The 57,671-nt window shown below is 67.1% G+C and carries 51 protein-coding genes and 1 tRNA gene (2 of these 52 cut by a window edge); 35 read left to right on the forward strand and 17 right to left on the reverse strand.

Translation table 11 applies throughout. The annotated features are described in order from the left end of the window. The 5 genes from treY to ACIQF4_RS01155 all read left to right on the forward strand — a co-directional run. A protein-coding gene (gene treY, locus ACIQF4_RS01135; RefSeq protein ID WP_400513880.1) for a malto-oligosyltrehalose synthase crosses the window boundary here: on the forward strand, window positions 1-1,104 show its 3' portion. It extends 1,224 nt beyond the left edge of the window; only the last 1,104 of its 2,328 coding nucleotides appear in the window; its start codon lies beyond the left edge, outside the window; it ends in the stop codon at window positions 1,102-1,104. Beyond that, window positions 1,101-2,870, forward strand: a complete 1,770-nt coding sequence (gene treZ / locus ACIQF4_RS01140) for a malto-oligosyltrehalose trehalohydrolase (RefSeq protein ID WP_400513882.1) — start codon at window positions 1,101-1,103, stop codon at window positions 2,868-2,870. The genes treY and treZ overlap by 4 nt, the downstream gene beginning before the upstream one ends. A 99-nt stretch (window positions 2,871-2,969) precedes the next feature. After that, the gene (gene mgrA, locus ACIQF4_RS01145; protein WP_400513883.1) at window positions 2,970-4,010 is read left to right on the forward strand and encodes an L-glyceraldehyde 3-phosphate reductase; all 1,041 of its coding nucleotides are present in this window, start codon (window positions 2,970-2,972) and stop codon (window positions 4,008-4,010) included. A gap of 164 nt (window positions 4,011-4,174) precedes the next feature. Next, window positions 4,175-5,260: an inositol-3-phosphate synthase gene (locus tag ACIQF4_RS01150; protein ID WP_400513885.1), complete on the forward strand. Its 1,086-nt coding sequence runs from the start codon at window positions 4,175-4,177 to the stop codon at window positions 5,258-5,260. Between the two features lie 243 nt (window positions 5,261-5,503). Then, on the forward strand, window positions 5,504-6,022 hold the full coding sequence (locus ACIQF4_RS01155; RefSeq protein ID WP_400513886.1) for a hypothetical protein: 519 nt from the start codon (window positions 5,504-5,506) through the stop codon (window positions 6,020-6,022). Window positions 6,023-6,502: 480 nt separating this feature from the next. On the opposite strand, the gene ACIQF4_RS01160 is transcribed toward ACIQF4_RS01155, so the two are convergent. From ACIQF4_RS01160 to ACIQF4_RS01170, 3 genes are all read right to left on the reverse strand, one after another. Further along, window positions 6,503-8,179 (reverse strand): formate--tetrahydrofolate ligase, encoded by a 1,677-nt coding sequence (locus ACIQF4_RS01160; protein ID WP_400514347.1) that lies wholly within the window; start codon window positions 8,177-8,179, stop codon window positions 6,503-6,505. Window positions 8,180-8,224: 45 nt separating this feature from the next. Further along, entirely contained in the window at window positions 8,225-9,490 is a 1,266-nt protein-coding gene (gene mshA, locus ACIQF4_RS01165; RefSeq protein WP_400513888.1) for a D-inositol-3-phosphate glycosyltransferase, read from the reverse strand. Between the two features lie 75 nt (window positions 9,491-9,565). Beyond that, complete coding sequence (locus ACIQF4_RS01170; protein WP_400513890.1) at window positions 9,566-10,984, reverse strand: 6-phospho-beta-glucosidase; 1,419 nt, start codon at window positions 10,982-10,984, stop codon at window positions 9,566-9,568. A 69-nt stretch (window positions 10,985-11,053) separates the two neighbouring features. On the opposite strand from ACIQF4_RS01170, the gene ACIQF4_RS01175 reads away from it, so the two are divergent. From ACIQF4_RS01175 to tsaD, 6 genes are read left to right on the forward strand one after another with little or no spacing between them, the layout of a single operon-like run. Continuing rightward, a complete protein-coding gene (locus tag ACIQF4_RS01175; RefSeq protein ID WP_350001997.1) occupies window positions 11,054-12,145 on the forward strand; it encodes a carbohydrate kinase family protein in 1,092 nt (363 codons plus the stop codon). Between the two features lie 40 nt (window positions 12,146-12,185). Next, window positions 12,186-13,406 carry an alanine racemase gene (gene alr, locus ACIQF4_RS01180; protein WP_400513892.1) on the forward strand — a complete coding sequence of 407 codons (1,221 nt, stop codon included), beginning with the start codon at window positions 12,186-12,188 and terminating at the stop codon, window positions 13,404-13,406. Then, complete coding sequence (gene tsaE, locus ACIQF4_RS01185; protein WP_400513894.1) at window positions 13,403-13,984, forward strand: tRNA (adenosine(37)-N6)-threonylcarbamoyltransferase complex ATPase subunit type 1 TsaE; 582 nt, start codon at window positions 13,403-13,405, stop codon at window positions 13,982-13,984. The genes alr and tsaE overlap by 4 nt, the downstream gene beginning before the upstream one ends. Beyond that, entirely contained in the window at window positions 13,984-14,655 is a 672-nt protein-coding gene (gene tsaB, locus ACIQF4_RS01190) for a tRNA (adenosine(37)-N6)-threonylcarbamoyltransferase complex dimerization subunit type 1 TsaB (protein ID WP_400513896.1), read from the forward strand. Before tsaE ends, tsaB begins: the two co-directional genes overlap by 1 nt. 44 nt (window positions 14,656-14,699) lie before the next feature. Next, window positions 14,700-15,158 carry a ribosomal protein S18-alanine N-acetyltransferase gene (gene rimI, locus ACIQF4_RS01195; RefSeq protein ID WP_400514348.1) on the forward strand — a complete coding sequence of 153 codons (459 nt, stop codon included), beginning with the start codon at window positions 14,700-14,702 and terminating at the stop codon, window positions 15,156-15,158. Continuing rightward, on the forward strand, window positions 15,155-16,246 hold the full coding sequence (gene tsaD, locus ACIQF4_RS01200) for a tRNA (adenosine(37)-N6)-threonylcarbamoyltransferase complex transferase subunit TsaD (RefSeq protein WP_400513899.1): 1,092 nt from the start codon (window positions 15,155-15,157) through the stop codon (window positions 16,244-16,246). The genes rimI and tsaD overlap by 4 nt, the downstream gene beginning before the upstream one ends. Before the next feature lie 125 nt (window positions 16,247-16,371). On the opposite strand, the gene ACIQF4_RS01205 is transcribed toward tsaD, so the two are convergent. Beyond that, window positions 16,372-17,523: a glutamate--cysteine ligase gene (locus tag ACIQF4_RS01205; protein WP_231454717.1), complete on the reverse strand. Its 1,152-nt coding sequence runs from the start codon at window positions 17,521-17,523 to the stop codon at window positions 16,372-16,374. 386 nt (window positions 17,524-17,909) lie between these two features. Here ACIQF4_RS01205 and ACIQF4_RS01210 point away from each other — a divergent pair, with 386 nt between their 5' ends. Beyond that, window positions 17,910-19,337 (forward strand): glycoside hydrolase family 3 N-terminal domain-containing protein, encoded by a 1,428-nt coding sequence (locus tag ACIQF4_RS01210; RefSeq protein ID WP_400514349.1) that lies wholly within the window; start codon window positions 17,910-17,912, stop codon window positions 19,335-19,337. 85 nt (window positions 19,338-19,422) lie between these two features. Next, window positions 19,423-20,265, forward strand: a complete 843-nt coding sequence (locus ACIQF4_RS01215) for a shikimate 5-dehydrogenase (protein WP_400513901.1) — start codon at window positions 19,423-19,425, stop codon at window positions 20,263-20,265. 2 nt (window positions 20,266-20,267) lie between these two features. Here the strand turns inward: ACIQF4_RS01215 and ACIQF4_RS01220 are convergent, their stop codons facing one another. Then, window positions 20,268-21,503: an SAM-dependent methyltransferase gene (locus ACIQF4_RS01220; protein WP_400513903.1), complete on the reverse strand. Its 1,236-nt coding sequence runs from the start codon at window positions 21,501-21,503 to the stop codon at window positions 20,268-20,270. A 53-nt stretch (window positions 21,504-21,556) separates the two neighbouring features. Between ACIQF4_RS01220 and ACIQF4_RS01225 the strand changes: the two genes are divergently transcribed. Beyond that, on the forward strand, window positions 21,557-21,934 hold the full coding sequence (locus tag ACIQF4_RS01225; protein WP_400513905.1) for a hypothetical protein: 378 nt from the start codon (window positions 21,557-21,559) through the stop codon (window positions 21,932-21,934). Here the strand turns inward: ACIQF4_RS01225 and ACIQF4_RS01230 are convergent. Beyond that, a complete protein-coding gene (locus tag ACIQF4_RS01230) occupies window positions 21,856-22,794 on the reverse strand; it encodes a DMT family transporter (RefSeq protein ID WP_400513907.1) in 939 nt (312 codons plus the stop codon). The genes ACIQF4_RS01225 and ACIQF4_RS01230 overlap by 79 nt on opposite strands. Window positions 22,795-23,021: 227 nt before the next feature. Between ACIQF4_RS01230 and groES the strand changes: the two genes are divergently transcribed. Beyond that, the gene (gene groES / locus ACIQF4_RS01235) at window positions 23,022-23,315 is read left to right on the forward strand and encodes a co-chaperone GroES (protein ID WP_003805290.1); all 294 of its coding nucleotides are present in this window, start codon (window positions 23,022-23,024) and stop codon (window positions 23,313-23,315) included. Window positions 23,316-23,392: 77 nt separating this feature from the next. After that, the gene (groL, locus tag ACIQF4_RS01240) at window positions 23,393-25,003 is read left to right on the forward strand and encodes a chaperonin GroEL (protein WP_400513909.1); all 1,611 of its coding nucleotides are present in this window, start codon (window positions 23,393-23,395) and stop codon (window positions 25,001-25,003) included. Window positions 25,004-25,103: 100 nt separating this feature from the next. On the opposite strand, the gene ACIQF4_RS01245 is transcribed toward groL, so the two are convergent. Both ACIQF4_RS01245 and ACIQF4_RS01250 read right to left on the reverse strand, forming a co-directional pair. Next, window positions 25,104-25,703, reverse strand: a complete 600-nt coding sequence (locus tag ACIQF4_RS01245) for a dihydrofolate reductase family protein (RefSeq protein WP_400513911.1) — start codon at window positions 25,701-25,703, stop codon at window positions 25,104-25,106. After that, a complete protein-coding gene (locus ACIQF4_RS01250; RefSeq protein ID WP_400513914.1) occupies window positions 25,703-26,314 on the reverse strand; it encodes a dihydrofolate reductase family protein in 612 nt (203 codons plus the stop codon). The genes ACIQF4_RS01245 and ACIQF4_RS01250 overlap by 1 nt, the downstream gene beginning before the upstream one ends. 68 nt (window positions 26,315-26,382) lie before the next feature. Between ACIQF4_RS01250 and ACIQF4_RS01255 the strand changes: the two genes are divergently transcribed. The 7 genes from ACIQF4_RS01255 (at window position 26,383) to ACIQF4_RS01285 (ending at window position 37,113) form a co-directional block, all read left to right on the forward strand. Next, window positions 26,383-27,906 carry an ATP-dependent DNA ligase gene (locus ACIQF4_RS01255; protein WP_400513916.1) on the forward strand — a complete coding sequence of 508 codons (1,524 nt, stop codon included), beginning with the start codon at window positions 26,383-26,385 and terminating at the stop codon, window positions 27,904-27,906. Window positions 27,907-28,011: 105 nt separating this feature from the next. After that, a complete protein-coding gene (locus ACIQF4_RS01260; RefSeq protein ID WP_400513918.1) occupies window positions 28,012-29,664 on the forward strand; it encodes a response regulator transcription factor in 1,653 nt (550 codons plus the stop codon). Window positions 29,665-29,743: 79 nt separating this feature from the next. After that, complete coding sequence (locus ACIQF4_RS01265; RefSeq protein WP_350001971.1) at window positions 29,744-30,109, forward strand: hypothetical protein; 366 nt, start codon at window positions 29,744-29,746, stop codon at window positions 30,107-30,109. Continuing rightward, window positions 30,106-31,212: a flavin-containing monooxygenase gene (locus ACIQF4_RS01270; RefSeq protein WP_400513920.1), complete on the forward strand. Its 1,107-nt coding sequence runs from the start codon at window positions 30,106-30,108 to the stop codon at window positions 31,210-31,212. Before ACIQF4_RS01265 ends, ACIQF4_RS01270 begins: the two co-directional genes overlap by 4 nt. A 105-nt stretch (window positions 31,213-31,317) precedes the next feature. Next, window positions 31,318-33,426, forward strand: coding sequence for an acyltransferase family protein (locus tag ACIQF4_RS01275; RefSeq protein ID WP_400513922.1), 2,109 nt, complete (start codon window positions 31,318-31,320; stop codon window positions 33,424-33,426). 233 nt (window positions 33,427-33,659) lie between these two features. After that, complete coding sequence (gene guaB / locus ACIQF4_RS01280) at window positions 33,660-35,171, forward strand: IMP dehydrogenase (RefSeq protein ID WP_350001968.1); 1,512 nt, start codon at window positions 33,660-33,662, stop codon at window positions 35,169-35,171. Between the two features lie 82 nt (window positions 35,172-35,253). After that, window positions 35,254-37,113 (forward strand): ABC transporter ATP-binding protein, encoded by a 1,860-nt coding sequence (locus ACIQF4_RS01285; protein WP_400513924.1) that lies wholly within the window; start codon window positions 35,254-35,256, stop codon window positions 37,111-37,113. A 21-nt stretch (window positions 37,114-37,134) separates the two neighbouring features. On the opposite strand, the gene ACIQF4_RS01290 is transcribed toward ACIQF4_RS01285, so the two are convergent. From ACIQF4_RS01290 to ACIQF4_RS01305, 4 genes are read right to left on the reverse strand one after another with little or no spacing between them, the layout of a single operon-like run. Continuing rightward, window positions 37,135-37,782: a hypothetical protein gene (locus ACIQF4_RS01290; RefSeq protein WP_350001964.1), complete on the reverse strand. Its 648-nt coding sequence runs from the start codon at window positions 37,780-37,782 to the stop codon at window positions 37,135-37,137. Window positions 37,783-37,791: 9 nt separating this feature from the next. Continuing rightward, a complete protein-coding gene (locus ACIQF4_RS01295) occupies window positions 37,792-38,433 on the reverse strand; it encodes a hypothetical protein (RefSeq protein ID WP_400513925.1) in 642 nt (213 codons plus the stop codon). After that, window positions 38,430-39,062, reverse strand: a complete 633-nt coding sequence (locus tag ACIQF4_RS01300; RefSeq protein ID WP_400513927.1) for a hypothetical protein — start codon at window positions 39,060-39,062, stop codon at window positions 38,430-38,432. The genes ACIQF4_RS01295 and ACIQF4_RS01300 overlap by 4 nt, the downstream gene beginning before the upstream one ends. 52 nt (window positions 39,063-39,114) lie before the next feature. Further along, window positions 39,115-40,020, reverse strand: coding sequence for a hypothetical protein (locus ACIQF4_RS01305; RefSeq protein WP_400513929.1), 906 nt, complete (start codon window positions 40,018-40,020; stop codon window positions 39,115-39,117). 188 nt (window positions 40,021-40,208) lie between these two features. On the opposite strand from ACIQF4_RS01305, the gene ACIQF4_RS01310 reads away from it, so the two are divergent. The 7 genes from ACIQF4_RS01310 (at window position 40,209) to ACIQF4_RS01340 (ending at window position 51,238) form a co-directional block, all read left to right on the forward strand. Further along, a complete protein-coding gene (locus ACIQF4_RS01310) occupies window positions 40,209-41,345 on the forward strand; it encodes a GuaB3 family IMP dehydrogenase-related protein (RefSeq protein WP_066277663.1) in 1,137 nt (378 codons plus the stop codon). A 120-nt stretch (window positions 41,346-41,465) separates the two neighbouring features. After that, window positions 41,466-43,205, forward strand: coding sequence for a glycerol-3-phosphate dehydrogenase/oxidase (locus ACIQF4_RS01315; protein ID WP_350001958.1), 1,740 nt, complete (start codon window positions 41,466-41,468; stop codon window positions 43,203-43,205). 41 nt (window positions 43,206-43,246) lie between these two features. After that, the gene (locus ACIQF4_RS01320) at window positions 43,247-43,735 is read left to right on the forward strand and encodes a PTS sugar transporter subunit IIA (protein ID WP_066277659.1); all 489 of its coding nucleotides are present in this window, start codon (window positions 43,247-43,249) and stop codon (window positions 43,733-43,735) included. A gap of 89 nt (window positions 43,736-43,824) precedes the next feature. After that, window positions 43,825-44,661: an SURF1 family protein gene (locus tag ACIQF4_RS01325; protein WP_350001956.1), complete on the forward strand. Its 837-nt coding sequence runs from the start codon at window positions 43,825-43,827 to the stop codon at window positions 44,659-44,661. Further along, window positions 44,658-45,212, forward strand: coding sequence for a DUF3817 domain-containing protein (locus ACIQF4_RS01330; protein WP_400513931.1), 555 nt, complete (start codon window positions 44,658-44,660; stop codon window positions 45,210-45,212). Before ACIQF4_RS01325 ends, ACIQF4_RS01330 begins: the two co-directional genes overlap by 4 nt. 97 nt (window positions 45,213-45,309) lie before the next feature. Beyond that, window positions 45,310-46,899 carry a glutamine-hydrolyzing GMP synthase gene (guaA, locus tag ACIQF4_RS01335; protein WP_350001954.1) on the forward strand — a complete coding sequence of 530 codons (1,590 nt, stop codon included), beginning with the start codon at window positions 45,310-45,312 and terminating at the stop codon, window positions 46,897-46,899. 130 nt (window positions 46,900-47,029) lie between these two features. Next, entirely contained in the window at window positions 47,030-51,238 is a 4,209-nt protein-coding gene (locus ACIQF4_RS01340) for an AAA family ATPase (RefSeq protein WP_400513933.1), read from the forward strand. 5 nt (window positions 51,239-51,243) lie between these two features. Here ACIQF4_RS01340 and ACIQF4_RS01345 read toward each other — a convergent pair whose 3' ends face one another. The 3 genes from ACIQF4_RS01345 to ACIQF4_RS01355 all read right to left on the reverse strand — a co-directional run bounded on the left by ACIQF4_RS01345 (window position 51,244) and on the right by ACIQF4_RS01355 (window position 53,128). After that, complete coding sequence (locus tag ACIQF4_RS01345; RefSeq protein ID WP_350001949.1) at window positions 51,244-52,005, reverse strand: RcpC/CpaB family pilus assembly protein; 762 nt, start codon at window positions 52,003-52,005, stop codon at window positions 51,244-51,246. Window positions 52,006-52,109: 104 nt separating this feature from the next. Beyond that, entirely contained in the window at window positions 52,110-52,379 is a 270-nt protein-coding gene (locus ACIQF4_RS01350; RefSeq protein ID WP_231457014.1) for an FmdB family zinc ribbon protein, read from the reverse strand. A 125-nt stretch (window positions 52,380-52,504) separates the two neighbouring features. After that, entirely contained in the window at window positions 52,505-53,128 is a 624-nt protein-coding gene (locus tag ACIQF4_RS01355; RefSeq protein ID WP_400513935.1) for a 5-formyltetrahydrofolate cyclo-ligase, read from the reverse strand. A 122-nt stretch (window positions 53,129-53,250) separates the two neighbouring features. On the opposite strand from ACIQF4_RS01355, the gene galU reads away from it, so the two are divergent. The 4 genes from galU (at window position 53,251) to ACIQF4_RS01375 (ending at window position 56,020) form a co-directional block, all read left to right on the forward strand. After that, entirely contained in the window at window positions 53,251-54,156 is a 906-nt protein-coding gene (galU, locus tag ACIQF4_RS01360; protein WP_350001945.1) for a UTP--glucose-1-phosphate uridylyltransferase GalU, read from the forward strand. A gap of 4 nt (window positions 54,157-54,160) precedes the next feature. Further along, window positions 54,161-54,781, forward strand: coding sequence for a GNAT family protein (locus tag ACIQF4_RS01365; protein ID WP_350001944.1), 621 nt, complete (start codon window positions 54,161-54,163; stop codon window positions 54,779-54,781). Window positions 54,782-54,862: 81 nt separating this feature from the next. After that, the gene (locus tag ACIQF4_RS01370) at window positions 54,863-55,819 is read left to right on the forward strand and encodes a hypothetical protein (protein WP_374152957.1); all 957 of its coding nucleotides are present in this window, start codon (window positions 54,863-54,865) and stop codon (window positions 55,817-55,819) included. Between the two features lie 128 nt (window positions 55,820-55,947). Then, window positions 55,948-56,020 (forward strand) — tRNA-Ala (locus ACIQF4_RS01375). 43 nt (window positions 56,021-56,063) lie between these two features. On the opposite strand, the gene ACIQF4_RS01380 is transcribed toward ACIQF4_RS01375, so the two are convergent. Then, window positions 56,064-56,429, reverse strand: coding sequence for a YciI family protein (locus ACIQF4_RS01380; RefSeq protein ID WP_231457018.1), 366 nt, complete (start codon window positions 56,427-56,429; stop codon window positions 56,064-56,066). Between the two features lie 287 nt (window positions 56,430-56,716). Between ACIQF4_RS01380 and ACIQF4_RS01385 the strand changes: the two genes are divergently transcribed. Further along, entirely contained in the window at window positions 56,717-57,526 is an 810-nt protein-coding gene (locus tag ACIQF4_RS01385; RefSeq protein WP_400513937.1) for a lysostaphin resistance A-like protein, read from the forward strand. On the opposite strand, the gene ACIQF4_RS01390 is transcribed toward ACIQF4_RS01385, so the two are convergent. Beyond that, on the reverse strand, window positions 57,523-57,671 hold the 3' portion of the coding sequence (locus ACIQF4_RS01390) for a hypothetical protein (protein ID WP_400513938.1). It continues 376 nt past the right edge of the window; the window shows 149 of its 525 coding nt (coding positions 377-525); the start codon falls outside the window, past its right edge; its stop codon occupies window positions 57,523-57,525. The two genes, ACIQF4_RS01385 and ACIQF4_RS01390, sit on opposite strands and share 4 nt — an antisense overlap.

The raw sequence follows: 57,671 nt of genomic DNA on the forward strand, positions 1-57,671 counted from the left end.
CTTGACCCCGCCAACCCCATCGCGGTCCGCTTCCAGCAGACCTCGGGCATGGTGATGGCCAAGGGCGTTGAGGATACGGCGTTCTACCGCTACACCCGGCTGGGCACGCTGACGGAGGTGGGGGCGGAACCCACCGAGTTCGCTGTGTCCCCTGCAGAGTTCCACCAGCGGATGGCCCGGCGCCAGCGGGACCTTCCCCTGTCCATGACCACGATGTCCACGCACGACACCAAGCGCAGCGAGGACGCCCGGGCGCGGATCTCGGTGATCGCCGAATTGCCGCAGGAGTGGACGGCAACGCTGAACACCCTCCGTGAACTGGCCCCGATCCCGGACGGCCCTTACGAGAACCTGCTCTGGCAGGCTGTGGTGGGGGCTTGGCCCGCCAGCCGGGAGCGGCTGCAGGGTTACGCCGAGAAGGCTGCCCGGGAAGCCGGCAACTCCACCACCTGGACCAGCCCCGACGAGGACTTCGAATCGGCTGTGAAGGCTGCAGTGGATGCAGCGTTCGACGACGGCCGGGTCACCAAGGTGGTGGAGGGCTTCGTGGCACGCATTGATTCCTACGCCGCGTCCAACTCTGTGTCCGCCAAGCTGGTCCAGCTGACCATGCCCGGCGTCCCGGACGTCTACCAGGGCAGCGAATTCTGGGAACGGTCCCTGACCGACCCCGACAACCGCCGCCCGGTGGACTTCGAGGTCCGCCGGCAGGAGCTTGCAAAGCTCGAAGCCGGCACCCTGCCCGCGGCGGGCACGGAAACCAGCAAGCTCCTGGTCACCTCCCGCGCGCTCCGGCTCCGCCGCGACCGGCCCGAACTGTTCCAGGGCTACAGCCCCGTGACAGCCACCGGTCCAGCGGCAGAGCATCTGGTCGCGTTCCACCGCGGAGGTGACGGCTCCACTGGGGCCCTAACCCTGGCCACCCGGCTTCCCGCCGGACTGGCAGCCGACGGCGGATGGCGGGACACCGCCGTCGAACTTCCCACGACGCTGCGCGACGAACTCACCGGCAACAGCTACGGCCCCGGGCCCGTTTCGGTGGCCGACGTCCTGGGTACCTACCCCGTGGCTTTGCTCGTACCGGCGGATGGAGAGAAGGCATGACCCTTGTGAATGGCGGCCCCGGGCGCTTCGATGTCTGGGCTCCGGAGGCCACGTCCGTGGTCCTGCTGGCCGGCGGCCGGCAGTACCCCATGACGGAAAAGGACACGGCTCCGGGCTCTGAAGGGTGGTGGACAGCCCCGGATGCCCCGGCTGACGGCGAGGTGGACTACGGCTACCTGCTGGACGGGGACACCCATCCCATTCCGGACCCGCGCTCCCGCCGCCTGCCCGCCGGCGTCCATGAACTTTCCAGGACCTTCGACCCCGCAGCCCATGCCTGGCAGGACTCCGGCTGGAAGGGCAAGGATCTGAAGGGTTCGGTGATCTACGAACTCCACGTCGGCACGTTCACCCCTGAGGGGACCCTGGACGCGGCGGCCGGGAAGCTCGGGTACCTCGCGGACCTGGGAATCGACTTCGTGGAGCTGCTCCCGGTCAATGGGTTCAACGGAACCCATAACTGGGGCTACGACGGCGTCCAGTGGTACGCGGTCCATGAAGGGTACGGCGGGCCTGCTGCCTACCAGCGCTTTGTGGATGCTGCCCACGCCGCCGGCCTGGGTGTTATCCAGGACGTGGTGTACAACCACCTCGGCCCGAGCGGGAACTACCTGTCCAGGTTCGGCCCCTACCTCAAGCAGGGGGACGCCAACACCTGGGGCGACTCGGTGAACCTGGACGGCCCCGGCTCGGACGTGGTGCGGGAGTACATCCTGGACAATCTCGCCCTCTGGCTCCGGGACTACCACGTGGACGGCCTCCGCCTGGACGCCGTGCACGCGCTGAAGGACGAGCGCGCCGTGCACATCCTCGAGGAGTTCGGTGCCCTGGGCGACGCCGTCGCGGCGGAGACCGGGCTGCCGAAGACCCTGATTGCCGAGTCGGACCTGAACAACCCCCGCCTGATCTACCCGCGGGACGCCAACGGGTACGGGCTGGCCGGGCAGTGGAGCGACGACTTCCACCACGCGGTCCACGTCAGCGTCAGCGGCGAGACCACCGGGTATTACGGGGACTTCCAGTCCCTGGCGGTCCTGGCGAAGGTCCTGAAGGACGGCTTCCTGCACGACGGCAGCTACTCCAGCTTCCGCGGACGGCACCACGGCCGGCCCATCGACGCTTCGCTGGTGCACCCGGCGGCGCTGGTGGTCTGCAACCAGAACCACGACCAGATCGGCAACCGCGCCACGGGGGACAGGCTCTCGCAGTCGCTCTCCCACGGGCAGCTGGCCATGGCCGCCGTGCTTACGCTCACGTCCCCGTTCACGCCCATGCTGTTCATGGGCGAGGAGTTCGCGGCGAGCACACCGTGGCAGTTCTTCACCTCCCACCCGGAACCCGAGCTGGGCAAGGCCACCGCGGAAGGCCGGATCAAGGAGTTCGAGCGCATGGGGTGGGATCCCGCCGTCGTGCCCGACCCCCAGGATCCCGAAACCTTCCGCCGGTCCAAGCTGAACTGGGACGAAGCCTCCGCCGGGGACCACGCCCGGCTGCTGGAGCTCTACCGTGCCCTCACGGCGCTGCGCCGCGAGCACCCGGAGCTTGCCGGCCTTGGCTTCACCGAGACGGAGGTGACGTTCGACGACGACGCCGGCTGGCTGCGGTTCCGCCGCGGAAGCGTTGAGGTACTGCTGAACCTCTCGGACGCCAAGGTCCGGCTGGAGGACGTTGCCGGGACCGTCCTGCTGGCCACGGACGAGGGCAGCGCCCTTGACGGCGAAGCCCTCGCCCTGGCGCCCTGGAGTGCGGTGATCGTCAAGTCCTGACGCCGTGCAGGCAGTGTTACGCCGCGGGCTGTGTCAGCCCGCGGCGTAACTTTCCAGCCTTGGCCTGTTGTGCGGGTCACAGCTGGCAGGATGGAATACATGACTTATTCCGCGGCGGAAGACCGCTACGAATCCATGCCCTACCGCCGCGTCGGCCGCAGCGGACTCAAACTGCCCGCCATCTCGCTCGGCCTGTGGCACAACTTCGGCGATGACAAGCGCTTCGACGAGCAGCGGGCCATCCTGCGCCGCGCGTTCGACTTGGGCGTCAACCACTTTGACCTCGCCAACAACTACGGCCCGCCGGACGGATCAGCCGAAACGAACTTCGGCCGGCACCTCCAGGACGACTTCAAGCCCTACCGGGACGAACTCGTCATCTCCACCAAGGCCGGCTACTACATGTGGCCCGGCCCGTACGGCGAGTGGGGCTCCCGCAAATACCTGATCTCCAGCCTGGACCAGTCGCTGCAGCGCATGGGCCTGGACTACGTGGACATCTTCTACAGCCACCGGCCGGACCCGGAAACTCCCATGGAAGAGACTATGGGTGCGTTGGACTACGCCGTCCGTTCAGGCAAGGCCCTGTACGCGGGCATCTCCTCCTACACCCCCGAGCAGACCCTCGAAGCAGCACGCATCCTGAAGGACCTCGGGACGCCGCTGCTCATCCACCAGCCCAGCTACTCGATGCTCAACCGGTGGACCGAAAACGGTTCGCCCAACCTCTATGAAGCGCTGGACCAGGTGGGTGCAGGCTCCATCGCCTTCTCTCCGCTCGCCCAGGGCATGCTCACCGACCGCTACCTGAACGGCATCCCCGCCGATTCCCGGGCAGCCAAGGACCGTTTCCTCTCCGAGAACGCCATCACCGAGGAGAAGCTGGACCGCATTCGCGGGCTGAACAGGATCGCCGACGGCCGCGGACAGTCCCTCGCCCAGATGGCCGTCGCCTGGATCCTGCGTGACCAGCCCAAGGGTTCGCCTGTCACCTCAGCCCTGGTTGGCGCCTCAAGTGTGCGCCAGCTGGAGGACACACTGTCCGCCATCAACAACCTCGCGTTCACCGCCGAGGAACTGAACGCCATCGACGAGTTCGCGGTGGAGTCGGACATCAACCTGTGGAAGCAGCCGGCCTGATTCCATTACGGTGAATCCGCAGAGTGGGACAGGGGAACAACCCCGGGTCCCACTCTGTTGGTTACTATGAAAAGGCGCCGTTTTGGCGCAGAGCCTGCCGCACCGCCGTCGTCCCCTCCCGGACGCGGCACCGGCGGGCTGACGTTTGTCCTCAAAGGAGTTCCGTGTCTTCACATCCGATTCGTGTTGCAATCGTCGGCGTAGGCAACTGCGCCGCTTCGCTGGTCCAGGGCGTCCACTACTACAAGGATGCCGACCCCAAGGCCACGATCCCGGGCCTGATGCACGTTGAGTTCGGCCAGTACCACGTGGGCGACGTTGAGTTCGTCGCCGCGTTTGACGTTGATGGCAAAAAGGTCGGCGTTGACCTTTCCGATGCCATCCTGGCGAGCGAAAACAACACCATCAAGATCGCCGACGTGCCGCCCAGCGGCGTCACCGTCCAGCGCGGCCACACCCTCGACGGCCTCGGCAAGTACTACCTCGAGACCATCGAGCAGTCCACCGAAGAGCCCGTGGACGTTGTGCAGGCGCTCAAGGATGCCAAGGTCGATGTGATGGTCTGCTACCTGCCCGTCGGTTCGCAGGAAGCTGCAGAATTCTACGCCCAGGCCGCGATCGACGCCGGCGTAGCCTTCGTCAACGCCCTGCCCGTCTTCATCGCCGGCACCAAGGAGTGGGCTGACAAGTTCACCGCCGCCGGCGTCCCGATCGTGGGCGACGACATCAAGAGCCAGATCGGCGCCACCATCACGCACCGCGTTATGGCCAAGCTCTTCGAGGACCGCGGCGTCACCCTGGACCGCACGTACCAGCTGAACGTCGGCGGCAACATGGACTTCAAGAACATGCTGGAGCGCGACCGCCTGGAGTCCAAGAAGATCTCCAAGACCCAGGCCGTCACCTCCAACGTCGAAGCCGAGCTGGCCGCCAAGGACGTCCACATCGGCCCGTCCGACTACGTCCAGTGGCTGGATGACCGCAAGTGGGCCTTTGTCCGCCTCGAAGGCCGCAACTTCGGCGACGCCCCTGTGTCGCTTGAGTACAAGCTGGAAGTCTGGGATTCCCCCAACTCCGCCGGCGTGATCATCGACGCCATCCGTGCCGCCAAGATCGGCCTGGACCGCGGCATCGGCGGCCCGCTGCTCTCCGCATCGAGCTACTTCATGAAGTCCCCACCGGAGCAGTTCAACGACGACCTCGCCCGCGAAAAGGTGGAAGCCTTCATCCGCGGAGACCTGGAGCGCTAACCCGCTCACCCAGCCGGAGACCCTCTCGCACTTAACGCCGGTTTCCGGGCGATCCTCTCTCATTTGATGTGGGTTTCCACGCGACGCTCCCTCACCGTTGAACTGCTTCCCCGAAGTCGGAACTGAATTTCTCAGTCCAACATCCGGGGAGCAGTCCACCTCGGTGGGGGAGCGTTTGCGTTGGGCGGGCAGGCCGGGCGCTACACTGGGCCCGACCGGAATGGCGCTGACGGGGGGAGCAGCATGAAGGGGTGGCACAAGGGCATCATCGCCGTGGCCTGTGTCCTTGGCATCCCCTCCGCCGGGATAGCCGCGCTACTTGCGGTGGACTACAACAAGAGCGCCGCCGCGGTCCCGCGCGTCAGGGCGGCAGCCGACCAGTTCGTGGTGAGTGACGGATGGACGCTGACGACAGAGAACATCAAGGGGCCGGGAGCCTATTGCGTCGCCGTCCGTTGTCCGGGCATCCAAAGGATCTGGGAGCGTTACGATGCTCCGAAGGCTGCGGATGTTGTGCGCATGATTACGGAGTCCGGCTATCTCTTGAAGTTCCCGGAATGCCTCAACTTTTCTGTCGAGACACAGAGCCAGGTCGAGAACGGCATTAGCAGCTTCGGATGCCAGACCATACCTGTCGGCGACTTCCGCACTCAGGTGTCCGTCTATATCAGCCGGGACTGGAACGCGCCGCCTGGCTCCGGCCAGCCGGAGTATGTATATCAGCTGATTCTCTTGGTGAGCAGGGCCAGTTCCACCGACTGACCGGCGGGGCCCAGTTGTGGAGGCGACGAACAGCCACACTGCCGGGAGCCTTCCATCCCTTCCCGCAGGTTTGCGCAAGGCCCGCGCACCTTGATTGCGGGCGTGACGCGGTCAAGCGCCGTGCTCGTAGCGGCGGAGGGCGTGGTTGGCCTGGGCGAGTGCCAGGAGTTTGAGTAGCAGCTGGCTGTGCAAATGCATGCCGACGGCGGCAGTGAGTATGAGCGTGTCGGTGCTTTCCGGAGCGGTCGTTTGGGCATCGCCTTGCTTACGTCTCCATATCAGTCGAGAAGGCCTTCGCGGCGGGCTGACGCGGACCGCTGTTACCGCAAAAGCCGCTGCCGCACGAAACACTGACCCACGGGAAGTGCAGGAGGATCGCCGGACAGCCCGCATCAAGTGAGAGAGGGCCCCTTAAAAGCCGACATCAAGTGAGAGAGGATCGCCGGAAAGCCCGCATCGAGTGAGAGAGGATGGCAGGGGTCAGGCGAGGCCCACCGGGTTGCCGGCGTCGTCCACGTCCATGCGCATCGCCGCCGGCGCTACGGGCAGCCCGGGCATGGTCATCACCGCTCCGGTCAGCGCAACGATGAAGCCGGCACCGGTCTTGGGCAGGAGGTCGCGGACGTGGATGGTGAATCCTTTCGGGGCGCCCAGCCGGGAGGCATCATCCGTGAACGAGTACTGGGTCTTGGCCATGCATACCGGGAGGCCGCCCCAGCCGTTCCGCTCGATGTCGGCAAGCCGTTTCAGGGCCGGCACGGAGAAATCCACCCCGTCCGCCCCGTAGATTTCCTGGGCGATGGTCCGGATCTTGTCTTCCACCGGCAGCCCCAGCGCATACAGGTGACGGAAGTTGTTGGGTCCGGCCACCGTCTTGGCCACCAGGGCCGCAAGTTCATCCCCGCCGTCACCGCCGCCGCCGCGTCCCCACACATCGGCGACGGCGGCCGGGACTCCCTCTGCCGCGCACCACGCCAGCAGCCAGTCGAGTTCCTCGGCGGAATCGGAGGAGAACCTGTTAATGGCCACCACGGGCGGCACACCGAATTTCTCCACATTCCGGACGTGCCGGTGCAGGTTGGCCACCCCCGCCTCGAGGGCAGCGATGTTCGGTTCGGTGAGCTGGTTCTTCGCGACCCCGCCCTGCATCTTGAGGGCCCGCACCGTTGCCACCACCACCACCGCCGAGGGCGCCAGGCCGCCGGTCCGCGCCTTGATGTCCATAAACTTTTCCGCACCCAGGTCGGCGCCGAAGCCCGCCTCCGTCACAACAATGTCCGCCAGCCGCCGTGCCGTCTGGGTGGCAATCAGCGAATTGCAGCCGTGGGCGATGTTGGCGAACGGTCCGCCGTGGACCAGGGCAGGAGTGCCGGCGATGGTCTGCACCAGGTTGGGCTTGACGGCCTCCTTCAGCAGCAGCGTCAGCGCCCCCTGCACACCAAGATCGGCCACGGTCACCGGCGAGCGGTCAAAGGTGTAGCCGAACGTGATCCGGCCCAGCCGGGAGCGAAGGTCCGCCAGGTCGGTGGCCAGGCAAAAGACCGCCATGATCTCGGACGCCACGGTGATGTCGAACCCGTCCTGGCGCGGGACGCCCTGGGTGGGTCCGCCCAAACCTATAACCACCTCCCGCAGGGCGCGGTCGTTCATGTCCAGGACCCGCTTGAACGTCATGCGCCGTGGGTCGATATTGAGCTGGTTGCCCTGGTAGATGTGGTTGTCCACCAGGGCCATGAGCGCATTGTTGGCGGCCGTGATGGCATGGAAGTCGCCGGTGAAGTGGAGGTTGATCTCGTCCATGGGCAGCACCTGGGAGTAGCCGCCGCCGGTGGCGCCGCCCTTCATGCCCAGGACCGGGCCCAGCGACGGCTCGCGCAAGGCGATCATCACCTTGTGGCCCGCCCGTGCCAGGGAATCGGCGAGGCCCACGGTGGTGGTGGACTTCCCCTCGCCTGCCGGTGTGGGGGACATCGCCGAGACCAGCACCACCTTCCCGGACGGCGCCGGCGCGTCAAGCCGCGCTGGATCGATCTTGGCCTTGTACCGCCCGTAATGCTCCAGGGCCTCCGCATTGATGCCTGCGGCCACTGCAATGTCCTCGATGGGCCGGATCCGGGCTGCCCTGGCAATCTCAAGGTCACTGGGGGTGGAAGACATCATTGTCCTTTGCTTGGCGGGGCGGGGTTTCCGTGGAGGGGACAGTCAGGACGCGGGAAAGGCCTGCACCAGCCGGCCCCCCACGTGGTTGTCGACGGCGGCATGGTAGCTTTCCAGCGTGATGGCGGCAGTGCGGGCCCACCCTGAGTTCTGGGCCCTGATGGCAGCGGCCCGGCCCATGTCCTCGCGGGTGGCCGGATCGTCATAGAGGGCCTCGAGGGCGTCAGCCCAGTCGGCGGCATGGTGGCCGTCAACCAGCAGGCCGGTCCTGCCGTGGAAGATGGCCCGCGACAGCCCGCCAACCCGTGTGGCCACCACCGGTGTGCCGCAGGCCTGCGCCTCGAGTGCCACCAGCCCGAAGGATTCGCTGAAGGAGGGCATCGCCACCACATCCGCGGCCCGGAACCAGGCCGCAAGCTCAGGTGCCTTCACCGGTGGAAGCTGCGTGACGACGTCGTCCATGTCCGCCTCCGAAACCAGCCGCCGGAGGTTGAACTCCTTGTTGCCGCTCAAGGACCCCAGGATGGTGACCCGGAGGTCGATGTCCGGGCGGCGCTTCCGCAGCAGCGCGGCGGCCTTGACCAGGACCTGGGGCCCCTTCAGCCGCTGGATGCGCCCGGCGAAGACCAGGTGGAACGTCCCGGGGTTGATGCCCCGCTCGGTCCTGGACCGCGCCCGGAAGGCAGGCGTGAAGGTGCCCAGGTCCACCCCGGGCGGGGCAATGTCGATCCGGTCATAGGTGGCGCCGTAGTGCGAGACAAGTTCGGCGGCCTCGGCACTGGTGTTGGCGATGAGCCGGGCAGCACCGTCCACGATGTTGTGCTCGCCCAGTTCACGCCGCCGCGGCTCCGGCTGCTCACCGGATTCCAGTAGCAGGTTCTTGACCTTGGCCATGGTGTGCATGGTGTGCACCAGCGGGACACCCCAAAGCTCGGACAGTTCCAGCCCCGCAATCCCGGAGACCCAGTAGTGGGAATGGATCACGTCGTAGCGCCCGTGCGGCTGCCGGCGGCGGATCTGCTCGATCTCGGCCACCATGCTGTGCAGCAGGCCCGGGAGCTCTTCCTTGGGGATCTTCTTCAGCGGCCCGGCCAGGACGTTGTGTACGCAGACGCCGGGATCGGGGTGCTCAACGGCGGGCTGGTTGGCCGAGGTGGAGCGGGTGAAGATTTCCACCTCGACACCGGCTTCAGCCAGCGCCGAGGCCAGCTCGCGGATGTACACGTTCATTCCGCCGGCGTCCCCGGACCCTGGCTGCTCCATGGGCGAGGTGTGGAGGGAGAGCAAAGCAACCCTGCGGATCAGTGCCACGGGACCTCCTTCCGGCTACCGGCGTGGACGGGCAGCGCCGGTAGAGTGCGCATCCGATAAAACACTACTCCTCCCTCACGGTCCGGCCGGGCGCCAGAGGCGCCGGAGCGCGGGGAACTCCCGTTCGTAGCCCTCCAGCAAGGCCTGGGCCAGGTCCTCCGAAGCCACCAGCGGGTGCCCGGCGAACGCCGCGAGGGCGGCACCGCGGTCACCTTCGACGGCGGCCCGCACGGTGAGCCGCTCCACCTCCTTGACCTGCCGGAGCAGTCCCAGCTGCGGTTCCGGGGGAGCCTGCTGGGGCAGCGGCAGCGCGCCGTCGACCGTCACGGAGCAGGGAACTTCGACGACGGCGTCCGCCGGCAGCCCTGGAATGGCCGGTTCAGCGGCGGCCGGCCGGGCCGTGGTTGGGCCGGGGGCGGCGTGCGGCCTGGGCGCGCGGGAGTTGCGGGTGTTCAGGATCAGTTGTGTGTCACCGGTCCCCGACAAGGCACGCATGGCGGCGAGGGCCACCCGCTCGTAGCCTCCGCCGGCCAGATCGGCCTCGTCCCGTTCCTCGCCCCGGCTGCGTGCTTCGGCCAGGTAGCCCTCCTCGCGGGACCGGCGCGCTTCTTCCCAGAGCCGGAACGCACCGGCGCCGGCGGCGGCCAGCCGCGGATACAGCTCTTCCTGCTGGCTGTGGATGGTTTCGCCGCGGGTCCGTGCCATGGCGCACATGGCCTCGCGGGCTGCGTCCTGCCGGTAGTAGTAATAGAGGTATTCGTTCGGCAGGGCGCCGAGGCCGGCCAGGAACGGCTGGGGGAAGAGCCGCCCCTCCTCGAACGAGGCCAGGGCATCCGGGTCCGCGAGCAGCCGCGGCAGCACGTCCTGCCCCCCGGACTCCAGCCGGTAGAGCCAGCCCAGATGGTTCAGGCCGTAGTAGCCCACGCCGTCGAGCCTTCCCTCCGGCAGCGGCACGCCGGCCGCCCGCGCCGCCCGCTGCACCAGGCCGCCTGCCGAGTCGCAGATCCCGAGGACCTTCCTGCCCAGCACGGGGAGCAGCGCCTCGGTGACCATGCCTGCGGGGTTGGTGAAATTGATCAGCCAGGCGTCCGGGCAGTGCTCCTTCATCAGGCGTGCCAGGTTGAGCATGTGTGGGATGGTCCGCAGGGCGTAGGAGATTCCGCCGGCCCCGGTTGTTTCCTGCCCCAGCAGGCCGAGTGCCTGCGCCACTTTTTCGTCCGCCACCCGTCCTGCCGTGCCCCCGGGGCGGATGGCCGCAAAGACCATCCCGGCACCCGCCAACGCCTGCGGCAGGTCTGTGGTGGCGTGGACCGGAACCCGCGCGCCGGAGCCGGCCGGCATGCTTTGCAGGACGGCGGTGACAGCCTTCAGCCGGGCGGGGTCGACGTCGTGCAGCACCAGCCCGGTGACCAGCCCCGCGAAGCGGCCGGAGGCCAGCGCCCGGTATATCAGCGGCACGCGGAAACCCCCGCCGCCGGCAATCAAAAGCCGCATAACCAGCAGTCTAGGCCCGCGCCCGGCAGGCCCCTACCGGATGTCGGCGGCAGGGCGTAGTGTGCGGACATGGACGCGATCCCAGCCCGCCCTTTCGACCCCCTGGCGGCGGTCCGGCCGCACTCCGCCCCCGGGTTTGACCTGCTGCTGGCCGGAACGGTTTTCCAGGACATCATTTTTACCGGGCTCCCGCATGCTCCCGAGCCCGGCACCGAAATCTGGAGCGACGGCATGGGCAGTTGCCCCGGAGGGGTGGCCAACCAGGCCATCGCGGCGGCACGGCTTGGGCTGCGGACCGGGCTGGCCGCGGCGTTTGGCGACGACGGCTACGGGGATTTCAACTGGAAGATCCTGTCCGGCCAGGAGCACGTGGACCTTACGCTCTCGCAAAAGGTGCCCGGCTGGCACTCACCCGTCACCGTCTCGCTCTGCGTGGAGAAGGACCGCTCCATGGTCACGCACGGGCACGCGGCGCCCGTCACTTCCTCGGAACTCATTGGCGAACCGCCGGCCGCGCTCGCCGGCATCGCGGAAGTAGGCACCGAGATCGAGCCCTGGGCCAAGGCGGCGCACCAGGCCGGGGTCAAGCTGTTCGGCGACGTCGGCTGGGACCCCAGCGGCGAATGGGCACCGGTCCGGCTGGACAACCTGCAGTACTTCCACGCGTTCCTGCCCAACCAGCGCGAGGCCATGGCGTTCACCGGGAAGGACGATCCCTGGGCTGCGCTGTATGCGCTCGCGGACCGGGTTCCGGTGGCCGTGGTGACGCTCGGCGCGCAGGGTGCCATGGCGGTGGACTCCGAAACAGGGGAAGAAGAATGGGTGCCCTCGCTTCCGGTCAAGGCCTTCGACCCCACCGGGGCGGGAGACTGTTTCGACGCCGCGTTCATTGTTGGCAGCCTGGCCGGCTGGCCGCTGGGGGATAGGCTGCGTTTCGCCAACCTCTGCGCCTCGCTGGCGGTGCAGGAAGTGGGCGGATCCCTGGCCGCCCCCGGCTGGGGGGACATTGCTGACTGGTGGAAGCGCGCCAACGCACGGCCGGAGCGGCAAATGAGCCAATGGCTGCGCCGGTTCGGCTTCCTGGCCGACATCATCCAGGATGTCCCGCTCGCAGCCCAGCGGAGGGCCGCAGCCACCATCGCCCACCTCTCGGACGCCTGACGATTATTCGGCCCGAAGCGCCAGCACTAGAATCACTAGGGTGACTTACCCCGCAACAACCGGCGAATTCAGTGCTGCCCCGGGAGACGGCTCCCGTTATGAACGGTCCGCCGTGATTGACCTCGACGCCATCAGGCACAATGTCCGCCGCCTTGCCGATGCCGCATCCCCGGCGAAAGTCATGGCCGTCGTCAAGGCAGATGCGTACGGGCACGGCGCCGTGCCGGTGGCGCGGGCGGCCCTGGAGGCAGGGGCGTCCTGGCTGGGCGTGGCCCACATCTCGGAGGCCCTGGCGCTCCGGGCCGCCGGCATTGATGCACCGCTGCTCGCCTGGCTGCACACCACGGAAAGCAACTTTGGCGCTGCCGTGGCTGCCGGCGTCGATATTGGCTGCTCCGGCTGGGAACTGGACCGCATTGTGGCCGCAGCCCGGGAACAGGAGCGGCCGGCCCGCATCCACTTGAAAGTGGACACCGGGCTGGGACGCAACGGAGCCGCCGTGGACAGCTGGGACCAGCTGGTGGGCGAGGCGATGGATTACCAGGACCAGGGCCTGCTCCGCGTGGTGGGCATCTTCTCCCACCTTGCCGTGGCCGACGAGCCGGAGCGCCCCGAGACCGACCAGCAGCTGGCCACCTTCCGGGAAGTCCTGGCCGTTGCGGAGGACGCTGGCGTGGACCCTGAGGTCCGCCACCTGGCCAACACCCCCGCAACTTTGTCCCGGCCCGATACCCACTTTGACCTGGTCCGCGTTGGCCTGGGCATCTACGGGCTGTCCCCGTTCGCCGGGCAGAGTTCCGCCGAACTGGGGCTCCGCCCCGCCATGACGCTGCGGACCCTGGTGTCCCAGTGCAAGGAAGTGCCGGACGGGCAGGGCGTCTCCTACGGCCTGCACTACCGCACCAGGGGAGACAGCACGCTGGGCCTGATCCCGGTGGGTTATGCGGACGGGGTGCCGCGGTCCGCAACCGGCGGGCCCGTCCGGGTGGCCGGCAGGACCTACCCCGTGGTGGGCCGCATTGCCATGGACCAGATGGTCATCGACCTCGGCCACACCGGACTGGCGGATGCGGACCTGCTGGGTGCCGAGGCGGAGCTGTTCGGGGACGGAGCCGACGGCGGCCCCACCGCCGATGACTGGGCGCGCGCCGCCGGAACCATCAATTACGAGATCGTCACCAGGATCAGCCCCAGGGTGCCGCGCCGCTTCATCAACGAAGAGGACCGGAGCCCCAAGGCCAGTCAGGAGAAACTTTCGTGACCACCAACGGAGGGTCCCCGCGGCCCAACTGGGAAACCACATTAACAGCGACGACGGCAGAGCAGACCCATGCGCTCGCCCTCCGTCTCGCGGCGGTCCTGGAAGCCGGGGACCTGCTGGTGCTCAGCGGCGAGCTGGGTGCCGGTAAAACCACGTTCACTCAGGGACTGGGGGAGGGCCTGGGCGTGCGGGAGGGCATCATTTCCCCCACCTTTGTCCTGGTGCGCATCCATCCCAACCTGCCGCACGGGCCGCGGCCCGGCGGCCCGGACCTGGTTCACGTGGATGCCTACCGGCTGGACTCAGCCGCGGAAATTGACGACATCGACCTGGAAAACACCATGGACTCCTCCGTTACGGTAGTGGAGTGGGGCCGGGACCGGGTGGAGCACCTCAGCGAAAGCAGGCTGGAAATCGATTTGCACCGCGCAGTTGGACTCGACGACGGGCGGCGCTCCGCCAGCCTGGACTTCGACACTGAGGATGCGGACGAGCCCCGCACCATCGTGATGCGCGGGTATGGCCCGCGGTGGCCCGAAGCCCCGGAGCTTGGCGTGGCCAGGGAAGAGGCCCGCTGATGCTGATCCTGGCCATCGACACCTCCGCCGTCGCCAGCGCCGCCCTGGTTTCGGATGCCGTGCCGGAAAGCGTGCTCGCCAGCTTCTCCACCGAGGACACCCGGAGCCATGCCGAGGTGCTTGCCCCGGGGATCGAGGAGATGCTCGCAGACGCAGGCGTGACCGGGAAGGACATCGACGCCCTGGTGGTGGGGGTGGGTCCCGGGCCGTTCACCGGACTGCGGTCCGGAATCGCCACCGCACGGACCCTGGCTTTCGTCTGGAGCAAACCGTTGTACGGACTGGTCAGCCTGGACGCCATGGCCTTGGAAGTGGCGGAATCCGACGCGGCCGTCCCCGAGTTCCTGGTGGCCACGGACGCGCGGCGCAAAGAGGTCTACTGGGCGCGTTACAGCCTGGCCGAAGGCAGGCTTCCCGTCCTGGAGGACGGCCCGCATGTCAGCTTCGCCGCCGACCTGCCGGACCTGCCCGCCTTCGGTGCCGGCGCCGGCCTTTACGCGGATGCGCTGAACGCCCACCCCGACTTCGCGCAGGAACAGCCGGATGCTTTGTATCTGGGCCAGTTCGCGCTGGCACGGCTCGCGGCAGGAAACGGACTTCTCGACTCCACGCCGCTGTACCTCCGGGAGTCCGACGCGCAGGTCCCCGGACCACGGAAGAGGGCGCTGTGAAGCACGCACCCGGCCGCCCCGGCGCGGAGGTGACTGTCCGGGACATGACGCTGGACGATGTCCCCACGGTCGGCGCCCTGGAACAACGGCTCTTCCCGGTGGATGCCTGGCCCCTCCAGATGTTCCTCGACGAGCTGTCCCAGCCGGAAACCCGCCGCTACCTTGTGGCCCAGGGCAGCGACGGCATTGTGGGCTACGCCGGCCTGATGTGCATCGAGCCCATCGCAGACGTCCAGACCATCGCCGTCGTCCCCGAATATGAGGGCCGGGGCATCGGTACCACGCTGCTCACCGCCCTCATCGAGGAGGCCCGGCGCAGGCGGGCGGCGGACGTGCTCCTGGAAGTCCGCGCGGACAACCCGCGGGCGCAGCAGCTGTACGTCCGGTTCGGCTTTGAACAGATCCACATCCGCCCCCGGTACTACCGTGACGGCGTGGACGCCCTCATCATGCGCCTCCAGCTCGCCGGTGACGGGGAAACACGGGAAGGAAACCAGCCATGAACAGCCTGCAGCCATTGGTGCTGGGCATCGAATCGTCCTGCGACGAGACCGGGGTGGGAATCGTCCGCGGAACCACCCTGCTGACCAACACCGTTTCCTCCTCCATGGACGAGCACGTCCGGTTCGGCGGCGTCATCCCCGAGATCGCCTCCCGGGCCCACCTTGACGCCTTTGTTCCCACCTTGGAGCAGGCGCTCGCCGATGCCGGCGTGACGCTGGACGAAGTAGACGCCATCGCCGTTACCTCGGGACCCGGCCTGGCCGGAGCCCTCATGGTGGGAGTCTGCGCCGCCAAAGCACTGGCCGTGGCCACCGGCAAACCCCTGTACGCCATCAACCACCTCGTGGCCCACGTCGGCGTGGGACTGCTGGACGACAGGACAACCGGCAAAAAGCAGGTCCTCCCGGAAAACCTCGGCGCCCTGCTGGTCTCCGGCGGCCATACCGAGATCCTGCGGATCAACAGCATTACCGACGACGTGAAGCTCCTGGGTTCCACCATCGACGACGCCGCCGGCGAGGCCTACGACAAGGTGGCACGCATTCTGGGCCTCGGCTATCCGGGAGGTCCGGCCATCGACAAGGTGGCACGCACCGGCAACCCGAAGTCCATCCGCTTCCCCCGCGGCCTCAGCCAGCCCAAATACATGGGCACCGCCGAGGAACCGGGCAAGCACAGGTACGACTGGTCCTTCAGCGGCCTCAAGACCGCCGTGGCCCGGTGCGTGGAGCAGTTCGAGGCGCGGGGGGAGGAGATTCCGGTGGCTGACATCGCTGCAGCCTTCCAGGAAGCCGTGGTGGACATCATCTCCTCGAAAGCCGTGCTGGCCTGCCGGGAACAGGGCATCAAGGACGTACTCCTGGGCGGCGGGGTGGCGGCAAATTCACGCCTCCGCGAGCTGACCGGCCAGCGCTGCGCCTCCGCCGGGATCAGGCTGCACGTGCCGCCGCTGGACCTGTGCACGGACAACGGCGCCATGGTGGCTGCCCTGGGTGCCCAGCTGGTGATGGCCGGCGTGGAACCCAGCGGCATCCGCTTCGCCCCGGATTCCTCGATGCCGGTCACGTCGGTGTCCCTGCCCGCCTGAGGAAGGCCGGGCTCGCCGACACCCGGGGAACCGTCGCGGGGCACTTTGGGGGCCTCGCCGTCGTGCATCACGACGGCGGCGGGCGTGTCCCGTGCCGAAGTGCCCCGTTTTCGGGGAGGGCCGGGTCAGGCGGTGGGGCCGTTGCGCATCTGCTTGACCAGGTCCAGCACCACGGCCTGGAGGTCGCCGCCGTGTTCAGCAGCCACCCGGCGCTGGCGCTGGTAGCCGGCACCGCGGCGGATAATCTTCTCGACGTCGGCAAGCTCGTCCGTGCAGCGCAGCTTGGCGGCCACGGGCTCGAGCCGGTTGAGGGTCTCCAGCAGGTGCTCGGTGACCAGCTGCTCCTTGCCCGCGGCGTCCAGGATGATGATGGCGTCCATGCCGTAGCGGGCAGCACGCCACTTGTTTTCCTGGACATGCCAGGGCGGCATGGTGGGAATGGTCCCGCCGTTGTCCAGGGTGGTGGAGAACTCGTCCACCAGGCACTGGGTGAGGGCCGCGATGGCGCCCACTTCCTCCAGGGTGGCCAGACCGTCGCAGATCCGCATCTCGATGGTGCCGAGGTTCGGCACCGGCCGGATGTCCCAACGGATCTCGGAGAGGGTGTCGATCACGCCGGTGGTGAACATGTCCTGCACATAGGACTCGTATTCCTCCCAGGTGTGGAACTGGAAGGGCAGGCCGGCGGTGGGGAGCTGCTGGAACATCAGGGCACGCTGGGACGCATAGCCGGTGTCCTCGCCGCCCCAGAACGGGCTGGACGCTGACAGCGCCTGGAAGTGCGGGAAGTAATTGACCAGCCCGTCCAGCACGGGGAGCACCTTGTCCCGGCGGTCCAGCCCCACGTGGACGTGCACGCCGTAGATGACCATCTGCCGGCCCCACCACTGGGTACGGTCAATGAGTTTCGCGTAGCGAGCCTTGTCCGTGACCGGCTGCAGCTGCGGCGGGCTGAACGGGTGGCTTCCGGCGCAAAACAGTTCCACGCCCATGGGATCGGTGATCTCGCGCACGGCGGTGAGCGAACGGCTGAGGTCTTCCTTGGCTTCGGCCGCCGTCTCGCAGATACCGGTCACCAGTTCCACGGTGTTCAGCAGGAGTTCCTGCTTGATGTGCGGATGCTCGTCGTCTTCGTTCAGTTCGGGGTGGCGGGACGCGACGCCGCGGAGGACCTCGTTGGCCACGGAGGCGAGTTCGCCCGTCCGGCCGTCCACCAGCGCGAGTTCCCATTCAACACCAAGGGTTGACTGCCTTGATGTAGCGAAGTCGATCTTCACGCATGTCCTAACTGTCCTGTTTGCCGCTGGCTCACGCCGTCACTGACAGGCTGCTGCCGGCAGGCGAACGGGTGGTTCAAGTCTAGTGCAGGGGTAGCATCGTATTGATGGCCTTGTTCCGACCCCTGCGTGACAGTCTTCACAAATCCCTTCCCTTCCTCGCGGCAGCCACCGCCGCAGCAGCCCTGGCGTCCTGCACCGCAGCGCCGGGCCCAGTCCCGTCGTCGGCCCCGTCCACCCCGCCGCCCGCCCCTTCCGCCACTGCCACGCCAAGCACGACGACGGCACCCGCCACGCCCTCCCCGTCGCCTGAACCCGGTACCCGGCCACTGGGCTGGGGGCCCGAACAGCGCGACCAGGACGCGGCAGCCGCGGCGGTGGCTGCGATGAGCACCGAGGAGAAGGCCGGGCAGGTCCTCCTCCCGTTCTTCAAGGGCAAGGAGGTGGAGGCCCACGCAGCCCTCATCGGGAGGCTGCACCTTGCCGGGTCCATCATCATGGGCGACAACGTTCCCCTCGACCCGCAGGGCAGGGTGGACGTGCACGGCATGGCCGCCATCAACCAGCGATTGGCGGCGGCAGCCGGCGGACGGCCGTGGCCCGGAATCATCGCCGTGGACCAGGAAGGCGGCCAGGTTGCCCGGCTGGGCCTGCCCCTGACCGAATGGCCAACACCCATGAGCTACGGCGCCGCGGGCAGCGTGCCGCTGGCCAGGGAAGCGGGGCAGGGCCTGGCCGCGGAACTGGTGCCGCTCGGGTTCAACCTGGATTTCGCCCCCGGCACCGACGTCACCATCGGGCCCGGCGATCCCACCATTGGCGCCCGGTCCATGTCCGCGGACCCTGATGCTGCCGCCTCACTTGGCGTCGCCTTCTCTCAGGGGATGCTCGCCGCCGGAGTGCTGCCGGCCGTGAAGCACTTTCCGGGACACGGCTCCGTGACGGTCGATTCCCACCACAGCCTCCCGACGCAGCCCTCAACGCTCGCCGAGCTCAGCGGCCGCGACTGGAAGCCCTTCAAGGCCGCCATCGACGCCGGATCGCCGATGGTGATGACCGGGCACATCGCCGTCCCGGCGCTGGAACCCGGCGTCCCGGCGTCGCTCTCCGGCCCGGCCTACGCTGCGCTGCGCGGACTCGGCTTCAAGGGAGTGGCGGTGACGGATGCCTTGAACATGGGCGCCGTGACCAAGCAGTACCCGGGCGGCACCGCCGCGGTGATGGCGCTCGCCGCCGGCGCCGACCTCCTGCTGATGCCGGCCGACGTGGCGCAGGCACACGCCGCCATTGTCGAGGCTGTGGCCTCGGGCACCCTGCCCCCGGAGCGGCTGGACGAGGCAGCCCGCCGGGTGGCCACCATGATGGCCTGGCACGGCCGGACAGCCACGGCAGCCGGCGCACCGGCGGGAAGCGGCGGAGCCCTGTCCGGCCACGTCTCCGCGTCAGCTGTCACCGTGCTCTCCGGGCCGTGCAGCGGCCCTCTGGTTCCCGGTGCGGTGCGGGTTGACGGCGGCTCGCCGGCGGACAGGGCACGCTTCGAGGCAGCCGCGGCCAGGGCAGGACTGGCACTGGGCTCCGGGCCGCTGGTCAGCCTCATCGGCTACGGCGGCCGCGGCGCAGGAGGGGACATTGCCGTGGCCCTGGACGCCCCCTGGCCGCTGCGGGACTCCACAGCGCCGGTGAAGGTGGCCCTCTACGGCCGGAGCGACGGCGCCTTCGACGCCCTCGCCGCTGTGCTGGCCGGGAAGGCGGGCGCACCGGGAAAGCTGCCGGCCGCCGTCGGAAACTTCCCTGCGGGAACCGGTTGCCCCTGACTCAACCAGGTAGCAGCAGAGGTCCTTTTGGGGCCCGATGCCGACATCTGCTGCTACCTACTTGCGTATCCCGTTTAATGGTCAGGTGCCTATTCTGAATAAAGACATGACCCTCTGCATCTCGCTCTCGGCCCGGCCCAGCAACAACGGGACCCGGTTCCACAACCACCTCTACGAGCAGCTGGGCCTCAACTGGATCTACAAGGCCTTTGCCCCCACGAACCTCAAGCAGGCCATCGCGGGCGTCCGCGGCCTGGGCATCCGCGGTTGCGCCATCTCCATGCCCTACAAGGAGGACGTGATTGCGCTGGTGGACGAGATGGACCCCTCGGCCAAGGCCATCGACTCCGTCAACACCATCGTGAACACGGACGGGCACTTGAAGGCCTACAACACGGACTACACCGCCATCGAGCAGCTCCTGGCCACCAACAAGGTGCCCACCAGCTATTCGGTCCTGGTCCAGGGGGCCGGCGGCATGGCCAAGGCCACCGTCGCGGCGCTCCGCGACGCCGGCTTCACGGATGTCACGGTCATCGCCCGGAACGAAACGACCGGCCGCGCGCTGGCGGAGCAGTACGGGTTCCGGTGGCAGGCAGCGCTCGACGGCGGGACGGCGGACTTGATCATTAACGTCACGCCCATCGGTATGGCAGGAGGTATGGCAGGAGGCATGGCGGGCGGGGCGGAAGCCGACGCGCTCGCCTTCCCCCAGGAAACCATTGACGCCGCCCGGACGGTTTTCGACGTTGTGGCGCTGCCGGCCGAAACCCCGCTGGTCAGGGCGGCGCGGGCCGCGGGAAAGCCGGTGATCACTGGGGCGGAGGTGGCAACCATCCAGGCCCTTGAACAGTTTGTGCTTTACACCGGCGTGCGGCCCGCCGCTGAGCAGGTCCGCGCTGCGGAGGAGTTCATGCGCGCACAGTAGCCTTACTGGACGGGCTCCACCACGATGGCCACCCGGTCCTCCCCAATGCGGGTCAGGACCAGGGTGGCCGTCTTGTTTCCGGACTTCTTCCCGCCTGCGTTCTTCCCGCTTGGGAGGAGCTGCTTGCGGAGTTCCTCGGGCGTGACGGCGGTGCCGCGCTTCTTGATGTCCAGCACGCCGATGCCGTTGTCCTTCACCCAGGCCTTGAGCGCCTTGACGTTGTACGGCATCACGTCCAGGACCTTATAGGCGCGGGCAAAAGGTGTGTCCACCAGTTCCGGCGCACACACATAGGCGATGTGCTCATCCACCAGGTGTCCGCCGAGCTGCAGCGCAACATCGGCCACCAGCCCGGCGCGGATCACCGCGCCGTCGGGTTCGTACAGGTAGCCCTCCACCGGACCCACCGGAGCCGTGGGGCCGGCGCCGAAGTCTTCGCCGCTGGTCAGCTCCGCCGCGCCCTGGGCACCGAGGACCAGCGCGGCCCGGCGGACACCGGGGCGCCGCACGGCGTTGAACCACAGCGCAACCTCCGTCACATCCCCGGCCACGGAGACCCACTGCGCTTCGCAGCCGGCCGGGACGGAATCGTGCGGCATGCCCGGCCCCATCTTGACGCCCACGGCCAGGCCGGAGGCCGCCAGGTTCTCAACGAAGGACAGTGGCGGGGAAAAGGCCTCCGGGTCCCAGATCCGCTTGGTGCCGGACGTGGAGGTGACGCGGCGCGCCGGGTCCAGCCAGACGCCGTCGATCCCGTCCAGCGGCACTGCCGTGGCATCCGCATGGACCACGGTGGCGTTGGGGAAGGGGATCAGGTTGACGGTGGCGCACGCGGCGGTGGTCTCATCCATCTCCACGGCGGTGACGGTGATGTCCATGGAGGCCAGTGCCAGGGAGTCGGCGGCCAGCCCGCAGCCAAGGTCGGCAACGTGACGGATTCCTGCCTCCGCGAACCGCTGGGCGTGGCGTGCTGCAACGTTGAGCCGGGTTGCCTGTTCCAGTCCGGCCTGGGTGAACAGCATGCTCCGGGCAAACTCACCGAACTTGGCGGCAGCCCTGGTGCGGAGCCTGGACTGGGTCAGGACGGCGGAAACCAGTTCGGGGGAGTGGCCGGCCTTGCGCAGGGCCGAGTTCAGCTCGAAGGACTTCTCCTCCTGGTAGGGGCCCAGGGACGCCAGAAGCTCCCAGCCTTCAGGGGTGAGCAGTGGTGCGATCTGGTCCTGGGGAGCTTGAGCCATGGGTTCCAGCCTAGTGGAGGAGCGGCATGCCGGCGGCCGATAGTGTTGAAGCCATGAACGACAGTGCAGGTTCCCCGCAGTCCCATCAGCACCACCCGGGGGGCCTGGCGCGGTTCGCCCGCCCGGCAATGATTGCCAGCGCAGTGGTGGCCGTGGTGTGCATCGCGCTGCTTGTGATCATCTTCTTCCTGGACGCTTTCAATGCCACTGTGTATTCCGTGGGCGGCAACAGCATCCAGGATGACACCCAGGAGGCGCAGGACATCCGCGGGCTGTACGCCGGAGCCCGCGCCGGCAGCATCTTCTTCCTGGTTGCCTCGCTCATGGTGGCCGCGGCCGCCGCGGTGCTGCTTTACCGCGGGCGGAACTCCGCAGGCGGGGATGAGGGCGACGGCGGGGAGGACGTCGACTTCGACGATCTGGGCCGCTGAGGTGCTTTCCCTCCGGCACTGGTCAGGAGGACCCCGGAGATGACCAGGATGCCGCCCAGGACCTGGGGCACCGTGACGGGCTGGCCCAGCGCAACCGTGATGACCGCAGTAAATACGGCAATGAGGTTGAGGTAGTTTCCGGCATTCGCCGCAGTGGTGCGTTTCAGAGCCAGGTTCCAGAGCAGGTAGGAACCCAGCGAGGGGAACAGGACGATGTAGGCCAGGGACCAGCCCTCCGGGGCCGTGGCCGGCAACCCCGCCCCCGTGGCCACGGCACAGGGAGCCAGGATAACCGCCGCCATGGCCACCTGCACCGCGGTGGACGTGATCGCAGGGACGGACAGCCTGCGGGCGGTGATCGTGTAGAAGCCCCACACGGTGATCGCCGCGACGATCAGCAGCTCGCCGGCATCGATCGAAAAGGTCAGCAGCCGCTCCAGCTCGCCGCCGGTGAGGACCAGCAGGACTCCGCAGAGGCCCAGCACAATCCCCGCCCAGCCCAGGGGGCGCGGCCTGTCCCGGAGCAGGACCACGGCCAGGACCATGATGAGGGCGGGGTTCGCGGCGGTTACAAGGGAAGCGTTCAGGGCCAAGGTGTGGCCCAGGGCGCTGTAAAGCAGCAGGGTGTAAGCGCTCATCCCCAGGCAGCTCAGGAGCAGGAGGGCCGGCCAGTGGCGCAGGACAGCGCGCCAGTCCGGCTTTTCCACCAGCTGCGCCAGGACCAGCAGCGGCACGGCGGCCAGGGCCCACCGCCAGAACGTCAGCTGGAGGGGCTCCATGGTTTTCATGGCAGCCTGGCCAACAACGAAGTTGCCCGCCCAGAAGAGGGTGGCAAGAGTCAGGTAAATGGCGGCTCGCACCCGGCCAATTTACACGCAGTCACGTTCCGCCCATGACGAAACTCTGGCACTCGCCTTGACCGAGTGCTAACCCTTGCATACAGTCTCTATTAGCACTCTCCCTAGGAGGGTGCTAATACATGAAGAGCTGCCAGCCAGGCTGCTGCCGGCACCGCGACGACGGTTTGCCAGCCACGGCGGAAAGCTTTCCAGTCCACGAATTTGCTGACGAAGAAGGAGAGGTCCGAGTGTCGGTCTCTATTAAGCCTCTTGAGGATCGTATTGTTGTCCGCCCGCTCGAAGCCGAGCAGACCACGGCTTCCGGCCTGGTGATCCCGGACTCCGCACAGGAGAAGCCGCAGGAAGGCGAAGTTGTTGCAGTTGGCCCCGGCCGCTTTGAAGACGGCAACCGCGTTCCTGTCGACGTAGCCGTCGGCGACGTCGTTATCTACTCCAAGTACGGCGGAACCGAAGTCAAGACCGGCGGCACCGAGTACCTCGTGCTCTCCGCCCGCGACGTCCTGGCGATCGTCGTAAAGTAACTCTCCGGATCCCCGTGCCGCTGGTCATGCTTTCTGCTGGTCAGCTGCGCGGGGTTCTGTCTTGAAAGGACAAAACCATGGCAAAGCAGCTTGCGTTTAACGACGCTGCCCGCCGGTCTCTTGAAGCCGGCATCGATAAGCTCGCCAACACCGTCAAGGTGACGCTCGGCCCCCGCGGCCGCAACGTCGTCCTGGACAAGAAGTGGGGCGCTCCCACCATCACGAACGACGGCGTCACCATCGCCCGCGAAGTGGAACTTGACGACCCCTACGAGAACCTTGGCGCGCAGCTGGCCAAGGAAGTAGCCACCAAGACCAACGATGTTGCCGGTGACGGCACCACCACGGCAACCGTCCTGGCGCAGGCGCTGGTCAAGGAAGGCCTGCGCAACGTAGCGGCAGGTGCCGCCCCCGGCCAGATCAAGCGCGGCATCGAGGTTTCCGTTGAAGCCGTTGCCGCCCGCCTGCTCGAGAACGCCCGCCCCGTTGAAGGCACCCAGGTGGCCAACGTTGCAGCGATCTCCGCCCAGAGCGACGAGGTTGGCGAACTCCTCGCCGAGGCCTTCGGCAAGGTTGGCAAGGATGGTGTGATCACCATCGAGGAATCCTCCACCACGCAGACCGAACTGGTCCTCACCGAGGGCATGCAGTTCGACAAGGGCTACCTTTCCCCGTACTTTGTCACCGACGCGGAACGCCAGGAAGCAGTCCTCGAGGACGCCCTCATCCTGATCAACCAGGGCAAGATCTCCAGCATCCAGGAATTCCTGCCGCTGCTGGAGAAGGCGCTGCAGAGCTCCAAGCCGCTCTTCATCATTGCCGAAGACGTTGACGGCGAGGCCCTGTCCACGCTGATCGTCAACCGCATCCGCGGCACCCTGAACGTTGTTGCCGTCAAGGCTCCGGGCTTCGGTGACCGCCGCAAGGCCATGCTGCAGGACATCGCCACCCTCACCGGTGCACAGGTTGTTTCCCCGGAACTGGGCCTGAGCCTGGACACCGTTGGCCTTGAGGTGCTGGGTACCGCCCGCCGCATCACGGTCACTAAGGACAACACCACCATCGTTGACGGCGCAGGCTCGGCCGAAGACGTGGCAGCACGCGTAGCCCAGCTCCGCGCCGAGCTGACCCGCACCGATTCCGACTGGGACCGTGAAAAGCTCCAGGAGCGCCTGGCCAAGCTGGCCGGCGGCATCGGTGTCATCAAGGTTGGCGCCGCCACCGAGGTTGAGCTCAAGGAAAAGAAGCACCGCATCGAGGACGCTGTGTCCTCCACCCGCGCTGCCCTTGAAGAAGGCATCGTTGCCGGTGGCGGTTCGGCCCTGATCCACGCCCTGAAGGCACTGGATGAGGACCCCGCCGTCAAGGCACTCGAAGGGGACGCCGCCGCTGCTGTGGGCATCGTCCGCCGCGCCCTGGTCCAGCCGCTGCGCTGGATCGCCCAGAACGCGGGCTTCGACGGCTACGTTGTGACCTCCAAGGTTGCCGGCCTGGAAACCAACAACGGCTTCAACGCCAAGTCGGGCGAGTACGAGGACCTGATCGCTGCCGGCGTGATCGACCCCGTCAAGGTCACCCGTGCGGCCCTCCGCAACGCGGCCTCCATCGCTGCCCTGGTTCTCACCACCGAGACCCTTGTCGTCGAAAAGCCGGCCGAAGAAGACGAGCACGCAGGCCACAGCCACTGATCCCTACCGTCTCCCTGACGGCGTGGGTCCAGTCCTGCACGCACAAGAAACCGGTCCAGCATCCGCTGGGCCGGTTTTTTGGTGCGGGAAACGCAGTCGCCTACTTCTTCACGGCGTAACGGACGTGGGTGGCGAACGGTGAACTGACGGCCTTCAGGATCTCCAGGTCGACGTCATGCTGGAAGCCGTCGAAAAGGCGCTTGCCGGCGCCCAGGACCACCGGGGCCGTTGACAGCGCCAGTTCGTCCACCAGCCCGGCGGCCAGTGCCTGCCGGATCACGTCCGCGCCGCCGCCAATCGATACGTCGAGGCCGCCGGCCGCTTTGCTGGCCTGTGCAAGGGCTTCCTCGAGCCCCGATACGAACGTGAATCCGGACGAAGCCGCGGGCTGGTCCGCTACACGGTGGGTGAGCACGATCAGCGGCCCGGGGAACGGGTTGGTCCCTCCCCACGCTCCCGCCGCGTCATACATCCCGCGCCCTACGATCCCCGCACCCAACCCCGCAACGAGCTCCTCGTAGAATTCCCTGTCCGGGCCGTGCATCGCAAAGTCGTGGCCGCCGTCGTAGGTCCACGGGCCGCCCATCACCCAGTAGTGCAGCCGTTCTCCACCCCGGCCCAGGCCGTACGTGGGACCGTCGCCGGGGCCGGTGATGTACCCGTCAAGCGACGTTGTGATTGCTGCGATGACCTTGGCCATTACGTGCCCTGCGTGGCCGGCATGTCCTGCGTCTCCACAGCGCCCGCACGCTCGTAGGCCAGCGACACCGCCCCCTTCGGGAAGGTGCGCGCCGGCTCCGCGAGGCGGTAGGTGGCGGGGACGGTCCCGGCGTCGAAGAGGCGCTTGCCCTGGCCCAAAGTAACGGGATAGAGCCAGAGGTGGAGGCGGTCAAGCACCTCTGCCGTCAGCAGTGAACGGATCAGGACGCCGCTGCCGAACATGTGGACCTGTTCGTACTCTTCACGCAGCCGGCCCGCGGCCGTGGCATTGGGCAGGACTGTCGTTCCCGCCCAACTGGGATCGGACAGGGTGCTGGAGACTACGAACTTTGGCACCCGGTTGAGCGCGGCGCCAATGTCGCCGGACTGGTGGGGCCAGTAGGCCGCGAAGATGTCATAGGTCCTGCGGCCCAGAAGCAGGGCGTCCATGCTGCTGATGCCGGCCTCGATGGCCGCTTCCGCCTCGTCGTCGGACACGGGAGCCTGCCAGCCCCCGTGGGCAAAGCCGCCCTCGGTGTCCTCTTCGCGGCCGCCGGGCGCCTGGTACACGCCGTCGAGGGTGATGAACAGGTTCGCGACGATGATTCCCATGCGTCCAGTCTGGAACTCCCGTCCGGAGCTGTCCATAGTGGACGGGCCGGGCGTGGCAGACTGATGCCATGCTGCTCGACGAGCTCGTGAAAACTACGGATACGGTCGCAGCCACGCGCTCCCGGCTCGCGAAGGTGGACGCGTTGGCGGACCTGCTGCGCCGGCTGGAACCAGCGGAAATCGCGACGGCGGTGGGCTTGCTGACCGCCAGGCCGCGCCAGGGCCGGGTGGGGGTGGGATGGCGCGGCATGTCTGCAGCCATGGGGGAGCCGGCCCAGGAACCGGCCCTCACCCTCGCCGACCTCGACGCCGCCTTAGACCGGTTGCTCGCCACCGCGGGGGCCGGGTCTGCGGCGGAGCGCGCCGCGACGCTTCGGACACTCACGGCGGCGGCTACGGAAAGGGAGCAGGCCTTCATCTCCGGCGTGCTGCTGGGGGAGCTGCGCACCGGTGCGCTTGAGGGGGTGCTGACGGATGCCGTTGCCCGTGCCTCGGACCGGCCCGTCGCCGCCGTACGGCGCGCGGCGATGCTCTCCGGCGATCTCGGCGAAACCGCCCTGCTGGCCATCACGGGCACGGCGGCGCAGCTGGACGCCGTCGGCCTCGTCGTCGGCCGCCCCGTGCAGCCGATGCTCGCTTCCACGGCGGCCAGCGCCGGCGCCGCCCTGGAGGTTACCGGCGAGGCGTCCGTGGAATACAAGCTCGACGGCGCCCGCATCCAGGTGCACCGCGCCGGCGACGACGTACGCATCTACACACGCACCCTGGCCGAGGTGACCCACCGCCTGCCCGAGGTGGTGGAGGTGGTGCGCGCACTGCCGGTGCGGGATGTGATCCTTGACGGCGAGACCCTGGCCCTCGATGAGGACGGCGGCCCCCGGCCGTTCCAGGAGACCATGTCCCGGTTCGGCGCGGACGCGGTGCGCACCACCCTGCTGCATCCCTGGTTCTTCGACGTGCTGCACATCGACGGCCGCGACCTCCTGGACGAACCGCTGTCCACGCGCATCGGCGTGCTTGAGGGCATCGCCCCGGACCACCGGATTCCCGGCCAGATCACGGCAGACCCAAGCGTTGCCGAAAGGGTCTCCCGCGATGCGCTCGCCGCCGGCCACGAGGGCGTGGTGGTGAAGGCGGTGGAATCTGCCTACGCCGCCGGCCGCCGCGGCTCCAACTGGATCAAGGTGAAGCCCGTGCTTACCTACGACCTGGTGGTCCTCGCCTGCGAATGGGGGTCGGGACGGCGCACCGGGCTGCTCTCCAACCTGCATCTTGGAGCATTGGACCCGCACGGGGAGTTCGGTGAACCCGGCGGCTACGTCATGGTGGGCAAAACCTTCAAGGGCCTCACCGACGCGCTGCTGCAGTGGCAGACCGAACGTTTCCAGGAGCTCGAAGTGCGGCACACGGCGGGCACCGTCTGGGTGGAGCCCGTGACCGTCGTCGAGATCGCGATAGACGGCGTGCAGCAGTCCCCTCGGTATCCCGGCGGCATCGCGCTCCGGTTCGCCCGGGTCAAGCGCTACCGCGATGACAAAACGGCTGGGGAAGCGGACACTATCCAGACCCTCCGCGCGCTGCTTCGCCCGTAGGTTGTGCCGGTTCGAGGGCGGGCGTACCGTGGCGCTTAAGTACCTCAGCGTCCAGCGCACGGCCCCATCAGTGCGGCTGGACGGGTGGTGTCCGAGGAGGCCGGAGTGTCAACTGAAACGGGCATTGACGAAGGGCGGTCAGCGTTCCGGGAACACCGCTGGACTGACGCTTCCAGGAGCTACGCGGACGCGGACAGGCGCGGCGGACTACCGGCAGCCGACCTTGAGCGTCTGGCAACGGCCGAAATCCTGACCGGCGACATCACAACAGGCCTGGACACCCTCACCCGCGCGCACGAGGAATACCTGATTATCGGCGACATCGGAGGCGCGATGCGGTGCGCGGTGTGGCTGGGCATGCACCTGCTGAACCTTGGCGAAACCGCCCGGAGTGCGGGCTGGTTTGCGAGGGGTAAAGCGTTGGTGGACGAGCTTGATGAACCGGGTCCGGTGGCGGGCTTGCTGCTGTTCCCCGTCGCGCTGGGCAAACTCTACGGCGGCGACGCCGCAGGCGCGCTGCAGCTTTTCACCGAAGCGGGCTCTTTTGCGCGGACGTTCCAGGACAGGGACCTGACGGCGCTGGCCCTTCTGGGAACCGGACAAGCAACGCTGATGCTGGGGCGCACAGACGAGGGCCTTGGAAAGTTCGATGAAGTCATGGTGGCGGTAACAGCGGGGGAGCTGTCACCGGTGCCTTCGGGAATAATCTATTGTGCGGTAATTGGCAATTGCCACCTGGTGTTCGATTTGGAGAGGGCGCTGCAGTGGACAGTGGCACTGGACCGCTGGTGCCGTGCCCGGCCGGACATGGTGGCCTTCAGCGGTCAATGCCAGTCCCACCGTGCCGAGCTCTTCCGGCTGCACGGCGCATGGGCCGAGGCGCGCAAGGCCGCTGCTGTGGCTCAAGGTCTTGCCGGCAGGGGTGATCCCCAAGCGCTATACAGCGGTTTCTACCAGCAGGGCGAAGTGGAGCGCCTCGCCGGGAAGCTGGACACCGCTGAAGAATGCTACCGGCAGGCCGCACGAAGTGGGTGGGAGCCGCAGCCTGGCCTTGCACTCCTCTTGCTGGCCCGCGGACAGGCGCGGCAGGCGCAGTCAATGATCCGTCGGGCGGCCGGGATTGCCGATGCTGCCACCCGCTGCCACCTGCTGCCGGCGCTGGTCGACATCGAACTGGCTGCGGGCGATCCCGAGGCCGCGCGGCAGGCTGCCGACGAGCTGGGAATCATTGCCAGGGAGCAGCCCAAAGCCATGCTCCAAGCTCTGGCCGGCCAGGCTGACGGCGGGGTCCGGATCGCCGAAGGCGACGCTGCCGGAGCGTCGCAATCCCTGCGGCGGGCGTGGAGACTGTGGCAGAAGCTGGGCGTTACGTACGAGGCTGCCCGCTGCAGAGCCCTGATCGGCTGTACGTGCCGCTCGCTTGGGGATGAGCCTTCGGCGCTGATGGACTTCGAGGCCGCACATGAGGAATTCCTGGAGCTGGGGGCAGCACCCGCCGCAGCCTGGGCAGCGTCCTTGATGCGCGCAGCCGCCGACGAAGCTGCAGGCGCCGGACCGCTGACCCCCCGGGAAACCGAGGTGCTCCGGCAAGTGGCGTCGGGGAAAGGGAACCGCGCCATCGCGGCGGAGCTCTACCTCAGTGAAAAGACCGTGGCACGCCACATCAGCAATATCTTCCTCAAGCTTGGCCTGTCCTCCAGGGCGGCGGCCACCAGCTACGCCTATGAGCACGGGTTGGCCGGGCAGCCGCCTGCATAGAAATACCCATCTGCCCCGCGGCGAGGGTTACATGATTCCGTCGACGCGGAGGGGTGGGCCGCGCCCGTAGCCTCAAAACATGAACCTTCCAGTGCTCGCCGGAACCGTGTCGACAGTGCTCTTCGCCGTCGGTATGCTCCCGATGCTTCTGAAGGCTGCACGCACCAAGGACCTTGCGTCGTACAGCCTGGGCAACCTGGTGCTGAGCAACGTGGCCAACGCGGTGCACTCGATCTACGTTTTCAATCTTCCCGCAGGTCCCATTTGGGTCCTCCACCTGGCCTACGTCCTGGCATCCGCCCTGATGCTGGCATGGTGGCTGCTCTACAGGGAAACGGGACACGAAACAGCAGCCAGCACCCCGACAGAAAGTGCGTCGGCTGGCAGCCCAGCGGGAGGGTCCAGCCTCAGGAATCCACTTGCTATAAAAGGAGCACGGTCATGAGCAACAACAATGCGGCCGGCACGCTTGACACCATCATCATCGGCGGCGGGCAGGCCGGGCTGGCCCTGGGCTATTTCATGAAAGGCCAGAAACGGAAGTTCCTGATTCTGGACGCCTGCCAAAGGACTGGCGATTCCTGGCGGCAGCGGTGGGATTCGCTCCGGGTGTTCACTCCCGCCAAGTACGACGGACTGCCCGGCGCTCCGTTCCCGGCGGACCGGCTGTCCTTTCCCACCAAGGATGAAGTGGCGGATTACCTCGAATGGTATGCCGCAAAATTTGAATTGCCCGTGAGCCACGGCGTCCGCGTGGAGCGCCTTTGGCGGGAAGGAGACCACTACGTGGCCGCGGCCAACGGCCACCGGTGGGAAGCGCGCAACGTTGTGGTGGCGACAGGCTCCACCCAGGCGCCCGAGGTGCCAGGCTTTGCGGCTGAACTGGCGCCTTCCGTACGGCAATTGCATTCCAGCCAGTACAGGAACCCGCAGCAACTCCAGGAAGGTCCGGTCCTGGTTGTGGGGCTGGGGAACTCGGGGGCTGAGATCGGCCTCGAGGTTTCCAGGACCCGGCCGGCGCTGGTGGCCGGCAAGCCCACAGGCGAAATCCCGGTGAAGCACGGCAAAGCCGCGGCACGTTACGCATTCCCGGTGGTGCGCTTCCTTGGCCTGCACGTGTTGACGCTTGGCTCACCGATTGGCCGCAAGGTGGCGCCGGCAATGAAAGCGCACGCCGAACCGCTGATCAGGACGAAGACGAAGGACCTCGCGGCCGCCGGCGTGCACGTCGTGCCGAGGGTCACCGGGGTTGCTGACGGGATGCCTGTACTGGCGGACGGAACGCGCCTTGAAGTCTCCACCGTGATCTGGTGCACCGGATTCCGTGAGGAATTCAGCTGGATCGATCCGGCCTTGCTCGACGCCGGCGCAATGCCCCGGCAGTGGCGCGGTGTGGCTCTGGATTCGCCAGGGCTGTTCTTCCTGGGGCAGCGGTTCCTTTACGCGGAGGTATCGGACACCCTCCCGGGCCTCGGCCGCGACGCACGCTACCTGGCGGCCAGGATTCCGGCTCCCGCCGCTCACGGAGCCGCGGTGGCAGCCGCCTGAGCCGCGCCGGCGCCGCCGCCTGAGCTGGCGCCTCCTTTACCGCCCGGACAGCGCCGTGATGCCCGTTACCTTTCCCGGAAAATCCCCCAGGCCTCGGTAGGATTGATGTTTTGCCCGCCGCTGGAAGGTCTTTTTGTGTCGATAGCGAGAACCGCGGCTGCGTCCCGCCCGGTGCCCGAAGCAGCCGCCAAAAGCCGGAAACCGACCTTCCGGCCGGAGGTCCAGGGGCTCCGCGCGCTCGCCGTGCTGATGGTCGTGGCGTACCACGTGTGGCTGGGCCGGGTGTCCGGGGGAGTGGACATCTTCCTGCTGATCTCCGCGTTCCTGCTGACCCTTTCCTTTGTCCGGAAAGCCGAAGCAGGGCGGCCCTTCGGCCTGCTGGCGCACTGGCTGCACCTGTTCAAGCGGCTCCTGCCCGCCGCCGTCGTGGTCATCCTTGGGGTCCTCGCAGGGACGTGGCTGATCCTGCCGCAAAGCCGCTGGCCGCAGGTGCTGGACCAGGCCTGGGCGTCACTGCTGTACAGCCAGAACTGGCTGCTCGCCGACACCGCCGTTGACTACTATGCCCAGGACCACGCCGGAGCCAGCCCGCTGCAGCACTTCTGGTCGCTGTCCATCCAGGGACAGGTGTTCATCCTGTGGCCCCTCATCTTCGCGGGCACCGCCGCGCTGCTGGCGCTGCTGCACCGGGCCCCCGCGCTCAACCGGGTCAGCTACCGCGGCCTGCTGGCACTGGTTTTCGGTACGGTCTTCGCAGTGTCGCTGGCCTATTCCGTGGAGCAGACGGCCGGCAACCAGGCGTATGCCTACTTTGACACCAGGACCCGGCTCTGGGAGTTCGCGCTGGGCTCGCTGCTGGCGCTGGTCCTGCCCTGCCTCAAGCCGGGCCGGGTACTCCGGGTGGTGCTGGGCTGGGCAGGCCTGGCGGCAATGGTCTCCTGCGGCCTGCTGCTCACGGTGGACCGCTCGTTCCCCGGCTTCGTGGCGCTGTGGCCCACGCTGGCGGCCGCGGCCATCATCGTCGCGGGACAATCCGGCAGCCGCTTCGGCGTGGACAGGCTCCTCAGCAGCAGGCCCCTGGTGGCGCTGGGAGACAATTCCTATGCCCTGTACCTCTGGCACTGGCCGGTCCTGGTATTCGCCCTTGCGGCCACCGGCGTGGAGGCACCCAACCTGGCCCAGGGCCTGGGTGTCGTGGGCGCCTCCATCGTGCTTGCCGTCCTCACCACGCGCTTCGTTGAAAGACCCCTGCGTGACTGGCACTGGCCGCAGCGGCGGGCCTGGCGCACCGCCGTCGTTGTTGCCGCCTGCGGCGCACTCCTTGCCGGACCCGTGGCCATCTGGCAGACCACGCTCACCGCAGAGGAAAGCGCGACGGCGGCACAGCCGCGGGAACTCACGCCGGGGGCCGCCGCCCTCAGCCCGGAGAACGCCCCGGTGCCGGCCCCGGATGCAAGGATCATCCCCGGCCCCTCGGCACTGGACAACGACTGGGCCGGAATCCACGCACCCTGCACCGACGCCAACGCCACCAGCAACCCCATCCTCGAAGGGTGCCGGCAGGAGGTTCCGGAGGGTGGGGTGACCAAGCGCATTGTGGTCCTGGGGGACTCCCACTCCCAGCAGTACCTGGGTGCGCTGGCGCCGATAGCCGCCGGGCGCGGCTGGGAACTGGTGACGCTGTTGATGCCGGCGTGCCGCTTCGGGGCGGAGTCGGCAGCACGGAATGCCGAATGCAACGCCTACAACCAGGCCAGCGCCGCCTACGTCCTGGAGCACCAGCCGGACGCAGTGTTCACGGTGGCCTCACTGACCCATGAGGAAGCCCCGTTCGAAACCGAGGTCCCGGGGTACCTGGAAGGAGTCCGGCCCTTTGCTGATGCCGGAATCGAGATCATCGGCATCCGGGACAACCCCCGCTTTACGTTCAACATGCCTGAATGCATCCAGCGCAACGGGCCGGACGCCCCGGAGTGCAGCGTGTCCTTGGCGGAGTCCCTGGTGGAACCATCCCCGCTGGAAAGCTACCGGGGCAAACTGGCCGGCCTGCACCTGATGGACCTCAGCGACTTCATCTGCGCGCGGGGGACATGTCCCGGTGTGGTGGGCAACGTGTACGTCTACAAGGACGACAACCACCTCACGCGGACCTACGTGGAAAGCATGCTCCCCATGTTCGAACAGCGCCTGCTGGCCGCCACCGGCTGGAGCTGACAGCCTCGAACCACGCACCGCCCGCGCTGCGGGCGTGCGGTTGCTCACATTGCACGCGTGGAATAGGGGGATCGGCGCTGAGGTTCTAATATTTACTCAATACTTCCGGCCTCCGGGTCCCCGCCTGCCGCGGCGGTCCCGGAACATTTCCTGCACAGGCCAGTCCCGTAATGACGGGCTGGTCATCAGCTGCAACCCCTACCCGTCCAGCTACCAAGGTAAGAGGCGCACTCATGACCGAGCCCGAACACAACCCCTTTGGCTTCATCGGCCTGACCTACGACGACGTGCTGCTCCTGCCGGGCCACACGGACGTTATCCCGTCCGACGCCGACACGTCCTCGCGGATTTCCAAGCGTATTTCGGTCCACACGCCGCTGCTGTCCGCCGCCATGGACACTGTCACCGAATCCCGGATGGCAATCGCCATGGCACGCCAGGGCGGCCTGGGCGTCATCCACCGCAACCTGTCCATCCAGGACCAGGCGGACCAGGTGGACCGGGTCAAGCGCAGCGAGTCCGGAATGATCACCAACCCGCTGACCATCGGCCCGCAGGCCACGCTCGCTGAGCTGGATGAGATCTGCTCGCAGTACCGCGTCTCCGGCCTGCCCGTGGTGGATGAGGACATGCGCCTGCTCGGCATCGTCACCAACCGCGACACCCGCTTCGTCCCCGAGTCCGACTTCCCGCTGCGGCTGGTCAGCGACGTCATGACCAAGATGCCCCTGGTCACCGGACATGTGGGGATCAGCCGTGAGGAAGCCTCGCACAAGCTCGCCACCAACAAGATCGAGAAGCTTCCCCTGGTGGACGAGCAGGGCCGGCTCAAGGGTCTGATCACCACCAAGGACTTCACCAAGGCTGAGCAGTACCCGCTGGCAACCAAGGACGATGAAGGCCGCCTCCGCGTGGGTGCTGCCATCGGCTTCTTCGGGGACGGCTGGGACCGCGCCATGGCACTGGTGGACGCCGGCGTCGACGCCCTGTTCGTGGACACCGCCAACGGCCACTCGCAGGGCGTGCTGGACATGATCCGCCGCCTCAAATCCGATCCCGTGGCCGCACACGTGGACATCATCGGCGGCCAGGCCGCCACCCGCGAAGGCGCCCAGGCCCTGATCGACGCCGGCGCCGACGGCATCAAGGTGGGCGTGGGACCGGGCTCCATCTGCACCACCCGCGTGGTGGCCGGCGTGGGCGTCCCGCAGATCACCGCCATCTACGAATCCGCCAAGGCAGCGATCCCCGCCGGTGTTCCCCTCATTGCCGACGGCGGCCTGCAGTACTCCGGCGACATCGGCAAGGCGCTCGTGGCGGGTGCCGACACCGTGATGCTCGGCTCCCTGCTGGCCGGCTGCGACGAATCGCCGGGTGAGCTGATTTTCGTCAACGGCAAGCAGTTCAAGTCCTACCGCGGCATGGGCTCCCTGGGGGCCATGCAGTCCCGCGGCAAGAACACGTCCTACTCGAAGGACCGCTACTTCCAGGCCGACGTCTCGGGCGATGACAAGCTCATCCCGGAAGGCATCGAGGGCCGGGTGGCCTACCGCGGTCCGCTGTCCTCCGTGGCCTATCAGCTGGTGGGCGGCCTGCGCCAGACCATGTTCTACACCGGAGCCCCCACCGTTGCCGAGCTGAAGGCTCGCGGCAAGTTTGTCCGGATCACCCCGGCCGGCCTGAAGGAATCGCACCCGCACGATATCCAGATGACCGTCGAGGCGCCGAACTACGGTTCCCGCTAAACGAAAATCAAGCCAGTCCCGCAGGCCATGGAGTCCACGCTCCATGGCCTGCGGTGTCTGTACCCACCACTAGGCTGAAATCATGCCCCCACCAGGCCATCCGGCCGAATTAAGCCCCAAAAGGGAACCCCAGCGCCGCCTGGCCCTCCGGCCCTACACCCGCGCTGTGGCGCAGGTCCTGCGGGTCAGCTTCCGGGCATCGCCAGGGGCCGTGATCATGAAGGTCCTCGGGTCGTTGATCTCGGCCGTGCTTCCGCTGGTCACCACGTACTTTGCTGCCCTCACCACCACGGCGCTGGCGGCAGCCTACGCAGGCGATACTGCGGCCGGGCAGGTGGCCATTGTCTATGTCATCATCACCGCCGCTTTAGGACTCTTCTGGGGCGCCTTCACCAGCGTGGACAGGTACATCCAGCAGCTGATGAGCTTCAAGGTGGGAGCCATCGTGGGGGACCAGATGTACGAGCGGTTCCTGGCCCTCGAGTTCTGGCGCTACGACGACAAAGAAACCGTGGACCTGTATGACCGTGCCAAGCGGTTCTCCGACTCCTACGCGCGGGTGCTTGACCGGATCGCTGCGATCTTCACCCAGCTCGTCTCGGTGATCCTGGCCGTGGGCGCCCTGTTGCTGGTCAGCTGGTGGATTGCGGTGATCGTCCTGGTGGCCATCGTGCCGAGCGTCTACCTGCAGTTCAAACTGTCCCGGGAGCAGATAGCGCACTGGAACACGCAGGTGGATTCACGCCGCCAGCGCCGGATGATCGAGACCAACCTCCTGCGGCCGCAGCACATCGCCGAGATGCGGCTTTACGGCATCGTGGGTTTCCTGATGGACCTCCGCTCCCGCCTCCGTGACGCGGACGAGCGCCGCCGCCTTGATTACCAGCGGCGGTACATCCCCAAACAGCTTGCGGCGGATGCCCTCCAGTACGGTGCGGAAGTGGTCTCGCTGATCTGGGTGGTGGGTCAGATCATCGCCCGCGCTCAGCCGGTGGGGCAGTTCCTCTACGTGCAGCAGATTGTCAGCCGGGCACTGTCTACGGCGAACAACCTGGTTTCCTCCCTCAGCTCCATCGACGAGGACCTGGCCAACCTCAAGGACTATGAGCTGTTCATGGCCATGCCCGTGCATTCAATGCACGCCCCGCCGTTGCTGCAGTCGCCAAAAACCGTTGAACTGCAGGACATCCGGTTCAGCTACACGGGCAGCGACGTGGAGGTCATCCGGGGGGTCAGCCTGACTATCCGTGAAGGCCAGCACATTGCCATCGTGGGGGAGAACGGCGCCGGCAAGTCCACGCTTATCAGGATCCTCGCCGGGCTGTACCGTCCGGACTCCGGACAGGTAATCCTCGACGGCGTGGACCTCGCCGCCGTGGACGTCACCTCCTGGCACCGGCACCTGGCGGTACTGAGCCAGGAGTTCCTTAAATACGAATTCGCCACTGCGGCAGAGAACATCTATTTTGGCGACGTTGACTCACCCCGTGACGACGCACGGATCCGAAGGGCCGCAGCAGATGCCGAGGCCCTGGACTTCATCAACAAACTCCCCAACGGCCTGGACAACCACGTCAGCAACTGGATGGAGGACCCCCGGGGCCGCAAGGGCAGCGGACTCTCGGGCGGCCAGTGGCAGCGGCTGGCCATGGCCCGCAACTTTTACCGCGACGCGTCCTTCATGGTGATGGACGAACCAACGTCGGCCATCGATGCCCTCGCCGAGCACCGCATCTTCACCCGCCTCTTCGCCGACCGCAGCAGCACCATCATCGCCATCAGCCACCGGCTCGCCACCATCGAAAAGGCGGACATCGTGTACATGCTGGAGGACGGCAGGATCGTGGAACAGGGGACCCACAAAGAACTGGTGGCACTCCGCGGCCGGTACTTCAGGATGTTCGAATCCCAGCTCAGCGTGGACGAGGCCGGGCCGGTATAGGCAGCTGCTGCTGAAACCATCTCACTTTCCCTGCCCCCGCGATGGGGACTTGTCCCCGGCACCGCCACTTTCCACCACGGTGGTGCGGACCCGGGCCAGGCTTGGCCGGGGCGGGACGCTGCTGAATCCAAATGTCACCGCCGGCCGGATGGGGGCCAAGGCCCCGGCGTCGACCTCGTCCCAGCTGACGACGGCAGAGGTGATGTTGTGCAGGTCGCTCACCCCGTAATATTCGCGCCGGCCGCTGCCCGCGGTGCCGGAGGTCCGGGACCCGCTGCTCAGGACCCCGGCAACCGGGCTGATGGCATGCAGCCAGCCGGGGTGCACGGCGACGCGCCGGGGGACTGCCCTGAGCATCCTGCCCAGGAGGGCCCGTCCGCCTAGACGGGCGCTGATCGTCAGGGGACCGGCGTCGACCTCCAGTGTCCTGTGGCCCAGCCGCGCCGACAGCTCAACCTCCGTGACGTCGTCGAAGGCGTAGGTGGCGGCGATGAAGTCCGCCACTTCCCGGTTCGGGGCCAGGAGCTGCCGGTGCCCGGAGGCGTGCTGGACCATGACGTCGGCAAAGGGCCCGAAGGGCGACTCCTGCCAGATGCCCACCACGGCGCGAAGGCCGGAGGCTGTGCCGATGCCGGCAATGTGCCCGTCGAAAATCCACTGCCTGCCCATCAGGTCACCTCACAGCGGCCCGTAGCCGGCGTTGCCGTGGGGATCGCGCCAGATGGCCAGGTCCTGTTCCACAGCCCTGCGGAGTTCCGGGTTGGACTGGACCCGCAGCCGGAATGACTCCCGGGCGCGTCCCAGCACTGCCGACGGGACCACGATGCAGGCCACCAGGAGAGCCACAACAAGCAGGTAGGCACCAACAAGGGAAACGGTTGTGCCTTGTTCCGCGGCCGTCGGAAGTACCATAACCATGGCCGCGCCAATGAGGCCGGCCAGTCCGGCCACCATGGCGATGCCGCCCCGGGCGTTACCAGGGCCTCGTGTGACAAGCAGCTTGTTCGTGTTGGGAAGCCTGCTGCGGACCCGCTTCCACGAGGTCAGGCCCAGCACCATGAGGGCGGTACCCAGTGGGCCGAGCACCAGCACAGCGGCAGGGTTTCCTGACACGGCTGAGAAGAACAAACCCGTCAGGACCAGGACGGGTCCGCCGGCGATCGCGCTGCTCCAGCCTGCCGCCAAGGTGCCCTGGGCATCGGCCAGTTGCCGTAACCGGGATGGCGCGTTTGGAGGGCTCACCCGGGCCAAGTCCGGGGAAAGCCAGTGCTCAAGGGAGTACGCGGGCAGGTTCGCGGGGAAAGGAACGGAATGTGTCATGCCGTCTGGAGGCCCAAGCCCTGGCGCAGGCGCTCTTCCAGCTCCTCCGGCCGCAGCGCAGCAGGGACAGGCCGGTCGTTGTCGCCGTTGACGATTTCCAGGGAACCATCCGCTTCGGCCTTGATGTGGACGGAGTGGAAGGTGCCGTCCGCAACGTGCCGCCGCAGCGTGCCCGCCGCGGGCCGCCCATCAGGCGCGGTATCCAGGTAGAAGCCCACCATCGCGACGGCGGTGGTGAACATGCCGTCAGCATCGGTCAGGGGACGCAGTTCGTGGACGCCGTATTTGCTGAGGCTGAGGAGCAGGGCGCCGTTGCCCGATCCGAACAGGAAGTAGACATGCTCGGCCTTCGGCGTCACCAGGGCGACCTCCAGCCAGGCATCCGAGTCCGCCAGGACGGCTGCAACGCCGGCGGCAGGACCCACCGGCAGGAGGGATTCCCCTTCAACTTTCATGAGCCCCCGTTCCAGGAGGGTCGCCACACCGGCCTGTTCGAGGGGTGCGCCGGCAGCGTGGTCAAGCCTGAACAGGCTCTGGCATTTGAGCGCCCCGGTGGTTCCTGCCAGGGCGATCAGGGCGATGAGTTCGTGTTCGGTGATGGGCAGTGGTGCGTCTTCTTGATTGGTCACAGCAGCCTTTGGGTCGACAGGTCTCGGTTTTTATTCTAGGGAAGCCGGGGTGTCATGTGAGCCAGCCCCAGACCTTCTTGGCACCGTCAGCCACGGCATCGACGGTCTCCCTGGCGGCGTCGGACACAGCGTCGACGGTATTCCTGGCTGCATCTGCGACCATCTCGGAGGCTGAGCCATAGCCAAGCTTCGAAGCAAGGAGGCCCATACCGCCCCAGGCAATGCCAGCGACAGCGAAGAATGGGCCGGCCCCCGGGATGAAGCTTCCCGCCGCCAGGACCGTGGAGATCCCGCCATCAATCGCCATCCCGGTGTTGCCGGTGGCAGCGCCTTGCACGATTTGGAGTGCGCCGGTCGCGATGCCCAGGCCACCGGAAAGGCGTCCCAGCATGGAAGTGCCGTTCAGGAGCTGTGTTCCACGGACATACCCAACTCCGGGGACCTGGGCGTACTGCGCGGTCAGCCAGGGCCAGTTGGTCAGTTTCGTGAGGAGGTCGCCTTTGGCCATGGTGGCCAGGAGACTGTCCGTATATAGGCCTGCCCCGGTTACGGCGGCGTTGGCAGCCCACCACTCCGGGCTGCCGGCAACGGAGAGGATGCCTTCAAGCCCGGTATTTGAGGCTGCCTCCGGAGTTCCCGGCCCTGCCGGACTGGTGGTGCCTCCCGGTCCGGAACCGGCCCTGCCCCCGCTTGTGCTGGCAGTCTCTTGTTCATCCGCCTGAGTCAGGAGGGTCCGTGAGGCGTCGATCAGCGACTGGGACGCCTTGTTCAGCATCGGGCGCAGGTTGCTGCTCCACTCGCGGCGGAACTGTCCCGCGTCGTTGCCTTTCCAAGCGCTGTTTGAGATCAGGCTGCTGACCTGTCGCTCCGTGTTCAGCAGGTGCTGCCCGGACTGCCCCATGGATTTGGACAAGGACCGCAGCTGCTCAATGTCGGCACCGTAAAGGCCAGGGGCCATGGTTGTTCTCCTTGGGATCGGGCACGGGAGCGTCACCGAAGCCCCCCGGCCCTAGGCTACGGGCTTCTGCGGGCGGCTGCCATGGGTACCGCTGCCCATCCTGCTGCCGGACCTGTTCCGGAGGCCGGGGCGGGCAGCGACCCGTGCAGGTCCGCTGGACGGTGCCGTGGCTGGGATAACCTAGAGCAGTGACTTACGAGATCGAGATTGGCCGTGGCAAGCGTGGGCGTCGTGCCTACTCCCTGGATGACATTGCAATCGTCCCTAACCGTCGTACCCGCGACCCCAAGGACGTCTCCGTCTCCTGGCAGATTGACGCCTACAAGTTCGACATGCCGGTCATTGCGGCGCCCATGGACTCAGCCATGTCCCCACAGACGGCTATCGCGCTGGGCCGGCTCGGCGGCCTCGGCGTGCTGGACCTCGAGGGCCTGTGGACCCGGTACGAGGACCCGCAGCCCATCCTGGACGAAATCGGCGCCCTGGAGGATGAAACCAACAGCCCGGCCGTGACCGGACGGATGCAGGAGCTGTACAAGGCGCCCATCCAGCCTGAGCTGATTACCTCCCGCCTGGCCGAGATCCGCGAGGCCGGAGTGACGGTGGCAGGATCGCTGACCCCGCAGCGCACGCAGGAGCACTACAAGACCGTGGTGGCCGCCGGCGTCGACATTTTTGTCATCCGCGGCACCACCGTGTCCGCCGAGCACGTCTCCAAGGACCATGAACCGCTGAACCTCAAGCAGTTCATCTACGAACTGGACGTTCCCGTCATCGTGGGCGGCGCGGCCGGCTACACGCCCGCGCTGCACCTCATGCGCACCGGCGCCGCCGGCGTGCTGGTGGGCTTCGGCGGGGGCGCCACCACCACCACCCGCCGCGCCTTGGGCATCCATTCGCCCATGGCGTCCGCAATTTCCGACGTCGCTGCCGCGCGGCGGGACTACATGGACGAGTCCGGCGGGCGGTACGTGCATGTCATTGCCGACGGCGGCATGGGCACCTCGGGCGACATCGTCAAGGCGATCGCCATGGGGGCCGACGCCGTCATGCTCGGCAGCGCACTGGCGCGGGCCGAAGAGGCACCGGGCAAGGGCTGGCACTGGGGCCAGGAGGCCCACCACCTGGAGCTTCCCCGCGGAGACCGCGCCAACGTCGGCACCGTGGGACCGCTGGAGGAAGTCCTGTTCGGGCCGGGCCACCACACCAACGGAACCTCCAACCTCATTGGCGCGCTGCGCCGCTCCATGGCGACCACCGGATACTCGGACCTGAAGGAATTCCAGCGGGTGGACGTCGTGGTTTCCCCGTACTCCGGAAACTGACGCACTCCCCTTGGAACCGGGAGGGTGGCGGCGGTATCCCGCCGCTGCCCTCCTGCCCAAGCGTGCCGCAAGCAAGTAGGGTGGTTTTACTACCGGCACTTGAGGCACTGGAGGCGTTCAATGAAGAATTTTCCTGTTAACGGCGGGGCCCTCGGCCCGGAAGCCAGGGAAGCATCCATCCAACGGCTCCGCGCCACGGCGGACCCCGGCCAGGAACTGGACATCCTCATCGTTGGCGGCGGCATCGTCGGCACCGGGGCAGCACTGGACGCTGTCACCCGCGGCCTCAGCGTCGGCATCGTCGAAGCGAACGACTGGGCTGCCGGCACGTCCTCCCGGTCCTCGAAGCTCATCCACGGCGGCCTCCGCTACCTGGAGATGCTCGATTTCGGCCTCGTGAAGGAGGCGCTGCAGGAGCGCGGGCTGCTGCTCTCCGAACTCGCGCCCCACCTGGCCCGGCCCGTGCCCTTCCTGTACCCGCTGACGAAACCCTTCATCGAGCGGCCGTATGTGGGAGCCGGCATTGCACTGTACGACGCCATGTCCGTCTCCAGCGGGCACAGCAGGGGAGTGCCGTTCCACAAGCATCTCAGCCGCAGGGGCACCCTGCGCGCTGCCCCCAGCCTCAAGAACGATGCGTTCGTGGGCTCCATCCGGTACTACGACGGCCAGGTGGATGACGCGAAGTACTGCGCCAACCTGGTCCGTACCGCCGCCTACTACGGTGCCCACGCCGTCAACCAGATGAAGGTGGTGGACTTCCTCCGCGAAGGTGAGCGGGTGGTCGGGGCAAAGGTGGTCAACCACGAAGACGGGACGCAGTTCAACATCCGCGCCAAGCAGGTCATCAACGCCACCGGGGTGTGGACGGACGAAACCCAGGCCATGGTGACCGATCGCGGCCAGTTGAAGGTCCGTGCCTCCAAGGGCATCCACCTGGTGGTGCCGCGGGACCGTTTCCAGTCCACTGTCGGCCTGATCCTGCGCACCGAAAAGTCGGTGCTGTTCGTCATTCCGTGGGGCCGGCACTGGATCATCGGCACCACGGACACCGACTGGAACCTGGACAAGGCCCACCCGGCTGCCTCCAGCAAGGACATCGACTACATCCTGGAACACGTCAACAAGGTCCTCAAGCGTCCGCTGACCCGCGAGGACGTCGAGGGCGTCTACGCCGGCCTGCGTCCGCTGCTGGCCGGGGAAAACGACTCCACCGCCAAACTGTCCCGCGAACACGTGGTGGCCCACCCCGTTCCGGGCCTTGTGGTGGTGGCCGGCGGCAAGTGGACCACCTACCGGGTCATGGCGAAGGACGCGGTGGATGAAGCCACCCGCACCATGGACGAGCGGGTTCCGCCCAGCTGCACGGAAACGATTCCCCTGCTCGGTGCCAGCGGATTCAGGGCAGCCTGGAACCGCCGCAACCGTACCGCTGAGGAATCCGGGGTGCATGTTGCCCGGATTGAGCACCTGCTGAACCGCTACGGCTCCATGACCTCCGAGGTGCTGGCCATCATCGAGGAGAATCCAGCCCTCGCTGAACCCCTGCCGGGCGCCGACGACTACCTCCAGGCAGAGGCCGTCTACGCCGCAACCCATGAGGGTGCCCGCCACGTCCATGACGTGCTGACGCGGAGGACACGGATTTCCATCGAGGCCTGGGACCGCGGCGTGTCCGCCGTGCCTGTTGTCGCTAAACTAATGGGTGACGTCCTTGGCTGGAGTGACGCCCAGCGTGAAAACGAGGTGCGGCACTACATTGCACGGGTGGAGGCCGAACGCCTCAGCCAGCAACAGCCGGACGACGAATCCGCGGACGCCGCCCGCCTGGGCGTGGAAGACATCGTGCCCCTGCGCTGAGGGATTCACGGCACCAGCAACGCTGACTGAAGGGATACGCCTTGGCGGAACCACTTGACCGGTACGACGCCGAGCTCACCACGCCCGACATGGTGATCTTGGAGCTGGAGGCTAAGGACAAGGCCGACGCCGCCACCCAGCTTGCCAAGCGGCTGCACGCCGCCGGGCGGATTTCGGACCTGGACGGGTTCCTCAAGCATGTGAACGCCCGGGAACACCAGCTCGCTACGGGACTGCCGGGCGGCATCGGCCTGCCGCACGCCCGCAGCGAGTTTGTTTCCCGCACCTCCATCGCCGTCGGGATTACCAAGTACGGGCACGCCCTCGATTTCGGTGCCGCCGATGGTCCGGCCACGGTGATCCTGCTGATTGCCACCCCGGCGAGCTCCTTCTCAGACCACCTTGAGGTCCTCGCCACGCTGGCCCGGTCCTTGTCCAAGGAGTCCTTCCGCGAGTCGCTGCGCCGGGCCTACGATCCCGATATGATCGCCGAGCTCATCAACTCCAGCCTGGTGTTCTTCGATCACTGACCGGACCGCAGCCGTGGTCCCGCAGAGGCAGGGCCTGGCCCTGGCCTCGCGTTTAGTTGTTCTACAGCGCTACGAAGTACGGTTAAGACGTGTGGAAAACTGCCCTTAAGCCCCGATGGATCGCCGGTTTTGTCTTCGCGATCGCTGTTTCCGGGGTCTTCGTGCTGCTGAGCCAGTGGCAGTTCGGGCGCTCCACCCAGCCGGAGGTGCCCACGAATCCTGCCACCGAGCAGGTCCAGCCGTTGACCGAGACCCTCCAGCCGGGCGAGTTCTTCCACGGTACGGACGCGGACCAGATGGTCTCGGCCCAGGGATCCTACGACCCCTCAAAACAGCTCCTGGTCCCGGGGCGGCTGCATGACGGCAACACAGGCTACTGGGTGGTGTCCGCTTTCGCCGTCAACGGCGCCCCCGCCCTGACCGGCGCAGCAGCATCGCCGCAGACCTGGATCCCGGTGGCCCGCGGCTGGGTGGCTGAACCCGGCGATGCCCCCGCACCGCCGTCGGGAACCCTCGAACTGACCGGACGGCTGCTGCCGTCCGAGGCGCCCGTGCCGGGGACCGCACCCAAGCCGGGTGAGGCGACCGCCGTGTCCGTGGCCGAGCTGATCAACTACTGGGAGGTCAGCAGCTACCCCGGGTTCGTGGCTGCCACCGCCGAAGTGGCCGACGGCGTGGACGTCAGCGCCGCGGCGGTGCCGGGCGACCTCCTTGCCCTGGACATCGGCCCCCAGCCGCCGGCCCAGCAGATCAACTGGCTCAACCTCTTCTACTCCCTCGAGTGGGTGGTCTTCGCCGGCTTTGCCCTCTTCATCTGGTGGCGGCTCGTCAAGGACGACTACCACCGCGACCTTGAGGAAAGCCTTGAGGACAGCGATGAAGACAACCAGCACCCAGAACACAACCAGCAAAAGGTACAGCCATGATTGACCCTAAACCGGCAAACCCCGCCGCGGCCGCAGGCACCAACGCAGCCGCCAACACAGCCGCCAACACAGGCACCAACACAGGCACTAACGCAGGCAGCAAGAAGCGCCGTTTCGGCGGAACCGAATCCCAGATCCGCTCGGCCCTGAAGTTCTACAAGGTCCTGGCCTACCTCACCGGCGGGATGCTGCTGCTGCTGTGCGCCGAGCTGGTTGCCCGCTACGGGTTCGGGCAGTACCTCTTTGCCGGCGGAACCAATGCGGTCACGGGCCAGCCCTTCGGGTTCGGCTTCGCGGATGCCGAACCTCCCGGAGTCCTCGGCGGTGTCAACCTCTCCGTGACAGTGCTGATTGTTCATGGCTGGATGTACGTGGTGTACCTGATGTCCAACTTCCGGCTGTGGGCACTCATGCGCTGGCCCTTCCTCAAGCTGATCCTTCTGGCCCTCGGCGGCGTGGTCCCTTTCCTTTCCTTCATCGTGGAGAAGAAGTTCCACGCCGAAGTAGAGGCCGAGCTCGCAGCACACCCGCAGGCGCCCCAGCGCTACTGACCAGCAGCGCGCGGCAGGGCCTGCGGCGGAAGTTCGCTCCGTCACAGCCCTGCTTCTCAAGGTGCGCCGGTGCAAGGGCGCCCAGTAGGCTAGTACGGTGACTACTCCCACTGCATCCCAGACTTCCCAGAAGCCGGTGCTGGTTGTTGACTACGGTGCCCAGTACGCGCAGCTTATTGCCCGCCGCGTCCGGGAAGCGAATGTGTATTCGGAAGTGGTTCCGCATACCTACACAACCGAGCAGCTCCTGGCTAAGGACCCCGCCGCCATCATCCTTTCGGGCGGCCCCTCGAGTGTCTACGCTGACGGCGCCCCCAGCGTCGGTGCGGACCTCTTCGAAGCCGGCGTTCCCGTCTTCGGCATCTGCTACGGCTTCCAGGCGATGGCCAACGCCCTCGGCGGCAAGGTGGACAAGACCGGGCTGCGGGAGTATGGCTCGACTGCCACCACCATCATTGGCGAGGGCCGGTCGGTGCTCGAAGGCATGCCCCAGCACCAGAACACCTGGATGAGCCACGGCGACTCCGTCCACGAGGCCCCGGAGGGCTTCGAAGTCCTTGCGACGACGGCGGGCGCTGAGGTGGCTGCCTTCGCCAACGAGGAAAAAGGCCTCTTTGGCGTGCAGTGGCACCCGGAAGTGAAGCACTCCGCCTATGGCCAGCAGGTCCTGGAGAACTTCCTGTTCAAGGGCGCCAAAATCGAACCCAACTGGACCACGGGCAACATCCTCGAAGAGCAGGTGGAACGGATCCGGAAGCAGGTCGGTGACGCCCGCGTCATCTGCGGCCTTTCCGGCGGCGTGGACTCCGCCGTAGCGGCAGCGCTCGTCCAGCGCGCCGTCGGGGACCAGCTGACCTGTGTGTTCGTGGACCACGGCCTGCTGCGCGAGGGCGAAGCCGAGCAGGTTGAACGCGACTTCGTCGCAGCCACCGGCGTGAAGCTGTATGTCGCCAACGAACAGGAACGCTTCCTGTCCGCCCTGGCCGGGGTCAGCGATCCCGAAACCAAGCGCAAGATCATCGGCCGAGAGTTCATCCGCGCCTTCGAGGAAGCAGAACTGGCCATCATCGCCGAGGCTGCCGCCCACGGCGAGAAAATCAAGTTCCTGGTCCAGGGCACCCTCTACCCGGACGTCGTCGAATCCGGCGGCGGCGAGGGTGCAGCGAACATCAAGAGCCACCACAACGTGGGCGGCCTCCCCGAGGATCTGCAGTTCGAACTCGTCGAACCCCTGCGCGCACTCTTCAAGGATGAGGTCCGCGCTGTCGGAGCCCAGCTTGGCCTGCCGCAGGAAATCGTAGGCCGCCAGCCCTTCCCCGGGCCCGGCCTCGGCATCCGCATCGTCGGCGAGGTCACCAGGGAGCGGCTGGACCTGCTCCGTAAGGCCGACGCCATTGCCCGCGCCGAGCTCACCGCAGCCGGCCTGGACAACGAAGTCTGGCAGATGCCCGTGGTCCTGCTGGCGGATGTCCGCAGCGTGGGCGTCATGGGTGACGGCCGCACCTACGGCCACCCGATTGTGCTCCGTCCGGTCTCCTCCGAGGACGCCATGACCGCGGACTGGTCACGGCTCCCGTACGAGCTCCTCGCCAGGATCTCGAACCGGATCACCAACGAGGTGGAGGGCGTGAACCGCGTGGTGCTGGACGTCACCAGCAAGCCGCCGGGAACCATCGAGTGGGAATAGCATCCTGAGTGGCCGGCTTCCGTCAAGGGGGCCGGCCACTGGTGTTCCCGGGGCAAAAACCTCCGCAATTTAGGCCCATCACGTGTTGCGGTCTCTCAGTCCTGCCGTCTTAGCGGCTACGCTCGAACCTATGCCGGTATGGTCCAGGACGTCACGTGCAAACGCAGAAAAGAAGGCAGAAGTGTCAGTTGGTCAAGGCCACCCGGAGGGCTCCGAGGAGCTCCGCAAATGGCTGTCCGGGCTCAAACCCGTTACCGGGGCAGACACAATGCTGCGCTTCACCAAGACGCCTGAAGGTTCCATCGACCTGACGCACGCGCACCCTTCCGGCCTGGCCCAGCTGATGGCCGGCCGCAAGACGCGCCTCTCCACACTGATCCGGGACCGGCAACAGTACGTCGTCGCAGCCAGGGCCTCGCGGAACATCCGTTCCAAGATCTTCGAGCTGGCAAACGACCGCGGCATTGACGCCGGCTATCTCTCTGCCGGCACGGTCGTGTGGACATCGGCCGTGGGCGGCAAGCCGCAGCGCATCTCGGCCCCGGTCATGCTCACCGCCATCTCACTGACGGTCCGGCCCGGCGAGGACGACTACGAACTCCAACTGACGGAGCAGGCGCACATCAACCCGGCGCTGGTACGGCATCTGAAGAACATCCACGGGATTGTCTTCGATGTCAACGCCGTCACCCGGCTCGCCTACAGCACCGCCCGTTTCGATCCGCAGCCCGTCCTGGACCGGCTGGGCACCCTCATCAGGCCCATCCATGGCGCCGAGGCACAGCACAACCTGCTGGTCTCCACCTTCGCAGACCTCTCCGGCAACCTGGACGACCCCTGGATCAACGACTCCAACCCGATCATTTCCGCCCTGGCCACAGCAGGCGGTGGGGAAATGGTGGACGTGGAGCAGCCCAACCCTTCCCGCTTCCCTTCCCTGGACGCCAGGCATCCCAAGGACGAACTGCTCCTCCTGGACGCGGACACCGACCAGCAGTACGTCATTGATGCCGCCCGCGCCGGCGACTCCCTGGTAGTCAGCAGCCCGCCGGGTACCGGGCAGACGCAGACGGCCATCAACACCATCGGGGCACTGGTGGATGCCGGAAAGACCGTCCTGGTGGTGGGGGACCGCCGCGCAAGCCTGAACGAAGTCTCAGGCCAGCTGGAAGGCCTGGGCCTGGAATCCATCCTGTTCCAGCTGTCCGGAAACGTCACCGCCCAGCAGCTGAAGGCCCAGCTGGTCCGTGCGATTGTCCGCAACGAAAAGTCGCTCGAACCCCAGCTCGGAAACCTCCACAACACGCTGACCGAGCACCGCCACGCCCTGATGGACCATGTGGCCTCCCTGCATAACGTCCGCCAGCGGTGGGGGTGCTCGCCGTACCAGGCAATGCAGTCCCTGGCCGAACTGACCTCCATCCATCCCGCGCCGGCCACCACGGTGCGGCTGAAGCGGAGCGTCCTGGACAGCATCCGGGACCGTGACGAGCTCGCAGGCAGGCTCCGCCGCGCAGCGGAACTGGGCAGCTTCAGCAAGGCGTCCACCACCAGCCCCTGGCACGGCGCCCGGCTGCTTACGCGGAAGGAAACTGAGGAAGCCCAGGAGCTGGTCCGGTCCGTGGAAAAGAGCCTCCCTGCCCTTCGCGACCGCATGAAGGCGGTTGCCGAGCATGCGGAGATCCGGCTTGGTGCCTCCTTCGCCGAGTGGGGCGAGCAGTTGGAGCTCCTGGTGGCGGTCCGCGGAAGCCTGGACAAGTTCACCCCGGACATCTTCGACCGTCCGGTCACAGACCTCATTTCCGCAACGGCCCCCTCGTCCTGGCGCAAGGAACGCGGCATCGACATGACGTCCATGCAGCGCTCAAGGCTGCGCAGGGTGGCGAAGGAGTACGTCAGGCCGGGGGTCCACATCGCCGACCTCCACACGTCGCTGCTGCTGGTCCAGGAGCAGCGTGCGCTGTGGGCCGGCTACGCCACCACGCAACGGCATCCGGCCGTTCCATCGGGGCTGGCCGAAATGAACGCCATGTACAGGTCGCTGGACAGCGACCTTGCCCGCCTTGGCGACGCCCTCCGGCACACGGAGGCCGGCGGCTCGCTGACTACCGTGCGCTACGAGGAGCTCATGGAGCGGCTGGAACGGCTGGTGGCGGACACCGACACCCTGAAGACGCTGCCGGAACGCACCCTGCTGGTGGAGAACATGCGTGAGCACGGCCTGGGCGAGCTCCTGGCCGACCTCGCGGAGCGGGAAGTTCCGGCCGGCTCGGTTGCTGCCGAGCTTGAACTTGCCTGGTGGCAGTCCGCGCTGGAGGCAATGATCAGCGGCGACGACTACCTGGCAATGTCCGACGGCGACGCCCTCCGCAGGCTGGAGGCCGAGTACCGCCTGGCGGACAACGCGCACATCGCCAGCGGCGCCGCCCGTCTCCGCTGGGACCTCGCAGAGCGCTGGCGCAGCGCACTCGCCGCGCATCCCCGGCAGGCGGAGCTCCTCCGGAGCCTGCTCAAGGACGGACGCGTATCCCTGCCGTCGCTGACGGCCCAGGCGCCCGAATTGATCGGCACGCTGGTCCCGGTCTGGTCCGTGAGCCCGTACCTGATGACCGGCCTGCTGCCGGCGGAACAGCACTTCGACGCTGTGGTAATCCTGGACGCAGAGGCGACCTCACTCCAGGCTGTGCTGCCGTCCATCGCGCGCGCCAGGCAGGTCATCGCGTTCGGCGACGCCCGGATCGCCAGCCCCCGGACCTTCACGGTTGGCGTGGAACGGCTTGCCCCCGGCGAGTCGGCGCACCACCGCGTGGACAGTGCATTCACGGCACTGTCGCAGGTCCTTCCCGTGTGGCGGCTCAACTTTGTCTACCGCGCGGTGGACGAGGACCTTGTGCTGCAGCTCAGCAAGAACTTTTACGACGGCGGCCTGCGGCGGCTGCCGGAAGGCCAGTCCGCCACCGGGCTGGATCGGTCCCTCCTGGTTGAATACCTTCCGGACGGCACCGGGCTGCCAAGCGCCGACCACGAGGGCGTCGAATCAGTGGTGGCGGAAGTCAACCGCGTTGTCCAGCTGGTCTTCGAGCACGCACGCCTCCGCCCGCGCACCTCGCTGGCCGTGGTCACGGCCAGCCTCCGGCACGCGGCCCGGATCGGGGAATCCATCCGGCTTCAGCTGCCCAACTACCCCGGGCTGGCGGGTTTCTTCGGGGCCGGCCCCGAGTCCTTCCGGGTGGTCGACCTGGAACGGGCGCAGGGACTGGTGCGCGACCACGTCATCTTCTCGCCCGGTTTCGGCCGCACCCCGCACGGACGCGCCCTGCACAACTTCGGGCCGCTTTCCGCCGAGGGCGGCAGGGAGAAATTCGCCCTGGCCATGACGCGGGCACGCCGTTCCATGCACGTCCTCACCTGTTTCCGGCCGGAGGACCTGGACCACACCAGGCTGAGCCACGGCGCCGTGGACCTGTACGCGCTGCTGGACCGCGAAATTGCTGGAAATACTGATCTCGGGACACCAGCTTCGCGGGCCGCGGCAAGCGAGCAGGCGCTGGGGGCCGATCCCTTGGTGGCTGACCTCGGCGACCGCCTGCGTGCCCGCGGCGCGCGGGTGTGGCACCAGTACGACGGAGCCATCGACGTCGTTGCCGCCGCTGATCCCCTCAGTACCATGGGGCAGGAGCACGGGGACCTGCCGTGGCCTGTTGCCATCGAATCGGACGGCACGGAGCAGTACCGCACCATGAGCGTGCGGGAACGGAGCCGGTTGCGTCCCCAGCTGCTGGAGCGCCTGGGATGGCGCTACATGCCCCTGTGGACCATCGAAGTGTTTACCGACCCCTCTGCCTGCGCTGACAGGATCGCCGGATACCTGGGACTGGAGAAGATGGCCCTTTCCGGACGGACGGCCACTTCCGTCGCCTTCCTGGACGACGATGTGGACCAGGCGCTCAACGGAATCGACGCCGAGAGCCAGGGCGTGCGGGAGCGGCTGGCCGCGGCTGGCACTGACCAGGGTGGCTTCGTGCCGGCCCCTGAAAGCCTGCTTTCAGCGCCCACCGACGACCACCTGCCGGCCGGGGGCCAGGACATCAAGGAGGAGGGCAGCATGGCCCAGGAAAACGAAAACGACAACGCTCCGGACGCCGGGCAGCCCGCTGACACGGCAGGCGGTCCCAACCAGGACGGCCAACCCGGCACTGACTCCGGTACGTCCGCCCTGCCTGCGGAGCCCGCCGTGCCCAACAAAGCGGCCGAGGACGATCCCCGGGCCTGGGGCGACCGGGAAGACGACGACCACGACGCCTGGCTGAAGGAACAGAAGCCGCCGCACTGGGGCTGAGCGGCTTACGGCCCCACCAGGACGAAGAACAGCTTGCCTTGGGTGGAGGCGCCGGCGAGCCGGGCTGCCTGCTCTGCCGTGGCAGCCACCACTATCAGGCCTTCTGTTTCGGCAGTGCCCAGCCACTGTCCGGTCTGGCCGCCCTGGCCTGAGGTCCACAGCACGGGAACGCCGGAGGCCAGAATCTCTGGTGGTTCCTGCTGGTCGAAGCCGTTGGCTGAGGTGAGCACCACGTTCACCAGCTGCCCCGGGGAGACAAGCTGGATGGATGACGGGTCTGCCATGCGCAGGGGGACGGCTGCTGATCCCGGGGAGGTGCCCGTGAGGAGGCCCGGACCAAGAAGCTGGGCATCCGTGAGCAGCTGCCCCTTGCGCAGGGGCGCAGCGAGCTGCTTGCCTGCAGCCTCGCCCGGTTCCCTGAGGAATCCGCTGGCCAGCATGCCGGGCGGAACCTGTGCGGCGGCTAGGTCAGCCTCCGAGAGTGCGGCGCCGGCGGGGATGTCCCTTGCGGCGGCCAGCGCAGTCACCGTGTACACCGGGGCGGGGGTGAGCTGGTGCACCGTGATGGCGGCTGCGGCGCAGAGGAGCAGCGCGACAGCGAGTCGCCGGTTCCGGCTCAACCAGCCCGCGAAGCGTGCAGGAGGACGCCTGCGTGCATTCCGTTCCGGTCCGCGGAGGTTGCCGGCGCGGCGTCGCACCGGCTTCCGGAGGAGTCCGGTACGCGGCGCGCTTGGTGTTCTTGGGCTGGACTGGCGGGATGCAGGCATGTGCCTACGCTAAGGTCGCCGCAAAGTGTTGCGTCAGTAACCTTCGCGGGTATGTGGAAAACCTTGCGCGGCCGCCAAAGGGAGCCTTAGTTGAAGATCTTGGATCAGCTGGCAGCAGCGGCGGATGCCGAGGCGGCCGGTGCGGCCGCCGGTGCCGGCGTTGCTGCGGGAGCGGCCGAAACCGTGCTGCCCTTGGAGTCCCGGGAGTCCGTACGGTAGAAGCCGGAACCCTTGAAGACAACGCCCACGCTGTTGAACTTCTTGCGCAGGGCGCCCTGGCATTCGGGGCAGGACGTCAAAGAGCTGTCCGAGAACGACTGGACGATGTCAAAGGCATGGCCGCAATCCTTGCAGGCGTACGCATACGTTGGCACTGGTGCTCCTCCTCTTGGGCAAACGAGAGGTCCCGGACTGCTGCTTGGTGATCCAGCTGGATGTCCATTAGCAGTCGCAGGGCCTGAGTGCCAATTCTATCATTCTCCTGCGCCCGGTTTTCCGGTCAGGCAGCGTTTGCCAGGCCCCGGAAACCGGAGGGAAGCACGACGCCCGGGACGGGGCGGTCGAATTCCTCCACCGGAATGGCGCCGGCGGGCAGCAGTTCCCCGTCATAAAGAACCGCGGCAAGGGGAATGTCCTTCCCGGCGGACGCAAGATGGCCCAGGAACTTGTCGTAGTAGCCGCCGCCCTGGCCAACCCTGCTGCCTGCGAGGTCCACCGCCGTGGCAGGGATGAACAGCGCAGCTGCTTCACCGGCAACCTCAATTTCCTGGCGGGTCCCTACCGGTTCCAGGATGGGCGCGAACCTGCTGCGTGCGAGCTCGATACCCGGCGTCCAGAAAACCCATCCCAGCTCACGCCCTGGTTCGCAAACGGGGAGAAGGATCCTGTGGCCGCCGTCGTGAAGGGCTGCGATCAGTGGCAGCGTGGGCGGTTCCACTCCGACGCCCAGGTACACGCACACCGTGGCCGCATCAGCGGGGATCACCGAAGCCGCCCACGCGGCGCCGTGCTTTGCAAGGGCGGTGCCGGCGTCCTCCCGTTCCCGGGATGTCATCGCAGCCCGCCGGCGGCGGTGGGCCGCGCGGATCTGGTCTTTGGCTGCTTTCGTTTCCTCAAGCGTCACGTGCTTCCTCCATAACTGCCGTATGTCCGGCCGGTTGTTCGTGCAGTCCATCCGTCAGGCGTCCGCGGGTGTCGCGGGCCCGGTTGTTACTGAATGCTTGACGCTGACGTTAGATTAGTCCGGTGACTACCAGTAACCCGAGAGTTCGCAAAGCCGTCATTCCTGCCGCCGGACTCGGTACCAGGTTCCTGCCGGCAACAAAGGCGATGCCCAAGGAAATGCTCCCCGTCGTGGACAAGCCTGCCATCCAGTACGTGGTTGAAGAAGCCGTAAACGTTGGCCTCCACGACCTCCTCATGATTACCGGGCGCAACAAGCGGGCACTGGAAGACCACTTTGACCGGGTGCCGTCACTCGAATCCACCCTTGAGGGCAAGGGGGACACCGAAAAACTCGCGTCCGTCCAGGCCGCCAGCAAGCTGGGCGATATCCACTACGTCCGGCAGGGCGATCCGCACGGACTGGGCCACGCCGTGCTCCGCGCGAAGCAGCACGTTGGCCATGAAGCCTTTGCCGTTCTGCTGGGCGATGACCTCATCGATGCCCGCGACGAGCTGCTGGGCACCATGATCGACGTCCAGGCCGAAACGGGAGGGTCGGTTATTGCGCTCATCGAGGTGGAACCGTCCGAGATCAGTTCCTACGGCTGTGCTGATGTCCAGCCGATCGAAGGCGAGTCCTACGTGCGCGTTAACCGGCTGGTGGAGAAGCCTGAGGTTGACGAGGCGCCCTCCAACCTCGCGCTGATTGGCCGCTATGTCCTCCACCCTGCCGTCTTCGAAGTCCTCGAACGCACCGCCCCAGGGCGCGGCGATGAAATCCAGTTGACGGATGCGCTGCAGGAGCTGGCAACCGGCGAAGGCGAGGGATATGGGGTCTACGGCGTTGTGTTCCGCGGGCGCCGCTATGACACCGGGGACAAACTCAGCTACCTCAAGGCCTGCGTCCAGCTGGCCATCGACAGCGAGGACCTTGGGCCGGGCCTGCGGGAGTGGCTGCCGGGCTTCACCGCCGGCCTGTCCAAGTAGCGCCGTGCGCGCTGGTCCCATTTGGCCCGTAACGCTGGAATGCGGGGACTTGATCCTGCGGCCCATCCGGTACCGGGACAAGAAGGAGTGGACCGAGGTCAGGTCCCGCAACAGCCAATGGCTTGCGCCCTGGGAAGCTTCCAACCCGGATCCTGCGGGCGGCCTCCCGGACTACCGGCAGATGGTCCGCTCATTGAAGTCGCAGGCAGCGCAGGCAACGGCATTGCCGTTTGTCATCACCGAGCGCATTCCCACCGCCGGAAGTCCTGCCATCATTGGCCAGTTGACTGTTTCGTCGATCGTATGGGGATCAGCGATGATGGCCACCCTGGGCTACTGGGTGGACAAGGACCGTGCAGGCCGTGGAATCGCACCCACCGCCGTCGCCATGGTGACGGACCATTGCTTCCGCACCCTTGGCCTGCACAGGATGGAAATTAACATCAGGCCGGAAAACGGACCGAGCCTGCGGGTGGTGGAAAAGCTGGGCTTCCGTGACGAGGGGTACCGGCCCCGCTACCTGCATATCAACGGCGAATGGGCTGACCACCGGTCGTTTGCGCTGACCGCAGAGGAAGTCCCGAACGGGCTGCTCAGGCCCTGGCTCGCCTCGCGGGCGTCATAAATCCATTGATTTGCCGGCTGCGCCACGACACACCGCAGCTAATGCTGCCGCAGCGGACAGGATGCTCATACGGTTTTGAGTGTGGACTTCCCCCTTAGCAGCTCAGTGATCCTTGTGGTTGCCGTCGTGCTCTGGATTGTGTGGGTTGCGCCCTACGTCCTCCGGAACCGCAGGCACCAGTTCCAGCCCGCCGGTGAGTTTACGGCGGACTCCGCAGCAGATGAAACACTGGAACCGCCAGCCGCTTTGGTATTGAACGTCGCCGCCCAGCAGGAGAAAGCCATGGACACCAGGAAGAGTGCCGGACCCGCGACCGCCACTGCAGGCTCCCCATCCGGAGGTACGTTCCGTATCCGCTACGGACGCACCGGCGTTGCCTTGGTGGGGCTGCTGTCGCTGCTTACCGCGTTCGTTTCCGGTGTGCTTTCGCTCTTTGGGCTGGGCACTCCTGTGCTTCCCCTGACCTGCCTGGCGCTCACCGCCGGGTCCGTCGTCCTCCTGCGCTGGCTGGCCGTCCGTGACAGGAGGGCAAAAGTCAACGCAGCTTTTCGGGCCGCCATGTCCGCTCCGGCCAGCAAGGGACGCCCGCAGTCCGAAGCCGTGGCCAGCGTCCCCCCAAAGCCGCAGGCAGCACCGGCAAAAAAGGACAACCCCCTTTTTGACGCCCAGGCACACGAGCCCCGGGTCAAGCCGCTGACTGCCATGGAACTGCGCGAGGCCGCACTGGCTGTCGCGGTTGCCGCAGGCGATTCAAGCGCGGCCAAGGCCAGTTCCACGGCCACCCGAACTGCCCCCACCACCTGGGAGCCGGTGGAGGTGCCCAAGCCTGTTTACGTTGAGGCAGCCAAGGCCGAGCGCCCGGCGCCTGAGCCGCTGGAGCTCCCGGAGGCCCCGAAGGCCGCGGGCAAGCCGTCCCTCAAGCAGGGCGTTGCCGCCGCGCCGCCTGCGGCCCCGGCATCCGCAGAAGGCCAGGAACTGTCCAAGGCGCAGAGTGCCCTCAGCAACCTCGACGACGTCCTGCAGCGCCGCCGCGCCTGACGGTTTGTTGCCCTGCATGCCTATCCCGCGGAACACGCTGCGGGGTTCGGGGCTGGAGTTTGGCATTAAGCCGGGAAAATTTGTAGCCTAGGGTCACCGGTGCCGCTCCTCCAGGAACGGATCCATCCGGGGCTATAGCTCAGTTGGTAGAGCGCTTCGTTCGCATCGAAGAGGTCAGGAGTTCGAATCTCCTTAGCTCCACAAAATACTGCTCAAGCAGGGGCATGACCTGGAGCCCGGTTCGTCAAGTGGCCAAATGATCACTGGGGCCGCCCTGGAACTCCCGCACCTCCACGGGGAGCATGGTGGCATTCGCCAGTTTCTTCCCCCACTCGAGCGCGGAAGCCAGATCACGAGCCAGGATGATGGAGAGCCCACCGAGGTGCTCGTTCCCCTGGAAGTAGGGGCCTTGTGTGATGGTCACTTGGCCGGCCCTGCTGCGTGCCACCACGGCCCCAGCTGGTTGATCCAGACCTCCTGCGAAGACCCACGCCCCGGCGGACTTCAGTTCGCTGTTGAAGGCGTCCACCTTACGCATGACGGGTTCAAGGATCTCCGGCGGCGCAGCACCGCCGTCGGGCTGTTGGATACTGAGCAGAAAGTGCTTCATAGTGAGATGCCTCCCTGTGGATGGGCCCCGTCGGTGGCGCAGTCCTCGCGCGGCTCACAACGGTAGGCAGGCCCGCGCACTAATTCCTGACACGCCCTCCAGGGAACCACTTCATCTTATCCGGCGACCGGCCTGCGCGGACGCGCCGAACGGCCCGCTGTCCACGCGGTCCACCCCAGAACCCAATGACCTACCTAACGTCTTATCGGGGGCATGGTTGCCTGTCTGCCGGCATCAGGGAGTGCCACACTTAACAGCACTCAGGCACGAATCTAAGAAGGTCTCTGATGGCGGTGCACGGACGCCGGCTGCGGGGTTGGGCGGCCCGGCACGACATTGTGCTTTACCTGGGACTGGCGTACGTCCTTTCCTGGTCCATCTGGCCGCTGGTGCTCCTGAACCCGGAGAGCAGCCCGCTGGTGCCCTTCGGGCCCGGGTTGGCGGCGGTCCTTGTTGCTTTGCTCGTGGGAGGCCGCCCCGAGTTGCAGGGCCTTCTGCGCCAGCTCGGACACTGGCGGGTTGATCCTGCCTGGTACGGCGTAGCACTTGGTGTGCCGCTGGTTGCCCCCGGCCTTGCCCTGTGGGCTGCAGTGGCCGCAGGAGCGCCGGTCCCGCGCTGGGAGCCGGCTGACTTGCTGCAGGTTGCCGGTTCGATCGTCGTCACGATTGTCATTGTCGGCATCTTTGAGGAACTGGGCTGGCGGGGGTTCCTGCTGCCGCGGCTGCAACGGGACCACAGTGCGTTGTCTGCCGCACTGATTACTGGCCTGGCGTGGTTTCCCTGGCATCTTCCGGAACTGGTGTCGGACCCGGGCCAGCGTCCCTTGACACCCTTTGCGGTCTATATTCTTGCGCAGTCGGTACTGCTCGCCTGGCTGTACAACAGTACGCAGGCCAGCCTGCCCGTGGTGATCCTGTTCCACGCGGCGTTCAACAGCTTCACGAAGTTTTTCCTTTCCGACCTGCAGGGCAGCCCCTACCCATACCTCGTGGCGTGGTGGGTCCTGGCAGGAGCCGTTGCCGTCCTCGCCATGGCGGCCGTTGCCTACGCCGGCAGCCGCGAGCTGGCCAAGGGGGCACTCCGGCCCGCACACTAACTCCCTGAGACGCCCTCCACGGCAACAGCCTCATCGGACTCGACCCGCTTCAGCTGTGCAAGGAGCCGGGCGGCTTCCGCCAGCGCGGACCGCAGCCGGGCGTCCTCCGCCGACCCGGACGCGGCAGCCCAATCCATGGGCGCGG

This window comes from Pseudarthrobacter sp. NPDC092202 (assembly GCF_044755505.1).
In the GTDB taxonomy this organism is placed as follows: Bacteria; Actinomycetota; Actinomycetes; order Actinomycetales; family Micrococcaceae; genus Arthrobacter.

Coding starts and splice junctions, on each gene's coding strand:
- ACIQF4_RS01225 (WP_400513905.1), top strand. CDS start 21,557: ATGAACGACAGTGCAGGTTCCCCGCAGTCCCATCAGCACCACCCGGGG.
- ACIQF4_RS01380 (WP_231457018.1), bottom strand. CDS start 56,429: ATGAAGCACTTTCTGCTCAGTATCCAACAGCCCGACGGCGGTGCTGCG.
- ACIQF4_RS01305 (WP_400513929.1), bottom strand. CDS start 40,020: ATGGCCCCTGGCCTTTACGGTGCCGACATTGAGCAGCTGCGGTCCTTG.
- ACIQF4_RS01220 (WP_400513903.1), bottom strand. CDS start 21,503: ATGGCTCAAGCTCCCCAGGACCAGATCGCACCACTGCTCACCCCTGAA.
- guaB (WP_350001968.1), top strand. CDS start 33,660: ATGACCGAGCCCGAACACAACCCCTTTGGCTTCATCGGCCTGACCTAC.
- ACIQF4_RS01245 (WP_400513911.1), bottom strand. CDS start 25,703: ATGGCCAAGGTCATCGCAGCAATCACAACGTCGCTTGACGGGTACATC.
- ACIQF4_RS01175 (WP_350001997.1), top strand. CDS start 11,054: ATGGACGCGATCCCAGCCCGCCCTTTCGACCCCCTGGCGGCGGTCCGG.
- ACIQF4_RS01170 (WP_400513890.1), bottom strand. CDS start 10,984: ATGCGGCTTTTGATTGCCGGCGGCGGGGGTTTCCGCGTGCCGCTGATA.
- ACIQF4_RS01155 (WP_400513886.1), top strand. CDS start 5,504: ATGAAGGGGTGGCACAAGGGCATCATCGCCGTGGCCTGTGTCCTTGGC.
- ACIQF4_RS01290 (WP_350001964.1), bottom strand. CDS start 37,782: ATGGGCAGGCAGTGGATTTTCGACGGGCACATTGCCGGCATCGGCACA.
- ACIQF4_RS01275 (WP_400513922.1), top strand. CDS start 31,318: ATGTTTTGCCCGCCGCTGGAAGGTCTTTTTGTGTCGATAGCGAGAACC.
- ACIQF4_RS01340 (WP_400513933.1), top strand. CDS start 47,030: ATGCCGGTATGGTCCAGGACGTCACGTGCAAACGCAGAAAAGAAGGCA.
- ACIQF4_RS01315 (WP_350001958.1), top strand. CDS start 41,466: ATGAAGAATTTTCCTGTTAACGGCGGGGCCCTCGGCCCGGAAGCCAGG.
- ACIQF4_RS01255 (WP_400513916.1), top strand. CDS start 26,383: ATGCTGCTCGACGAGCTCGTGAAAACTACGGATACGGTCGCAGCCACG.
- groL (WP_400513909.1), top strand. CDS start 23,393: ATGGCAAAGCAGCTTGCGTTTAACGACGCTGCCCGCCGGTCTCTTGAA.
- ACIQF4_RS01210 (WP_400514349.1), top strand. CDS start 17,910: ATGAGCACCGAGGAGAAGGCCGGGCAGGTCCTCCTCCCGTTCTTCAAG.
- rimI (WP_400514348.1), top strand. CDS start 14,700: ATGACGCTGGACGATGTCCCCACGGTCGGCGCCCTGGAACAACGGCTC.
- ACIQF4_RS01270 (WP_400513920.1), top strand. CDS start 30,106: ATGAGCAACAACAATGCGGCCGGCACGCTTGACACCATCATCATCGGC.
- tsaD (WP_400513899.1), top strand. CDS start 15,155: ATGAACAGCCTGCAGCCATTGGTGCTGGGCATCGAATCGTCCTGCGAC.
- ACIQF4_RS01265 (WP_350001971.1), top strand. CDS start 29,744: ATGAACCTTCCAGTGCTCGCCGGAACCGTGTCGACAGTGCTCTTCGCC.
- ACIQF4_RS01250 (WP_400513914.1), bottom strand. CDS start 26,314: ATGGGAATCATCGTCGCGAACCTGTTCATCACCCTCGACGGCGTGTAC.
- ACIQF4_RS01285 (WP_400513924.1), top strand. CDS start 35,254: ATGCCCCCACCAGGCCATCCGGCCGAATTAAGCCCCAAAAGGGAACCC.
- tsaB (WP_400513896.1), top strand. CDS start 13,984: ATGCTGATCCTGGCCATCGACACCTCCGCCGTCGCCAGCGCCGCCCTG.
- ACIQF4_RS01330 (WP_400513931.1), top strand. CDS start 44,658: ATGATTGACCCTAAACCGGCAAACCCCGCCGCGGCCGCAGGCACCAAC.
- treZ (WP_400513882.1), top strand. CDS start 1,101: ATGACCCTTGTGAATGGCGGCCCCGGGCGCTTCGATGTCTGGGCTCCG.
- ACIQF4_RS01295 (WP_400513925.1), bottom strand. CDS start 38,433: ATGACACATTCCGTTCCTTTCCCCGCGAACCTGCCCGCGTACTCCCTT.
- ACIQF4_RS01385 (WP_400513937.1), top strand. CDS start 56,717: ATGGCGGTGCACGGACGCCGGCTGCGGGGTTGGGCGGCCCGGCACGAC.
- ACIQF4_RS01160 (WP_400514347.1), bottom strand. CDS start 8,179: ATGTCTTCCACCCCCAGTGACCTTGAGATTGCCAGGGCAGCCCGGATC.
- ACIQF4_RS01345 (WP_350001949.1), bottom strand. CDS start 52,005: ATGCCTGCATCCCGCCAGTCCAGCCCAAGAACACCAAGCGCGCCGCGT.
- mgrA (WP_400513883.1), top strand. CDS start 2,970: ATGACTTATTCCGCGGCGGAAGACCGCTACGAATCCATGCCCTACCGC.